The following is a 56,718-nucleotide window of genomic DNA, read 5'->3' on the forward strand; positions in this document are numbered from 1 at the left end:
AGCAGCCGTTACCCAAATAACGGATATGTACCCGATCAGATCCAACATCCAGGTCGGCTGTCAGGCCGCCTTCGCAGGCAAGCCAGCTCCTACAGTTAGATTGCGGTGTGACAGTTAGGTAGTGGTTGTCTGGTAGGCCGCCTTCGCGGGCAAGCCCACATTCGAGTCGGTTCCTCCAGGCGCAATCCCAATCACCGCTGTCCCAATCCCGCGCATGATCCGGCCCGATCCCGTGCGCCACAAATCTGTCATCCGTTCATCCTCTGCTCACCAACAACAAACAAGTCCGGCGTACCGGACGAGGAGGGGCGGTGAGCGCAAAACCCTTTATCCGTTTTTCAGGCGTGCAAAAAAGCTTCAAAGTCGAGGGCCGCCAGTTTGTGGCCGTGCGCAATGTGTCGCTGGAGGTCCAACGCGGCGAAATCATCACCCTGGTCGGCCCCTCGGGCTGCGGCAAGTCCACCTTGCTCAACATGACCGCCGGGCTGTTCGGCCCCACCGAAGGCGTGGTGCATTACGACGGTGCCGAGGTCAAAGGCGTGAACACCCGGGTCGGCTACATGACCCAGGCCGATCACCTGCTGCCTTGGCGCACGGTGGCGGGCAACATCGCGGTGCCGCTGCAGATTCGCCGCGTGCCCAAGGCCGAGATCGAGGCGCGGGTGGAGGAATTGATGGCGCTGGTGGGCCTCACCGGTTTCGGCGAGAGCTACCCCAACCAACTTTCCGGCGGCATGCGCAAACGCGCGGCCATGGCGCGCTTGATGGCCAGCGACCCGGAAACCCTGCTGATGGACGAACCCTTCGGCGCCCTCGATGCGCAAATGCGTCTGACCCTGCAGACCGAACTGCTGCGCCTGTGCCGCAAGCTCAACAAAACCGTGCTGTTCGTCACCCATGACGTTGACGAGGCCATCGCCCTGGCCGACCGCTGCGTGGTGTTCGCCGGTCGCCCCGGCACCATCGACCATGTGCTCGACATTCCCCTGACCGGCGAACGCAACCTGGTGCAACTGCGCTCCGACCCACGCTACGTGGAACTCTGTGCCGAACTGTGGAAACGCCTGGCGCCCGACGTTGCTGGCGCCGCTGACCCTTCTTCATTGGCTCACTCGCTGGAGGTCGTATGATCCAGGTTTATCGCTTGCTGTTCCTGGTGTTCCTCATGCTGTTGTGGGAAGGCGTGTCGCGCTGGTTTGGCGTGGAATTCTTCATCAGCCGCCCTTCGGCCGTGGCCCAGAGCCTGTGGAAGATCCTGCTCAACGGCGTGTTTTTCTACCATGCCGGCATCACTACTTTGGAGGCGGTGCTGGGCTTTTTCTTCGGCTCTCTCGCGGGCTTGATTGCTGGCCTTGTATTGGGCCGTGCCAAGTTGCTGGCCGACATCCTCGATCCGTTTTTGACCGCGTTCTACAGCCTGCCGAAAGTGGCGCTGGCGCCGCTGTTCATCCTCTGGTTCGGCATCGGCTTGCCGATGAAGGTCATCCTCACTGCGGCGGTGGTGTTCTTCCTGGTGTTCCTCAACACCTACAGCGGCGTGCGCAACGTATCCCGCGAGCAACTGACCATCCTGCGCCTGATGGGCGCCAAGGAGCGCGACCTGCTGACCATGGTGGTGATCCCCTCGGCCTTCACCTGGGTGTTCACCGGCCTGCGGTTGTCGGTGCCCTATGCGCTGATCGGCGCGCTGGTGGGCGAGATCATCGCCGCCAACCGTGGCCTGGGTTACCTGCTGTCGGATGCGGCCTCGCAGTTCGACACCGCCGGCGTATTTGCCGCACTGGTGGGGATCATTGCCCTGGCGCTGATCCTGAACACGGCGGTGAAGCTGGCTGAAAGCAAGCTGATGCCGTGGAAAGCCAATGAAGCGGAACGTGAAGTCGCGGTTTAACCCCCTCTGGTTTGGAGCTTGATCATGCTTAAGCGTCTTGTGATTGTCGGTCTGTTGTGCGCTGCCTTCCTGCCCGCCGCCCAGGCCCAGGACCTCACCAAGGTCACCCTGGCGTTCCCCAGCGAAGGCTTTCTGTATGTGCCGATCTACGTCGCGCAGAAGCAGGGCTACTTCGCCGAAGAAGGCCTGAATGTGGAAGTGATCGTGTTTCAAAAGGGCGGCTCGGCGGCGTTGACGGCCGTGCTCGGCCGCGACGCGGATGCCTACGTCGGCCTGCCGGCGGTCGCGGTGCGCGCGCGTTCCAAAGGCCAGAACGTGCAGGCGTTTGCCGCCGTGCAGACCCAGTTCGGCAGCACCGTGGTAATCGATGGCGAGTCGGCGCGCAAGGCTGGGGTGTCGGCCGCGTCGCCCATTTCGGCGCGTGCCCAGGCCCTCAAAGGCTTGAAGATCGGCGTGACCGGCCCCGGCAGCACCACCGACATGCTGGTGCGCTACCTGGCCAAGGACGCCGGCCTGAACCCGGACAAGGACTTCACCATCATGCCCATCGGTGGCGCGCCGAACATGCTGGCAGCGTTTTCCCAGGGCAGCATCAACGGCTTCTCGCTGTCGCCGCCCACCGTCACCACGGCGGCGCAGCAGGGCGGGTTTGTATTGATGGACCTGGCCAAGGGCGAATACAAACCGTTGGACGGCTTCCTGTTCACCGCGATGATCGCCCGCGAGGACTGGTTGAGCAGCAACAAGGCCACCGCCGAGAAACTGGTGCGCGCTATCTGGAAAGCCGAACACCTGATCGCCAGTGAACCGGACAAGGCCCGCGAGTCGGTGCGCCCGTACTTCGCCCACACCGATGCGGCGATATTCGACGCAGCCTGGACGGCTTCGTTGCCGTCCTACCCGGCCACGCCGCGTATCGAAAAAGACGGCGTCGAGAAGAACATCAGTTTCATGAACGCCGTCGAGAATGATCCGGTGACACTCGACCCGCAGCAGGTCTACACCAACACCATCGTCGACGCCGTGGCGCCGACTGTTTCCACCCTCAAGGGAGAGGCGAAATGACGCCCGAGGTTCATCTGGTCAATGTATTTCCCGCCACCGCGCGTGGCGGCAACCCGGCGCCCACCGTGGCGCTGGCCGACGGCATGAGTGATGCCGACATGCAGCAAGTCGCCCGGGATTACGGGCATGAGTGCGGCTTTGTGTTTGCCGCACCGGCCGGCAGCGATTTCGATTTTGCCCTGCGTTTCTGGGTGCCCAACCATGAGATGGAAATGTGCGGCCATGCCACCGTCGGTGCCATTTGGCTGCTGGATCAATTGGGCATGCTGCACAAGGAGCGCCTGGCGCTGTGGACGTTGAGCGGGCGGGTTGATGCACGGATTACCCATGCCGGCACGCCGCAGATTCAAGTCGAAATCAGCCAACCCAAGGGGCAGGTTGAAACCTTGAGCGACCCGCAGGTGGAGGCCGAAATTCTGTCGGTGTTGGGCATCACGTCCAATGAACTGGCGCCGTTGCCGATCCAGAACGCCCGCACCAGCCGCGTTAAAACACTGGTTGCGCTAAAAAGCGTGGCGGTGCTGGACAGCCTCAAGCCGGACTTCCGCCGCATGGAGCAACTGTGCGAGCGCATTGGTTCCACGGGGTTGTATCCCTACGCGCCGTCGGACCTTGAAGGTCGCCAGTTTGATGCCCGGCAATTCCCCAAATCCTCGGGGTACCCGGAAGACGCCGCCACTGGTATCGCCGCCGCGGCCTTGTCTTTTGGCCTGCTGGAAAACGGCTTGGTGACTGCTGACGATCGTCCGGTGTACATCCGCCAGGGCCGCGCGATGGGGCGGCCTTCGCAGATTTCGCTGCGCTTTCGTCACGATGCGGCAGGGCAGGTGCAGGGGTGCTGGTTGGGTGGGCATGTGGAATTTGTCGAGGAGCCGGCATGAGTATTCGCGAGCGTGTCGCCGCCTTGGGCTTGCAACTGCCCGAGGCGCCAGGCCCCAAGGGTGACTATGTGCCGGTGACGATTCATGCGGGTGTAGCCTATGTGAGTGGACAAGTGTGCCGGCTGGGCGATGGCGTGATCAGCGGACCGGTAACGGACCAGACCTCACCAGCGCGGGTGACACAAGCCGGTCAAACCTGCGCGTTGCGCGCCTTGAGCGTGCTGGATCAGGCGGTAGGGTTGGAGAACGTCGAGCGCATTCTATTTGTGCGTGGCTTTGTGTATGGCGGCGAGGGTTTCCAGCGCTTTTCCAACGTGGTCGACGGCGCTTCCCAGGTGTTGATTGATGTGTTTGGCGAGCAGGGCCGGCATGCGCGGTCGGCGGTGGGCGTGGCGGGGTTGCCCAGCGGTGGAATGCTGGAATTGGAGGTCACCGCCGTTATCAAAACGACTGGATGACACATCGGCACTCACCTCAATGAACGCGTAAAATGCCGGTCTTTTTACGCGTATCTCGCAAAGGTGCCCCTTGAGCGCAGCCAAAGCCGTCGGACTGTTACTACTCACCTCCCTGTTGGCGGCGTGCGGCACCTCGCCGCCCCGCACGCCCAATGACCTCTGCGGCATCTTCCGCGAAAAGGACGACTGGTACGACGCCGCCAAAGTCACGCAAAAACGCTGGGGGGTACCGATCCAGGTGCCGTTCGCCATCATGTATCAGGAGTCCGGCTTCCACCAGGACGCCCTGGCCCCGCGCAAATACCTGCTGTGGATCATCCCCTGGGGCCGCGTCTCCACCGCCGCCGGCTACGCCCAAGCCAAGGACGAAGTGTGGAACGACTACCGCAAGAGCACCGGCCGCAGCGGCGCCAGCCGCCAGGACTTTGACGACGCCATCGACTTTGTCGGTTGGTACATGGACAAGACCTACACCGTCAACGGCGTCTACAAATACGACGCGTATGGCCAGTACCTGAACTACCACGAAGGCTGGGGCGGCTACCGCCAACGCACCTACGCCGCCAAGGCCTGGCTGCCGCCGGTGGCGAGCAAGGTGCAGGCGCGTTCACAGCTGTATGCGGCGCAGTATGCGCGGTGCAAGGATTATTTGGGGCGGGGGTTTTGGAGTCGGTTTTGGCATTGGCTGTAAGGGGAAAAAGCTGTTCCCACGCTGCATGAAGAATACAGCGTGGGGCAAGGGCTACATCTCGATCAACCAACCCACCAAAGGCACTATCATCAACGTACTCAACGCCATTGAGGTGACATTGCCAATGTACGGGTGAAAGTGTGCGGGCAAGCGGCCCGCAATCGCACAGGCTAGTGGCGGCGCGACCAGAGCCCCAAGCAGAGCACTTGAACCGATGACTGTCCAACTACCACCATGGGTTAACACAGCCGCGGGGACTACAGAGACCAGCGGAACGTAGGTCGGGTACCATCCTCGTTTCATCCACTGTTTTCGCCATATCGCAACACCCATTGCCGATGTCAGCGCCTGGGCAGTGATCAGGGGCAAAACCAGGTCTGATCCATACGCCGGGCTGATCGGGTTCAGTGCATAGGCCACCAACACACCTGCCAGCAACCCGAGACTCGCGAGTTCGTTTCCGAAAAATGGCGCTTCGGAGAAGTCCGCCAACACCCGACGCAGGCTCCAGACAATACCGTAAGTGGGCGGCTTCGCGGGTGCTGGCTTGGCGGGGGCTATGTAATCAGAACTCACCAGAGACGGCACTCGACGACACGCTACAAATGCAATGACACTGCCAATCGCCATGCCCACCACATTGCCGATCACCACTGGAAGACCCAGTGGAACGCACACGAAGTTCACGATCAGCAGGCAAATGGGGGTCACCAGCAATGCGCCCAACACTGCACCGTTTACGGCAACTTTCCAGCCGCCGCCGAACATCAGCACCATGGCTGCCGGTAACGAGACGAATGCCGCAAACGTTGGTTGCCACGTCTGTGCGGTGACGCTCCAGCCCCACAGTAGATTACTCAGCATTAACCCCAGCAGTGAACTGGTTACCAACCAAGGCCATAACCCTGTTCCGTAGGAAATAGAAAATCCCTGCCAGGCTTTACCGTGCTTGCTCGCCCACCATGCCAGGTAGGCGCCGCTCAACAAACCGAGCGATGCCAGTTCGTGCTTGTAGAAGGCTACTTCACTGATATCCCCGACTATCCACCGTAGCCAGGCAACAGGGTGGGGCAGGCTTGCGATCATCTCGGCGTAGCCTGGCCAGGACCATTGGTTGTTGAGCGCCACCCACAGCACCAGTAGCACACTGGCTAATCCCAGTATCAGGACGGTGAGATCTGCCCTGGACCGGTTGGACCTTGTTTCGGTAATGAGTGTTTTCATAGTGCGCCCTCTGATCAGCGTGGAAGGGCAGGGTGTTGGGAGTAGCCGAGCATTTGATCGTAGAGATCATTGCGTCGATCACGCTGCAGGTCATTGAGGCTGTTCCAGATCGGAGCACTGCGGGCGCTGGTGATATCAATGTCGGCGAACAGGATTTCCTGACGATTGGCTGAAGCTACCGCGCCAATCGGCCAGCCGTTGGTTCCGGCAATCAACGAACATCCGAGGTAACGCGCTTCCCGCTCTTCGCCAATGCGGCTGGCGGCAGCGATAAACACGTTATTGACGTGGGCGGCGGTCATCGTCAGGTAAGACGCCATGCATTTGCCTGCCTCATCGAACAGCGGCGGTGGCGTCCACACCCAATTGTTCAGGCTGCAAATAATGTCGGCGCCCTGCTGGCTGAGAATACGTGGCACCTCCGGGAACCAGATATCCCAACAAATCAGCAGGCCAATACGGCCTATCGGGGTTTCAAATACTGGAAATCCGGTATCACCAGGCGTGAACCAGAGCTTTTCCAGGTTCCATAGATGCGCCTTGCGGTATTTGCCGATAAACCCATCGGGGCCTAGCAGCACAGCCGTATTGAACAACTGCATACCGTCTATTTCACACAGGCCTGCCACCAGGTAAACCTGGTGCTTACAGGCAAAATCTATCCACGCCTGCACACTTTCGCCGCCTGGAACCCGTTCGGCATGATCAAAGGCGTCCTGGCGACTGCTGAAGAAATACCCACAATTGGTAAGCTCGGGCAGTACGATCAGGTTCGCTCCACCGTTTGCGGCTTTTGTCGCCAGCGCAAGACTTTGACCCAGATTGTTGGCTCGGTTGTTCATGCCAACCTGAGGGTCCAGTTGGATGACGGCTACGCGTGCGGGGCTTGCTGGTTCGCTCATGGCGGTGACCTCTTATTGTTATACAACCGTGATTCGGTTGGGCGTTTATAAGAGGCGAGCAAGTGTTTAATTAAAAGTCAGGTGATTCCCGTAACGTTGTAGTCTCTTTCTTTTATGGTTCGGCTTTATAGGTTGGGTAGTCGTCTATAGTAAAACCTCCGTTGAAAGCGGCTTGCGTTCTATTACAAATGTTTATCACGGTATCGATTGCTCCCCTGAAGCAGGGCTCCGTCCAGCCCGCATCTACGGAGAAGGATTCACCACATAGGTACAAGCCTGACTTGTGAGAAAAGTCTCGATTGTATTTCAGTAGCTTCATGGCGTCGTAATAAGTACCTGCACGATAAAGCTTTGCGCAGCCAAGCGAGTTTTTGTCATTCATCCATCGTTGAACCACCGCGTGATTACGTCCGATGTAGGGTGATATTTTTTCTTTGATGTTGGTAGATTTCAAAAGGATTCTGTCGAGGTCTTCGATGCATCTATCAACGAGTTCTTCATCGGTGAATACCGATAGCTTTGTGGCGTCGTCTTCCCATGTGTAGCTGAGAAGGATGCAGTCGTAGGTATGGTTAGGGTTGTAGCGGTAGGTATATACATCATGAACCAAGCTATCCGTCACGATGGCTTGAGGGATTTTTTTATTGTGAGAAAGAAACGTTTTTTTGAGTGGTGCGTACACTTTACAGCTGGTTTCCCAATGAGCTGTTTTGTAGGCTTCTATGATTTCAAAGGGGAGCATTTCCGGGTTGAAGTTTTCAATTGATATTTGCGTTTCGATCAGCCATGAAGGTAGTGTTATTACTACGGAGTCATAATCGATGAATTCTTTTTTTGCGTTTTCTTTTTGTGTGGCGTTCCAGCCGAAATAGACTCGTGTTTTCCCGTTTTTCAGTTTCTTGATTTTTGTTACTGCACAATTGGTCATGAGCCCGGAATGACTTTTTATGAGGTGCTCGTATAAAGACTCATGTGCTTCTTTGGGTTTGATGAAGAGTATGGATTCGGCCAGGGATCCAAGTCCGATGTAGTTGGGTTTGTTGAAAGCCAGACCTCTCGAATCCAAGGGCTCGGGATGGTCTAAGTAAGGCGACGCCATCGGTGTGCCGTCCGCGTTCACACGCCCGTGAATTAATTGCAGATGACTGCTGAATCCAAATATCGCCGTGCGCAGGGGGTAAAGTGAACACACGTCATAGAATGCCCCCCAACTGCCATCACCAATGCCGATGGAGTAGAAAACCGCGGATTCCTGTGCAGTCATGCCCATGCCACCGAAGTTTCCAGGGTCACTTGATTGCCAGCTACCGATGCTTGGCATTTGGACCAAGTCGCGGAAGGAAACACTTTCGTATTTTTTGACTATTAAATTCCATATGTTCTCCCAGCCTTCAGTACCGTAATGTTCGGAGACGATCAACGTCATGCGCTCGGCGAAGGCTTTCCATTTTGCGAAAACATTGCCCAGTGTTTGACCTGGAGGCGGTGTTTTTCCATCCATGTTTTTCCAGATAAGCATGGTGGGTTCTGCGCTGTCATCGACGCTTCCTTCTCGTAGAAATATACCGGTGGATCGCACCGCAGGGCTGCCTGGATTGGGGAAGTCTGTGTGGCGCAATTCGAATTCGTTGGCGTAATAGGCCATGAGTGAACGCCCATCTTTAGGCGGTTCGTCTGATGTGTTGAAGAACGGCATTCTCATTGCGCCCATCTCGAAAGGCGGTCTGCCAACGGTGTGGGTATTGTTATTCCCAAGAGCGGTGAGGTGCCTGCCGCCAATGCGCGTTGACTTTTCAATTAACGTTATGTTTGTGAAGCCGCATCGGTAAAGTTCACGTGCAGTTGTCAATCCTGTGATGCCAGCACCAATAATGCATATTTTATGGTGGGGTTCAGTAGCCTGGGCAATTCCATTGACCTGCTCCACGAGCGCCCGGTAGTCGAAACACAAATCAGGTGGATTGGGGAACCTGGCTGCCCATTTGCTCTTATTGGATCGTTTTTTTCGATGGAGGTGTTGGGCTGTGTCTGCGGGGTAATTGAAGTTGGAACCGATGGTCATTCTGATATTCCCAGTTCAGAGTTAATGGACTCGGAACAGGATGGCCGTGAGTGTTACTAGCCAGAAATAGGCTAGCGTTGGATTTTGGCACAGTAAATTCGTATTTTTTCGTAGGGGCAGTGCAAGCGAATAAAGTGGGGAGCATGCTCCCTCACTCTGAGCGACATTGTGTTAGCTCGGCTGCATACACTCCAGCGACCGATCCACCATCACACTGGCCATGTCCACCAGGTGCATGACCGACAGCACCAACGTGCGTGAAGTCCCTTCCAGTTGATCCCCCGCCGTCTGCGCCGCAACGGCGGCACAACGCAACACGCTGCTGGCGTGAGCCAGGGCGTCTTCGAAGCTGAGGTCTGGGGTGGTGGTGAAGAATTGCAGTTCTGAAGCGGGTGGCGCGGGGACAGGTTTGTCCATGGGTTCAACTCCTAATCTAAGTTGGAATATCACCACCATCGCTACCAAACGACTTTTAGGGTGGTGACCGTACGCAGATTGGTAGACCGGTGATTAGGACCCGGTGCACCCGAGGGTGCCCTGCGCACGGCCACCATAACGCAGGGCCGAAAAAAAGCGCCTTGCAGAAGGGGGCGCTTAGCGCCTAATCACTCGTGGTCTACCAAACCCCGAATCACTGAATGGGCAGTGACCGACGAAGACTAGCCACGTGATTTGAGCGGCGCAAGCGGTTGGGATTCTCTCGGAAACGTCCTGCGAGATAAAGGGAAATGTCACTGCTTTTTTCTTGCTCGCGCACCCACATTCTGTGCGGAGGTGATTAGCACGCTGGTAAAAAAACAGTAAGCCTCAAATAATGATTCGGCTGAATGGCCCTCAAGGGTTTATCCAGAGGAGGAAAAATGAAGTTTCCTGTGGTAGTACACAAAGACGCGGACTCGTACTACGGCGTGACCATTCCTGACGTGCCGGGGTGTTTCTCTGCGGGAAGGTCTTTTTCCGAAGCGCTGCATAATGTCCGCGAGGCCTTGGCGTTGCACCTTGAAGGGGTGATTGCCGATCAAGAACAACTTCCGCAAGCGTTAGCGATCGATGCCCACCTGAATAATCCTGATTTTTCCGGTGGATTCTGGGCGATTCTCGACTTGGATTTAATGCCCTATCTGCGAAACACAACTCAAGCAAACACTATCTATCCAACGGATTCCCCATGAGCCCCGAAGAACTGCAAATCACCGACATCCGCCCCGGCACCGGCAAAGCCGTGGTCAAAGGCGCACTGATCACCACCCAATACACCGGCACCCTGGAAGATGGCACGGTGTTCGATTCCTCCTGGGAGCGCGGCAAGCCGTTCCAGTGTGTGATCGGCACTGGCCGTGTGATCAAGGGCTGGGACCTGGGCTTGATGGGCATGCAGGTAGGCGGCTTGCGCACCCTGTTCGTACCGGCGCATCTGGCCTATGGCGAGCGGTCGATGGGCGCGCATATCAAGCCCAACAGCAACCTGCGTTTTGAGATTGAGTTGCTGGAAGTGCTGACGCGGGACGATTGAGGGTGGTGAACATGGAAGTTGATTCACACGGGTTGCCGGCGTGTTCCGTCGCGGGCATTCAGGTCGTTGAGCTGGGGGATCGCGATGAAGCCGAGTTGCAGCGGTTTTTTGAGCGGGCGCCGGATTACTTCATGGCGGTCAACGGCGAACCGGCCACTGCGACTGAAGCGCATGAGGAATTGCAGGGACAGTTGCCCGCAGGGTGGGCGTGCAGCCGGATGTATTGGCTGGGTTACCGCGATCTGGAAAACCAGCTGGTGGCGGTGGTGAACATTGCGGCGCACTTGCTGGCTGCTGGTGTTTGGCATATCGGGCTGTTGCTGGTGGATGCACGCTTGCATGGCACTGGGTTGGCGCAGCGGCTGCACGCCGATCTTGAAGCTTGGGCTGCGGGCAACGGCGCTCAATGGCTGCGTTTGACGGTAGTCATCGGCAATGCCAAGGCCGAACGCTTCTGGCCTAAGCTTGGCTATGTGCAAGTACGCACCCGCGAAGGGATCACGATGGGGCGTCAGGTGAACAGCGTATCGATTCAGGTCAAGGCCCTGACAGGTGGGCAGGTGGGGGATTACCTGGCATTGGTGCCGCGAGATCAAGTGGATGCACCTTCCTGAACCCACCCTGAAGAATCCTCTTATTCCCCATATGTAAACTTTCCTACGGTTTACTCTCTCATCATCGGGGCGTAAGCTTCGCGCGTTTTCATCAATAGCGGAGACCCTCAGTGGGTACTTGTTCGAGTGACAGTAGTCGGCCGGTTTCGGTAACCGGCACAGGCTTGGCAAGGTAACGCGCATTTTTCCGATGCCGTTGTCTCGCCACTAATAGCGAGAAGCGGCATCCCGGCGGCGGCCAGTCCTGGCACCTGCCCGAATCCCTCTCATCGACGCTGACCAGCACCCGGCTCACCCTCGGGATGCTACGGACGCGCCTGCCTTTTGCGGCAGGCGGGCCAAGCTGGCTGTGCCTGTAAAACAGGCGCGGTGCAGACGGCGGTACCTGCACGACGGTTTTTTCCTCGCGCAGGAGTAACACCATGAACCTGACTCTGTTGAAAGAGTTCTTTGCCGGCTTCCTGCGGACCCGGCACATCGCCCGGCATTTCCGCCGCCTGGCGATGCTCGAAACCGTGACCGACGCCAGCGTCAGCCGCGAAGTGCCGCCGACCCTGGCGCAAACCCTGGTGGTCTCGGCCAACAGCAGTGCGGTGCAGTTGCTCGGCACCCTGGGCAGCCATTCCGAGGGTTTGACGACTCAGGAAGCCGACGCCCTGCGCGTGCAATACGGCCTCAATGAAGTCGAGCATGAGCAACCGCTGCCATGGTGGGTGCACCTGTGGCACTGCTACAAAAACCCGTTCAACCTGTTGCTGACGTTGCTGGCGGTGATCTCCTGGCTGACCGAAGACATGAAGGCCGCCACGGTGATTTTCTCCATGGTGGTGCTGTCGACCCTGCTGCGTTTCTGGCAGGAGGCCAAGTCCAACAAGGCGGCCGATGCACTGAAAGCCATGGTGAGCAACACCGCGACGGTATTGCGCCGCGATGAAGCCAAGCGCATCGAACTGCCGATCAAGCAGTTGGTGCCGGGCGACCTGATCGTACTGTCCGCTGGGGACATGATTCCCGCCGATTGCCGCGTGCTCAGCGCCAAGGACCTGTTCGTCAGCCAGGCGGCAATGACCGGTGAATCGATGCCGGTGGAGAAATTTGCCCAGCAGCAGGACGCCAAGACCCGCAACCCGCTGGACTTGGAGAACATCCTGTTCATGGGCACCAACGTGGTGTCCGGCGCGGCGACGGCGGTGATCCTGACCACCGGCAACAGCACCTATTTCGGCGCCTTGGCCCAGCGCGTGACCGCGACTGATCGCGCCACCACCTCGTTCCAGCATGGCGTCAACAAGGTCAGCTGGTTGCTGATCCGCTTCATGTTCGTGATGGCGCCGCTGGTGCTGTTCATCAATGGGTTCACCAAGGGCGACTGGACCGAGGCACTGCTGTTCGCGCTGTCGATTGCCGTGGGCCTGACCCCGGAAATGCTGCCGATGATCGTCACCTCCACCTTGGCCAAGGGCGCTGTGTTCCTGTCGCGCAAAAAAGTCATCGTCAAGCGTTTGGATGCGATCCAGAACTTCGGTGCCATGGACGTGCTGTGCACCGACAAGACCGGCACCCTGACCCAGGACAAAATCTTCCTGGCGCGCCATGTGGACGTGTGGGGCGAAGAGTCCGATGACGTGCTGGAAATGGCCTACCTCAACAGCTACTACCAGACCGGCCTGAAAAACCTGCTGGATGTGGCGGTGTTGGAACATGTGGAAGTGCACCGCGAGCTGAAAGTCGGCACGGCGTTCCAGAAGGTCGATGAGATCCCGTTCGACTTCAACCGCCGCCGCATGTCCGTCGTGGTCGCCGAGCACGACCAGCCGCACCTGTTGATCTGCAAGGGCGCCGTGGAAGAGATTCTGTCGGTGTGCAACAACGTGCGTCACGGCGACGTCAACGAAGCGCTGACTGAAGACCTGCTGGCGCGCATCCGCCAGGTGACCGCCGCGTTCAACGAAGAAGGCCTGCGCGTAGTCGCCGTGGCCGCGCAGCCGATGGCACCGGGGCGCGATACCTACAGCCTGGCGGATGAGAGCAACCTTACGCTGATCGGCTATGTCGCCTTCCTGGACCCGCCCAAGGAAAGCACCGCGCCAGCGCTCAAGGCGCTCAAAGCCCACGGTGTGGCGGTAAAGGTGCTGACCGGTGACAACGAACTGGTCACGGCCAAGATCTGCCGCGAAGTGGGCCTGGAGCAACAGGGCTTGCTGATGGGCAACGACATCGAAGCCATGACCGACGCCGAACTGGCCAAGGCCGTGGAAACCACCAATGTGTTCGCCAAGCTGACGCCGTCCCACAAGGAACGCATCGTGCGCTTGCTCAAGGCCAACGGGCATGTGGTCGGCTTCATGGGCGACGGCATTAACGATGCGCCAGCACTGCGTACGGCTGATATCGGCATTTCGGTGGACAGCGCGGTGGATATCGCCAAGGAGGCCGCCGACATCATCCTGCTGGAAAAGAGCCTGATGATCCTGGAGGAGGGCGTGCTCAAGGGCCGCGAAACCTTCGGCAACATCATGAAGTACATCAAGATGACGGCCAGTTCCAACTTCGGCAACGTGTTCTCGGTGCTGGTGGCCAGTGCGTTCATTCCGTTTCTGCCGATGCTGCCGATGCATTTGCTGGTGCAGAACCTGCTGTATGACATTTCGCAGATTGCGATTCCGTTCGATAACGTCGACGACGAGATGCTGAGCAAACCCCAGCGCTGGCAGCCGGGAGATGTCGGCCGTTTCATGCTGTTTTTCGGGCCGATCAGTTCGATTTTTGACATCACCACGTTCGCACTCATGTGGTATGTCTTCGATGCCAATACGCCTGACCACCAGACCCTGTTCCAGTCCGGCTGGTTCGTGGTGGGGCTGCTGACCCAGACGCTGATCGTGCACATGATCCGCACCCCGAAAATTCCGTTCCTGCAAAGCCGTGCGGCAATGCCATTGATGGTGATGACCGGTGTGATCATGGCGGTGGGGATTTTCCTGCCGATGGGACCACTGGCGCATTACTTCAAGTTGCAGGCACTGCCGTCACTGTACTTCGTGTTCCTGCCGGTGATCCTGCTGGCATACATGGCACTGACCCAGGCGGTGAAGGGCTACTACATCCGTAAGTTTGGCTGGCAATGAACAGGGAAGATTTCCTATGCAAGCAATCAACAACATCAACCTCGAATCCCTGGTCGACACCCTGGTCAGCCTCACGGCGGCCTTTGTCCTCGGCGGTCTGATCGGTTTTGAACGCCAGTACCGCCAGCGCACCGCAGGCCTGCGCACCAACGTGCTGGTGGCGGTGGGCGCGGCGATTTTTGTCGATATGGCCAGCCGGCTCGGCGGCGCGGAAGGCGCGGTGCGGGTGGTGGCCTATGTGGTCTCGGGCATCGGCTTTCTCGGTGCCGGCGTGATCATGCGTGAAGAGGGCAACGTGCGTGGGCTCAACACGGCGGCCACGCTCTGGGCATCGGCGGCGGTGGGCGCCTGCGCGGGGGCCGATCTGGTCCTCGAAGCGCTGCTGGGCACGCTGTTTGTGCTGGCAGCCAACACCTTGCTGCGACCGATCGTCAACAACATCAACCGCCAGCCGTTGGACGTGGTATCGGCAGAGGTCACCAACATCCTCTATGTGATTGCCCGGCGTACCCAGCAGAAAGCCGTACTGGCCTTGCTCGAAGCAGAGCTGGCACGCTGTAACTACCCGGCCAGCGATGTGGACGTGCGCCCCTTCGGTTCGGAAGAGGTGGAGATCGAAGCCACTCTGGCCGTGACATCGGTGGACGGTGACGAACTGGACGCGCTGGTGGCGCGAATTTCGATGTCGACCTTGGTGGTGCAAGCGTTCTGGAGCCCGAGTACCACTGAGTAGTCCCCGGGTGTCAGATGTTGTCTCGCGCAAAGCTGACTATGCTGTCGTGAGGAAAAGTCCTACAAACAATCGAGATTATCCCTTCATTTGATGCGCCGCACCGTTGTTAAGGTTGCGCCCTTGCGCCTCAGGAAACACGGGGCGCAGCTCAACGTTTTGACCGTGCTTTATCAAAAGGAGGGGTCTGTACTGCCTGAAGTGTCGTGCGGAGTAATCAGCACCGTTTGTCGGAACTGTTACTTTTCACAGGTAGATAGGTCCCGTGTGATATGTAAGCGTACTGATCCCTCGGGGAGTCTTATGAGCAAAGCTTTAATTGTGGACGATCACCCTTTTATCCGCGCCACCGTGAAATACCTGCTGAAGCAGGAAGGTTTTGATGAGATCTATGAGGCGGGCAACGGCGCAGACGCCATGCAGTGCGCGCGTGAGCAGCGCCCGGATCTGATCATCCTTGACCTGGCCATGCCCAAGCTTGGCGGGCTGGAGGTGATCAGCCGGATCAAGGCGCTGGAACTGCCTTGCAAGATCCTGGTGCTCACCTCGTACCTTGCGGTGTTCTTCTCCACCCGCTGCATGCGCGCCGGGGCCATGGGGTTTGTGGCCAAGACGGGTGAACTGGACGAGTTGCAAAAGGCGATCAGGGCGATCCGGTCTGGCTACAGCTGCTTTCCCAGTGTGGCCACCAGTTCAGTGCGCCGTGACGATTTGCAGACCACCGAGCAAGAATTGGTCGACGCGCTGTCGGACCGCGAGTTGACCGTGTTGCAAAAACTGGCTCTGGGCCTGGGTAATAAGGAAATCGCCGAGGATATGTTGTTGAGTCACAAAACCATCAGCACCTACAAGACGCGACTCAAGGAGAAGCTGCGCATGTCTTCGGTGGTGCACCTGTCCAAGTTCGCACAGCGCAATCATCTGATCTGAAATGACCACCTCCCGGTTGTTGAGATTCACGGCCATCCTGTTGGTCGGGCTGTTGCCCTATACAGCGATGGCCCTGGATGAGCCACACACCCTACGGCTCCTCGGCCACTCCTCCCTTGAAAACCCTGGCCTTGAGCTTGATGAGCGCGACTGGCGCTGGTTGCGCGAGCGACGCGTGCTGGTAATGGGCGTGTCGGCGCCGGACTACGCGCCTTTTGACCTGAGCAACAACAACGATTTTGAAGGCATCACCGCTGACTATGCGTGGCTGATCGGCCTTATCTTGAGTGTGCCTATCGAGGTTCGGCGCTATGACACCCGCGATGAGGTGATCGAGGCGCTCAAGCGGGGCGAGGTGGATTTAGTAGGATCGGCCAATGGCTACGAAGCTGCCGACAAGGACCTGATACTGTCCCGTTCCTACGCCAATGATCAACCTGTACTGGTCACCCGCGCGGGTGACAGCCATTTACTGAGCGCCGACCTGGCTGGCAAACGCGTGGCGATGCTTTACCACTACATGCAACCAGGCGCTGTTCAAGCCTATTACCCCGACGCGCAACTGCTGTTGTATGGCTCGACCCACCAAGCCATCGGCTCCGTGGCGTTCGGCCAGGCAGATGTTTACCTGGGCGACGTTATCAGTACCCGTTATCTGATCAACAAGCATCACCTTAATAATGTACGCATGGCCGATTTTTCCGGGCTGGAGGTCAACCCGTTCGGGTTCGCTTTCTCCAGGGACAACATTCGACTGCTCAATATCATCAATGCAGCGCTGGCCGTCATTCCGCCCAGCGAGCAAATGAACATCCTGCGCCGTTGGAGTGCTGGCGACAGCGGTTTCCTTGAGGCCGACCGACTGCGCCTGAGCGACAGCGAGCAGAGTTGGCTGGAGAAGCACCCACGGGTGAAAGTCGCTGTGCTCGACAGGTTCATGCCGCTGTCATTTTTAGATGAGCACGAGCAATTCGCGGGGCTGAGCGAGGAGGTGTTGTCGCGGATCAGCCTGCGCACGGGCTTGAAGTTCGAGATGGTCCACGGCAATTCTCTTCCTCGGCAAATCGACGAGGTCAGCAGCGGTCAAGTGGATATGCTTGCGGTTATCACGCCTAGCGTCGAGCGTGCCGAGAAGGTCCGCTTTACCCGACCCTACCTGTCCAGTCCCTATGTGTTGGTGGCGCGTGCCAGTGACGAACGGCTGCTCACCCTAGAAGACATGCCCGGCAAACGCCTGGCATTCATTGGTGGCAACAGCCTCGGTGCACAGATAGCCCGGGACTATCCAGGTATCAAGTTTGTCGACGTCGAGAACCCTGAGGCCGCCATGGACCTGGTCGCCGAGGGGAGTGTCGATGCGACGATAGTTTCGTTGATCAGCGCACGCTACATGATTGCGCGCAATTATCGAGACCGCCTGCGGATCACCAGCACGGTTGGCACGGAGCCGGCGCGTGTGGCCTTCGGCGTCAACCGTAGCCAACTGGAGCTGTATTCGATCCTCGAGAAGGCGTTGTTGAGTATCACACCTGAAGAAATGGACGAACTGACCAACCGTTGGCGCAGTGAAATCATCATCGAAGACAGCTATTGGAGCAGCCATCGAAACGTGATCATCCAAGGGTTTGCTCTGGCCGCCTTGCTGCTGCTGGTGACCTTGGGCTGGGTGCTCTACCTGCGTAACCTGATCCACAAGCGTGCCCAGGCGGAACGGGCCTTGAGCGATCAGATGCGATTCATGAGCGTGCTGATCGACGGCACCCCCCATCCGATTTACGTGCGTGATCGCCAGGGTCGGTTGATGGCCTGCAATAACGCTTACCTTGCTGTGTTTGGCTTCAAGTTGGAGGATGTGATCGGCAAGACCGTGGTGGAAACCGACACGGGCAACCCGCCGCAGGCACAGTCGTTCCATGCCGATTACTTGAGCCTGATGGAGCAGGGCGAGCCGCAGATCCAGGATCGTGTGCTCAAGGTGCCGGGTGGCGGAGTGTTGACCATTTACCAGTGGATGCTTCCGTACCGTGACAGCAATGGCAGCGTCGTGGGTATGATCGCCGGCTGGGTGGACGTCAGCGAGCGCCAGCGCCTGCTGGGCCAACTGCAGGAAGCGAAGGAGGATGCCGACGCCGCCAACCGTGCCAAGACCACGTTCCTGGCGACCATGAGTCATGAGATACGCACGCCCATGAATGCGGTGATCGGCATGCTTGAGTTGGCCCTGAAAAACGCAGAGCAGGGCCGTGTCGATCTGGACGCGCTGGAAGTGGCGTCGATGGCGTCCCGAAGCATGCTGGAATTGATTGGCGATATCCTGGACATTGCGCGGATTGAAACCGGTCACCTGTCCCTGAGCCTGGAAGAGGCCAATCTCCATGAGCTATTGGCCTCTGTGGCGCGGGTGTTCGAGGGGCTGGCGCGGGACAAGGGGCTGCAGTTGCAAGCTGAACTCGACCTGATGATCGACCGATCGGTGCTGATCGACCCTCTGCGTCTCAAACAAATAGTGTCCAACCTGCTGGGCAATGCCATCAAGTTCACGACCACCGGCCAAGTACGCCTGGGGGCTCAGGGCACCCCTTCGTTGAGCGGTGATCATTTGAACCTGAGGTTGTTTGTGGAGGACACGGGGATTGGCATCAGTGCCGAAGACCAACAGCGGTTGTTCAGCCCCTTTGTCCAAGGCAGCAATCACGACCAATCGGCGCGCAGTGGTTCGGGGCTGGGGTTGATGATCAGCCGCAACCTGTGCGAAATGATGGGCGGTCGATTGCATTTAAGCAGTGTGCTGGGTAAAGGCACGCGCGTGGACCTGACGTTGACGCTGGCGTTGGCCTCGGTAGCACCGGTGTGTACGCCTGTAGTGCCTGCGCCTGCGACTCATGCGTTGAACCTCTTGGTGGTTGACGATTACCCGGCCAACCGCCTGTTGCTGGCTCGGCAATTGAGCTTTCTGGGGCATCACATCGTCACTGCGCAAGATGGCGCTGAAGGCTTTGCGTTATGGCAGGCCGGGCATTTTGATGGCGTGATCACCGACAGCAATATGCCGGTCATGGATGGCTATACATTGGCACGTGATATCCGTGCGCAAGAGCGTCAGCGTGGTCTGGTGCGTTGTCTGTTACTGGGTTTTACCGCCAACGCGCAACCCGAGGAGACCGAGCGTTGCCGGCAGGCGGGCATGGACGGCTGTCTCTTCAAACCGACCGGCCTTGATGATCTGCGCACGGCGTTGGCGTCGCGCACCGCGGCGCCGGTGGTGAAAGATGTTGTGCCGGAATATGACTTGAATACCCTGGTCGCCCTGACGGAGGGGGATACTGCTGGGCTCAATGAGTTGCTGGCGCCCTTGCTCGATAGCCTTGCGGAGGACCGCTTGCTGCTATCGGCGCTGCACGAACAAGCGGACTTTGGCAAATTGCATGACCTGGCCCATCGCGTCAAAGGTGGGGCCGGCATGGTCAAGGCGCAGACGCTGGTCGCTTGTTGTGAAACGCTGGAGGGCGTGTGTGAAAGGCGGGACCGTGATGCGTTGGCAGCTTCGGTGGATGCCATTCGCCACGCCGTGGATAGGTTGCATCACAGCTTGAGTGCGCGCATCAAGCAGGCTTGACTGAAGTGGATGGCTATTCGGTGGATTTGGGAGAATTCCTACATGGAACAGGAATAAACCTGATTTTGTCTTCGGAGTATGTCTGGAAAATGGGGCTCGCTCACTGACGAGCGCTGCCTGCCCAGGGATTCGCCATGCCAAACAAAGCACTGACCATCCTGATTGCCGATGAACAACACCTGCAACGCTTGCATATCGAGAAAATGCTCAATCGGTTGGGATACTTCCGGATCGTACCGGTGGAAACCTTTGAAGAGGCCCAGTTGCTCACCGCTATCCCGGCCGTGCCCTTTGATGTGCTGATCATCAATGCGGGGCTGACGGCTCATGCTTGCGGGTCTCAACCCCAGGCGCACCATGTGCTGGTCTACGATCACTTGGACCTGAGCACCCGCGCTGACATAACGCCGGCGGTGCTGGTGCGATTGCCCGGCGTGCCTGACAACGTCAACCTTGAACACTTCATGGACATCATTGACCCACCCGCAGCCACTGCTGGCCTGCGGGTGTTGCCGTGGTTGCGCGAGTTATCCCAGCCAGCAGCCGGGATTTAATCCCATTCTGGTGCGATACCCTTGGGGCTGGTCAGGCGATGGCCGCGTTCCAGTTCGGCAATCTGTGTCATGTCGGCAGCGCTCAAGGTCAGTTGCAGGGCCCTGAGGTTGCTTTCCAGGTTGACGCGCTTGGTCGATGAAGGGATGACTGCGTAGCCCAGTTGCATGGCCCAGGCCAGCGTCACTTGCGCCGGGGTCGCCTGATGGCGTTCGGCGATTTGCTGGATCACCGGGTCCTTGAGCACTTCGCCGTAGGCCAGGGTCATGTAGGACGTGATCTGAATGCCGTTGGCGGTAGCGAAGTCCACGACCTTGCGGTTTTGCAGGTAGGGGTGCAGTTCGATCTGGTTGGTGGCGATGTTTTCGGCCCCAATGGCTGCAATCGCTTGCTTCATCAAGTCGACGGTGAAGTTGGAAATGCCGATCTGGCGGGTCAGACCCAGGCGCTTGGCTTCCAGCAACTGGCCCATGAATTCGGCGACAGGCACCTGGTCTTCCGGCGAGGGCCAGTGGATCAGGGTCAGGTCCAGGTAGTCGGTTCTCAGTTTACTCAGACTTTCGCGCAGGCTTGGAATCAGCTGGCCTTCGGCGAAATTGGCAATCCAGATCTTGCTGGTGATAAACAGCTCGTCACGCGGCACGCCGCTGTCGGCAATTGCCTGGCCGACGTCGGCTTCGTTCTCGTAGATCTGTGCGGTGTCGATCACACGGTAGCCCAGTTCCAGGCCGGTGCTGACGGAATCGATCACCACCTGGCCTTGCAGGCGGAAAGTGCCAAGGCCGAAGGCCGGAACGTTTTGCGTTGGAATGGACATCAGTAACTCCTGAAGAGGGGTAAACAATGGAGTCGAGTATCCACCCGTCGTTCCTTCGGAAAAACCGCTGAATCCGAAAAGGACTCTTTACCGCAGATCACGAATCGCCAGCGCCTTGAACCGCTGTGCCAATGACAGAACCACCTGGCCGCTGCCCATGTTGGGCACCACGTGGGTGAAGGGAATATCGATCATGCGGTTCTCGCGCACGGCGCGCAGCTTCGAAAGTACCGGGTCGGTGGTCAGCAACTGCCGCTTGCGGCTGGCCGGTGACCACAGGGCGTCGGCCAGCAGGATCACGTCCGGGTCGTTGGCCAACAGGGTTTCATTGCTGACGGTCACCCGTGACAACGGGATATCGGCCAATACATTGCGTGCACCGGAAGCTGCCAGCAAGGTGGTGACAAAACCCCGTTGACCTTCGCTATCGAGTCCACCCACTTCACTGTCCAGGTAAAACACCGACAGCGGACGGGCATCCCCGATCAGCGCATGGGCGTTTGCCAGGTCGGCGTCCAACGCATCGCTCAGCATTTGAGCGCGCCGGGTTTTGTGCAGCAGGGCGCCGAGGGTAAACAAGTCCTGACGAATATGCCCAAAGTAATCCAGCGAGTGACCCGCGCAGGCGGACTCCAGCAGGTACGACGCCACCCCGTTGTTTGCCAGACCGGTGCGCGACGTGACCCCATTACCGAACGCACTGGCAAAGCCGCCCACCACCAGGTCCGGATGCTGTGCATACAGCACTTCACTGGACGGGTATTTCGCCGCGATGACCGGTACGTCGAAGTACTCGCCGTGCCGGTGTGCAATGCCGTTGTCGTCCAGGTAAGCCACACCCACCAGCGAAGGCCCTGCATCCAGCGCCAGCAGCAAATCGGCGGCGTGCTGGTTGAGCGCCACGATGCGCGAAGGCGGTGACGGGGGCACGCTCCAGTCCTGGGCGCAGTTGCGATAAGTGTCTGCCAGCACGGGTGTGCCGCAGAGCAGGGCGGCCAGCCAAAACCATGGGTGTTTCATGGGGCATCCTTGATCAACAGGTCTTGCACCACATCGCCGCCCACCAGGTGCACATCCACCAGGCGCAGCACATCGGCCTTGCTGCGCACGCCATACCAACAACGCTCGGGATACACCGTGAGCACCGGCCCGAGATTGCATGGAAATTGGCAATGGGTGCGTGTCAGCAGCACGCCTCCGGACACTTCGATGTGCTCATGTTCCAGCAGTCGGCGGCGCAGGGTTTTCCACAGTTGCAAGGCGCCGCGCTGCGTACAGCGTGGGCCGGTGCACAGGAATACATGGCGGGCGTGGTCCGGTATGCGGGACCAGTCGGGATGGGAGTCCACCCCGTCGATTTTGGTGATCTCAGTCATCAGAAGCGATACGTGTAACGCACCTCCGATGTGAATGGGCGGCCGAGGTTGTCGACGTTGCTGGCGCGGCTGGTGACGTAGTCGCGGTCGAACAGGTTTTCCACCAGCAGGCTCAGGCGGTGCTGGTGGGCGTTGTCGAGGTAGCGATAGGCATCGGCGTCCACCACGGAGTAGTGGCCGTATTCGACATGTTTCGAGCTGGTGATGTCGCGGATATAGCGGATCGCAGTACCTGCGCCCCATAAGCGGTTTTCCGATTCGAAACCGATACGTGAACGGGCAAAGAAGCTCGGGATATCGTTGATGGTAACCCCCGTGCGCGATTCGGTGAGGTTGCGCGTCATGTCGGCTTGCAGGCTCCACTGGTCGTTGAGCGCAAGCTTGGCGTCGGCCTCGAAGCCGCGCATCTGGATCTGGCCCTGGCCGTTGACCCACTGCACATCGTCAAGCGTGATCAGGTCGGTGATCTTGCGTTTGAACAGCGTGACGCTGGCGCTGAAATCACGCTCGGCCAGCAACCCTTTGTAATCGATACCCAGCTCGGCGTTGCGGCTTTTCTCCGGCTTGAGATTGCGGTTGCCGATTTCGTCGCCTGGCTCGTTGACGAACAACTGCTCGGCGTTGGGCAGTTTGTAGGCCGTACCGTATTGGCCGCGCAGGGCCCAGTGGTCGTTGAGATCGTAGAGTGAGGTGAGCATGCCGACGGTGGCGCTGTCGCCGCCGCTCATGGCTTCATGGCGCACGCCGAGGCTGGGGTGCCAGTTGGGCAATGCGTCGATCTGCGGTCGCAGTTGCGTATACAGCGCATGGGCCTGGGCCTTGTTGTCGTCGATCACCAGTACATCGTCCTGGCCCTTGAACCACTGATTGTCGCTGCCCACCACCAGCACATGGCCGCCTGGCAACTCGGCCTTGCCCTCGGCCTGCACGCCCCAATCGGTAAAGCCCCAGTAGTCATTGTGATTGCGCACATTACGGCCGCCATTCGCGGTGTTATCGATTCGCGTGTAGCGTGTGTCCCAGTCGTTGATATGGCCCTTGATGAAATAACTCAGGCGCTCGTTGATCGCCTGTTCGAAAGTGGCCGTGGCGATCTGTTGCACGCGGTCGTTGGTGGTCTTGTAGTTGTTTACCGGCCGCGCGAAATCAAGGTTGGCATCGGCATATTGGTAGAACAGTTCCAGGCGCGAGTCATCGCCAAACGACTGGATGGCCTTGGTGCCGAAGGTGGTCACTTCGTACGAGCGCTTTTTGTCGCTGACGCGACCGCTGTAGTCGCTGTTGCGAAACGGCTGGTAGCCCTCGGAGGCGTTGCGGCTGACATACGCCAGCACGCCGAGGTCGCCCCAGCCGTTGGTGAAGATCTTCTCGACCCGTGCATCGCCGGTGGTGCCACCGAAGGTATCGACTCCCAGGTTGACTTCACCGGACGCCTCGCGGGTCTGCGGGCTGCGCGTCACGATGTTGATCACCCCCGACACCGCCTGGGTGCCGAACAACAGGCTCTGGCCGCCCTTGAGCACTTCGATGCGCTCGATAGCGTTGGCCGGCAGCGTATCGAGGTACAGGCCGCCATACAGGCGGTTGTTCAGGCGCACGCCGTCGAGCAGGATCAACGTGTCATCGTTGCGCCCGCCCAGCAGGGAATAAGTGCCGTAGTCGAACGGGCCGTTTTTCGGCGCCACGTAGAGGCCGGGGATGAACATCTGCATCACCCGCGTCACGTCGGCGGCGGGGCCGGCGCGTTCGATCTGTTCGCGGGTGACGATCTCCACTTTGCTGCCGTACTGGGCCATGGCGGCGACGGTGGTGGATTCCACGGAAGGAGCGGAGACGATCTGCTGGTTGAGCACCAGGGTGTTGTCGTCGGCCAGCAACAGGGGACTGAACAGCGAGCCGAACAAAGGGATCAGGGAACGTCGAATCATAGTCTTCTCGAAAGTATCTTCGCAGAAGCACGCAGGAGAAGGCATCGCGCACACGCCGACACCGGCCCATGCCCGCCCACCGCAGGAGTTTGCCTAACAGAAATTCCAGGCCGGTCTCCGGGCTCTCGCGTATGGAACCCTTCACCTTCCCATGGCACGCAGGCCACAGTGGTGTGTCGAAGGGGTCACGCGAATACCGTTGCGGGGGCAGCACCGGACTGGCTCAAAAGAGCGTACCGGTTTCCCGTTTCACCCCAAGCACGGCGGCAGGGGGCACCTGAAACAGGCCGGCATCTGAACATTCGCATGACCGTTCGTCAACTCCGTCATCCAGGATTATCAGGCTTCACTTGCCAGTAATGGGGGCGGCGCGGTATTCCAGAACACTTACCATCCGCCTTGGAAATCCCATGACTCAACACCTCACCGAATACGCCGATGCCAGCCCCGAAGTGCGCGCGGTCTATGACGACATCATGCACACGCGCCAGGTCGATCAGGTCAACAACTTCTGGAAGTGCCTGGCCGCCCACCCGCCGACCCTGCGCCGGACCTGGGAAAGCCTCAAGGAAATCATGGCACCGGGGGCATTGGACCCGCTGACCAAGGAGCTGCTCTATGTGGCTGTCAGCGTGACCAATAATTGTCCGTATTGCATCGCGTCCCACACGGCGGCGGCGCGCAAGGCGGGGATGACCGACGAGATGTTCGGCGAGTTGCAGGCCGTGGTCGGCATGGCCAACGAAACCAACCGCCTGGCCACCGGCTACCGCGTGCCGGTGGACGAGGCGTTCAAGCTGCCATAGACGATTCAGCCGTCGAACCAGGCGAGCAGCACCGTGACATTGTCGCGCCCGGCGTATTCGCGGGTGAGGTGGATCAGCCGTTGGCAGGCGGTGTCCAACGTGTCGCGGCCCGCAGCGGCCAGCACCTGGGCCATTTCCTGGTGTGGGACGCAACCGTGCAGGCCGTCACTGCACAGCATCAGCAGGTCGTTGGGCTGCACCGGTTGCACGCGTACTTGCGGTTCTACCCGTGGTCCCGGGCCGATCGCTTGCAACAGCAGGTTGCGTGCCGGCAAGCGGTCGACTTTGCCGGCCTCAAGGGCTTGTTGATACCAGGTCTGGTCGCGGGTCAGCAGGCTCAACTCACCGTCGCGGTAGCGGTACAAACGACTGTCGCCCACATGGAACACCAACAGTGGACCACCGGCATGCGGGCGCCATGCTCCCGTGAGGGTGGTGCCCATGCCGCTGCCTTCGCTCATCTGGCGTGCCACGTTTTGCTGGTAGACGCACTGGTTCACCTGGTCGATGGCGTTGTGCAGGCGGCTGGCAGCTTGCATGTCCGGGTCCGACCAGGTGGCGTCCGGGTCGCTGCCGTCGTTCAGTGGGTCGACACGGTCGGCGTTGAGCGCCTGGCGCAAACTGATCAAGGCTTCGGCACTCGCCAGGGCGCCGGCTTCATGGCCGCCCATGCCGTCAGCCACGGCAAACAACCTGAGGCTGGGCTCCACCAGAAAGTTATCTTCGTTGCTCTGGCGTACCGTGCCGACATCGCTGGCCCCATAAGCGACCGCGCAGGCCAGACGATGGGGCCCGCAGGCGCTGAGGGGGGAGTCGGTCATGGCAGGGGCTCGAAGCTGTGGAGGAACGCCAGGCGCTGGGCCTCGCTCTCGATTGACTCGGCCAACCGTTGCAAAAAGGGTTGGCGCAGAGAGGTTGCGCGCAAGGCGCGACTGACCACGATGCGGGCGATGGGACCGATCAGCACCGCCAGCCGGCGTTCGGCCATGTGCGCGAAGTCGGGGTCGACTGGCGCAGGGATCACCTCGGTGTTCGGAACGATCGCGGTGGGTTCAGTCACGACCTCGGGCGCGGCAGTCGGCGGGTTGAGGCGTTGGAACAGCGACTGGCTGGCGCTGGCGAACTGCTCACGGCCGCGCTCCGACGGGATATGAGGCAACAATGCGGCGCAGATACCCTCGAAGTCATCGGCGCCATTGAGGCTCTTGCGCACCAGAAAGCGTGCAAGCGGGCCGATCTGGTGGGACAGCAGTGACTCCAGCTCAGGCATCACGGCCAGCTTCCAGGGTGTGAGGGTTTCCACGGCTTCGGTCGCTAACGCTGTCACGCCGCTGCTCAAGGGTTGGTTGGGGCGCATCAGCACGGTGCGATCATCGTCGATGTCGGCGCTGGTCCAACTGCCGGTGGTGGTGCCGAGCAGCGCTTCAAGGTCATCCAGAAAGGCGTGCGCCGAGGGATAGCGGTCGGCCGGGCGCTTGGCCAGGGCGCGGACGATCACGCTGTCCAACGCCGGATCGAGGGCCAGGTTCAAACTCGACGGTGCCACCGGCGTCTGGTTGAGAATCTGCTGCATGACCATGGTGGCCGACCCGGAAAACGGTCGCTCGCCGGTGAGCAGTTGGTACAGCACGATGCCGGCGGAAAACACGTCGGAGCGACCGTCGATCAACTCGCCGCAGAACTGTTCCGGCGACATGTAGCTGGGGGTGCCGATCATCGAGCCGGTCTGGGTAAGCGTGGAGGAGTCCAGACGTGCGACGCCGAAGTCGGTGACCTTGACGTGGTTGTCGGCGGTGATCAGCAGGTTCGCCGGCTTGATATCGCGGTGCACCACGCCCTTGGAGTGCGCGTACTCCAGGGCCAGCAACAACTGGCGCATCCAGCCGAGGCTGTGGCTGAGGTCACGGGCCGTTTGTGCTGTCAGCAAGGTGTTGAGCGGTGTGCCTTCGACGAACTCCATGGCGATATACGCCGAGCCCTCGTCCTCGCCGTAGTCGTAGACCGCGACGATGTTGGGATGCATCAGCCGGCCGGCGGCCTGCGCTTCATTCTTGAAGCGGCTGACCAACTCGGCGTGCTGGCTGTCGCCGAACAGTTCCTTGCGGATGGTCTTGAGGGCCACGGTGCGGGCGATGTTCGGGTCGAACGCCTTGTACACCGTGCCCATGGCGCCTTTTCCGAGCACGCTGTCGATGCGGTATTTGCCGAGTTGTTCAAGCATGGTCGCGGCCCTATTCCTCAAGCATCTTCATGGCGCTGGCCAGGCTGGTGCGCATGCGGCCAAAGGACTGGCCCATGCGCGCCAACTCGTCGTTGCCGCTGATGTCCATCGGCGGCACATCGACTTCCCCCAGGCTGACGCGGTCAGCCAGCACCGACATCTGCCGCAGGCGTCGGGTGACAAACAGGTGCACCGCCACGTTCAAGGCCACGAACAACACGGCGAAAATCCCCAGCATCGACATCATGTAGCTGTGCAGCAGGCTTCTGGCGCGTTGCATCGGCAGGTCCAGTGGCACCGAGACCAGTTGCGCACCGATGGTGTCGTTGAGTTTCCAGCCGAAGCCATTGACCGGCCCGTAGATGTCGACCATGGTTTTGGGGGCGGCCTCTGGCGTGCTATGGCAGGCCAGGCAGGCCGCGTCCTTGATCTGGATCGGTCGCGCGATGTAGAGCGACGTGCCTTTGTCATCGGCGCGCTCACCCACCATCTCATCGGTCTGCGGCTGGCTGCGTAGGGTGCTGATCAAGGTTTTTTCCCAGTCGTTGGCCAGGTCGCGCGGGTTGGTGGGGTTGAGCGTGGCTTCTTTGTAGGCATAGTCCGGATAAGACTTGAGCAGTTCCTGCAGGTGCGAAATGGCGGCGAAGTCAGGAACCGATTGCGGCAGGAACTGGAACTTCAGGCGGTTCTCCAGCAGCGGCACAATCTGCTCGGCCGTATAGGTGCTGGCGGCGGAGGCCGAGCGCATCAGCATGCGTGCGGTTTCCAGGGTTTCCCGGCGCGCACTCTGTTGCAGCATGTAATGGGTTGAGAGGCTGGTGGCGATAAAGCCGACGATAAACACCGCCAGGAACACCACGTTGAATTTGACCGCAAGCGACAGTTTCATAAAGACCTTCGGGGACCGACGTGATGGGGATCAGTGCGCATTCTTGCGACGTTCCAGGCGCAACAGCTCCAGCTCCCACTCCAGCACCCCGCCACGGTTGACCTTCACCGCCTGGCGGAACGTCGGGTCGTTAAGGCGCGGCGCAAAGCGGTTGGCGAGCATCTGTTGGCTGAGATTGAGCGGGCTGACAACCCAAGGGGCAATGTCGTCGTAGGTGACGTCACGCTCCTTTTTCGGCTCGGATGCGGCAGGGATTTTCTTGCCCAGCGGCACCAGCGGGTCGAGGAATTGGCGGGGCAGGGCGTCGATAAATGCCTGCTCGGGACGAGGCACGATCTTGAGGGCGCTGCCGGCGCTGCGTTGTGCAAAGTCTTCATGGCCCAGGGTGACGCTGTGCTCACCTTTGCCGTGGGCGTCTAGCTCATTGACCACCTGACTGCCGTCCTCGACGAACATCTCGGTCTGGCGTGGGGTCACGTGAATCACGCTTGAACTTTGGGTGGCGGTGAACGCCAGGGCACCGGTGGTCACTGCCAGGTTGGCGTGCGTGCTGCCCGCCACCGGTTGCAGCTTCAGCCAGCCATTGAGCAGATTGATTTGTGCGGCGGTGCGGTGGGTGGCGATCAGGATGCGGGTATCGGGACCCAATGCCAGGGTCGTCGACGCAATGCCTTCGATCTGCACACCAGCCGTACCGGTCTGCAGGATATCGCCCCCTTGCAGCCGGGTGCCGGCGCCCACGGTGTAGAGGCTGGTGGCGCGTATCAGCTTCAGCGGTTTTTCCGCATAGGCGATCACGCCAATAGTGGCTGGCGCCGCCAGGGCATGCGGCAACTGGAGCAAGCCTGCGAGCAAGAGGACTATCGAGAGTTTTTTCACGTGGGCGCCATCTATCGAGCACTGGGGGTCAGGCACCGATGCTGTAGCAACAGCCGGTGTTCGTGCGTGCGCAAGGCATCGCAGGGCCGAAGGCTACCGGCTGATAGGGCGTAGGAAGAAGACAATTATCTGCATGGAAAAGACGAATTCCGATTAAACGAAATCATGGAATAAAGCGTCCGGGGAGGGTGTTCTTCTGATGATTTCCCGTGATTCGAACGGCGTTTACAAGGATTGGCGAGACGTCGGCATCTTTCTTCTATCCGGAGCACCTATGACCAACACGTGCATGACCGCGTTGTCGTCCACCAAGACCTTCCTGCAACAGAACTTCATGACCGCCAAACGCATTCCTCCAAGCCTTGTGAAGGGGATCAACGTGTTTGACGTCAACAGCCATAGAGCCGGTGGATACCGACTGGCCACCCTGGATAAGCCGGGTGATTTTGGCAAGATCGAACGGCCGCTGATGGGGCATTGGGTTCCCCAGGGCGATTTTTGCGATATCCCGGTCAACCCTGGGGCGACCGGGTACGTGTTCACGCCGGACTTCAGTGGTTGTTCGATCCTGATCGATCAACTTGATGACCTCACTTACCGGGTGTTTCACGTGCAGGGCGGCAGTGATTACCTGAACAAGGAATACCTCAGTCGTTCCGACGGGCATGGCCTGGGTTTCGCCACCGCGATGACCTTTGACGACTATGGCGAAGCGGCGTATCCCCGTGGGTTCGCGTTCATGAAGTTTGAGGAGGAACGCTGGTGGATCTACTTCCAGCGCCAGAATGGCGTGGGGCTGAACTTCGCCAATGGCCAGTTCGCGATGGTCGGCGCTCAAACGGTACGCGGAGGCGGGCGGATACCGGTGCCGAACCTCAAGCGCGAGCCGCCACGCCAGGGTGTGATGCACAGCGGCAAGGCCGTGCCGACACCGGCCAGTCAGCTCGCGGAATTGGAGATCGAAGTCTGGTAGGCGAGGTTTTTACCCGGCTTGAAAAATAGTCGGGAATAAACCGTTCGGGTCGGTTGTTCATCCTGCAGACGCTGATAACCAGCCGCTACCGACGGACTTCAACATGATTAACCAGACGCTTCTTGACCCTTCTCCTGGCAGGCGAAAAATGAGTGATACCGATCCTGATGCCATCACCCGACGGAATCGTCTGGCGCTGCTGGTCGTGCAAGTGATCGGTCTGATTGTGCTGGTCATCTGCGCGGTCGATGCGCAGCGGGCACAGGCACAGGACTTGCCGGAACCTGCCAACGACGCGGCCAGGAAAGTGCTGATGACCGTGCGGGCTGCCGGCGTGCAGATCTATACCTGTGCTCGTGACAACAGTGGTCAACTTGCCTGGCAGTTTCGTGAGCCGCTTGCCACGCTGATGATCAATGGCAAGACCGTTGGCCGACATTTCGCCGGGCCCACTTGGCAACTGGATGACCGCAGCGCAGTGGTCGGCAAGGTCATTGCCCAGGCACCGGGGGCGAGTGCCCAGGACATTCCGCTGCTACGCCTTGGTGTAGTGAGCCATCAGGGCGACGGCGAGCTGGAACAGGTGGTCGCGGTGGAACGCCTGCATACCTTGGGCGGAGTATTCAGCGGCAGTTGTGCCCAGGTCGGTGAGCTGCACCTGGAGCCCTACAGCGCCGATTACCGCTTCCTCGGTCAGTAGCCTCATCCCGAGCCGTTCGGCTCAGTAATACCCCTCGAAATGAATTCATTCCTCGCGCCGATTGCCTTCGGCGTGCGGCGACGCTGTGCCTGTTACACCACTAAAAAACCTAGGAGCTCTGCACATGATCACGCGTTTACTTGCCGCTACGGCACTGACTGTTGTTGCTTCAACCTGCGCCCAGGCGGCGGATGCCTATTCGTCCGAAGGCCCGACGGACTGGACCGGTTTCTACGGCGGCTTGAGTGCCGGCTACGGCTTTGGTGGCGACGGCGATGTCGATACCAAAGGCCAGGCCGCACCGAACATCGCCAACATCAATGGCGGTGCACGCCCTGGCCGTGTGGACCTGGACCGCAACGGCCTCTTAGGTGGCATACAGTTCGGCTACAACTACCAGTTCGGCCAGTGGGTGGCCGGTATCGAAGCGGATATCTCCCATACCGATCTGCAAGACAGCCGAAACATCGGCACCGCTCAACTCAACACCCGCTTGGCGCTGAACAATAAATTCGAATCGAAGATCAAGTACCTTGGGACCCTGCGCGGTCGCTTCGGTTATGCGTTCGACCACACCCTGGTCTACGGTACGGCGGGTCTGGCCTATGGCGAAACCAGCCAGAGCGTCGACATGTTCGGCCCCACCGGCAATACCCAGTTCAGCGGCGACCAGAGCCATTTCAAGATGGGTTATACGGTGGGAGCTGGTATCGAACAGGCCATCACCAAGAACCTGTCGTTCAAGACCGAATACCTGTACTACGACCTGGGTGAAGACAAGCTGAACGTTGCGGTGATTCCGGGCAGCGGTGGAGCAGGGACTGGCTATGATTCCAAGTTCAAGAACGATGGGCAGATGTTACGCGTCGGGTTGAACTGGAAGTTTGACTGACGTTGGAGCCTCAGGCGCAGAGGCTTTCAGCGTGCATCGGGCGCGCGGGGCGGTGTTGATGGAACTCGCCCTGTCGCGGCTTGCTGTTTTTGCGGGTATGGACCGCGTTCCAGGTCGTGAAGTCGAACTGTGTGGCGGAAACGACATTTTCCTGGATCAGTGTGATGGGCGGCGGGGTAGCTGCATTTGAGAAGCGAGTACTCAGCGTGACCTCCAGTGTGTCCTTGTCTCGGTAGCCGCTGGGTATGGGGATCAGCGTGAAGGCATGATCGACACCTTCGGACTCGGTCGGTGTGCCTGCGAACAGTACGATTCCGACATAGACCTTTCGATCGTTCAAGCTGAACATGCACGGCCTGCACTGCACGATGGACTCTCTCAGCAGGATTTTGAAAGGCGTGCCCTCAAGGACACCCAGCGCCAGCAGCGAGTGGAGCTGGACGTCTGTTTCCAGTTGCAATATTTTCTTCTTCGCGCCCACATAGAGCGCTGACCAGAAGAAAGGAATTAACAGGGCCGTCAGGCCAACCTGCATCAGGAAAACCCATAGCGTGGCGTTTTTTTCGCTGGCAATATCAAGTTGCACCAATAGCGTGCCCAAGTAGCTGCTGTAGTCTGTTGCAATGACATGACCCATGATCGGGACCGCCTGCTTTGACACTGCCAGAACGGCTGCAGTCAGGAGGGTCGAAGCGATCAGGCAAGCCATTCCCATCCTGGCCACCTGCAAATAGAGCAGTTGTCCTTGGAAGCGGTGCAGGCGTACGTAGAAAAAGGGGTGCCTGATGCAGACCATGTATCCGCTGACCAGCAAGGGGACGATGATCAGCAAGCCCATGAATGATCAGCCTCCATTTTACGTAGTTGCTCCATGGCGTCCTTGTAACCCTGCGACTCCAACACTTCGGCGGCATCCAAGCCGATGCCTCCGTACACGACTTTCCATGTTTTACGGGACTTGACCTCTTTCACGCGCTCCCGCTCATCCTGGGTCGGCTTCCCGAACAACAAATGCAATAACGACATGGCGATATCCTCGAAGAGAAGTAGCCATTTTTATAGCAAGTGAAAGGCCCCCTCACCATTGATGGCCGCCTTGCCACTGTCGCCAGTTCCCGTAGGAAACGTCTCCATCTGTATGGGTGGCCTAAAATGTCGGCGGTGTAATCACCCAGATCACCACGGTTTCTACCTTGCCAGGGTTGCCGTAGCGATGGGGCTCACGGCTGGCGAAGCTGAAACTGTCACCGGCCTGCAGCAGGAAGTGTCGCTCACTCACCCACAACTCGAACTGGCCGCTCAGTACGTACCCCGCTTCTTCGCCTTCATGGCTGTAGCTCTGCTGGCTATACGTACCCGGCGGGAAGCTTGATTGGAGCATTTCCAGTTGGTGGTTGGGCAACGGCGTCAGCAATTGGTCGACGATGCCGTCCTCGTAGTGAATGCTCTGGCGGTTGCCTTTGCGCACTACATAGCCTTCGTCTTCGGCAGCGGCTACGGTTTCGCTGGCGAAGAACCACTGGATGGTCACGCCCAGGCTGCGGGCAATATTGAACAATGCGGGAATCGATGGATACGCCAGGTTGCGCTCCAACTGGCTGAGGTAGCCGGCCGTCAATTCGCTGGCCTGCGCCAGGGCCGTGAGGGTCAGGCCCCGCGCCTTGCGCAGCCCACGAATGCGCGTGCCGAGAAACAGTTGCTGGGGATTGTCTGTCACAGGTTCCACGCCACTTTGAGTCCTTCGTAGATCGCTTCTTCGGCGGTGCGCGGGGCCAGGCAGTCGCCGATGCGATCAAAGGGCACCACGCCTTGCAGCTCCGCGCCCAGAGTGTCTACTGGCTGGTGACCCTGGCACAACACCAGCGTGTCGATATTCTCCAACAGCATCGGCTCGCCGCTGGCGGTGTGTTGCAAGTAGACCGTGGTGTCATCGCAGCCATAGAGGCGGGCGTAAGGGATGATCGGGATGCCCAGCCGATGCAGTTCGCCAGCCAATTGATCCCGTACATACAGCGGCAGGTTTTCCCCACAATGGGTGCCATTGACCACCAGTTGCACCTGATGACCGGCGCGCATAAGGCGCTCAGCAATACCGGGGCCGATCCAGTCGCAACGCCAATCGACCACCACCACCGAACGGCCCAGAGTGACCTGCTCACGCAGCACCTGCCAGGCATCCACCACCTGAAGCTCGCCACCCTGTTCGAAGGCTGGCCAGAAAGGCTCGGCGCCGGTGGCGATGATGACGTGATCGGGCTGTTTCTGTTCCACCAGCGCACGATCGACCCAGGTATGGCGCACCACCCGTACCCCCGCCAGTTCCATTTCACGTTGCAGGTTGGTACTGGCGCCGCCGAATTCGCTGCGCCGTGGTAGCAGTTGGGCCAGCAACACTTGCCCGCCCAATTGCCCGCTGGCTTCATACAGCGTCACGTCATGCCCGCGTTGCGCGGCGACTGCTGCTGCTTTCATGCCTGCCGGGCCACCGCCCACCACCATGATGCGTTTGGGCTTCACTGCCTGTTGCAACACACCAAACACCAGCTCGCGGCCGGTCTCGGGGTGCTGGATACAGGAGATCGGCAGCCCCTTGTGAAAATGACCGATGCAGGCTTGATTGCAGGCGATGCACGCCCGCACGTCTTCGGCACGGCCGCCAAGGGTCTTGGCCGGCATCAGCGGGTCGCAGATCAACGCACGCGTCATGCCGCAGACATCGGCCTGGCCCCGCGCCAATATCAGTTCGGCTTCCTGGGGCTGATTGATTCGCCCTGTGACGAATAGCGGAATCGACAGGCTGGCCTTGAATGTGGCCGCCTCGCTGGCGAGGTATGCGGCGGCAATCGCCATGGGCGGCACGATATGGACTGCGCCGCCCAGGGACGCTGATGTGCCCGCGACGATATGCACGTAATCCAGCTGGGTTTGCAGGTGTTGAACGGCCTCAAGCGACTCGTTTTCAGTGAGGCCTTCGGCGTCGCGTTCATCGGCAGAAATGCGCAGCCCGATAATGAACTGTTCGTCGGTGGCGGCCCTTACGGCTTCGATGATTTCCCTCAAGAACCTCAACCGATGTTCCAAAGAACCGTTGTAGTCATCGGTACGCCGGTTTACCCGAGGATTGAGAAACTGCGCCGGCAGATACCCATGACTGGCAACCACTTCCACCCCATCGATCCCGGCCTCATGCAAGCGCCTGGCAGCCGCCGCATAACCCGCGACGATCTCGTTGATCATCGCCTGGTCCAGCGCTCGTGGCATCACGCGAAAGCGTTCATTCGGCACCCCTGACGCCGAGTACGCCACGGCGAGCAGACCATCGGCGGACTCCATGATTTCGCGTCCCGGATGGAAGATCTGTGACAGCACCACGGTGCCGTGTGCATGGCAGGTTTCGGCCAGTTCGCGGTAACCGTCGATGCAGCTGTCGTCGGTCGCCATCAGCACATGGGAGGTATAGCGCGCACTGTCATGCACCCCGGCCACCTGCAACACGATCAGCCCCACACCGCCTTCGGCGCGAGCACGGTGGTAGGCGATCAACTGCGCATTGACGCGGTTATCGGTGGGCATCGAGGTGTCGTGCCCGCTGGACATGATGCGGTTTTTCAGGCGCTTGCCGCGCAGTTCCAGAGGCTCGAACAGATGGGGAAAGGTCAGGTGCGACATGGTGAAGATACTCCAGGCGCTGTTATTGTTATTTTTCTATAGGAGGCGAGCGTCAGTAAAAAATCAACTTGTTTTTTTACTGGTGACTGAATTAGCGTCGCCCTCACCAACCCCGTGCCTGGAGAATAAAAATGACTCACTCCACCGAACAGCAGCTACGTGAACAGCTCGCCGCCTGCTACCGATTGATCGCGCACTACCGCATGAGTGACCTGATTTTTACGCATATTTCGGTGCGCATCCCTGGGCCCGAGCACCACTTCCTGATCAATCCCTACGGGCTGATGTTCGACGAAATCACCGCATCGAGCCTGGTGAAAATCGGCCTGGACGGTCACGCCGTGGAGCCCTCGGCGTATGCGGTCAACCCGGCGGGCTTCGTGATTCACAGCGCGATTCATGGCGCCCGCGAAGACGCCCAGTGCGTGCTGCATACCCACACCCGTGCCGGCTGTGCGGTGGCGGCCTTGGAGTGCGGGTTGTTGCCGGTGAACCAGATTTCCATGGAGTTCTACGGCAAGGTGGCCTACCACGATTACGAAGGTGTGGCCCTGGACATGGATGAGCAGCAGCGGCTGGTGCGTGACCTGGGCGACAAGCCGGTGCTGATGCTGCGCAACCATGGTTTGCTGACGGTAGGTGAGACGGTCAGCCAGGCGTTCCTGCGCATGTATTACCTGGAGAAGGCCTGCGATATCCAGATCGCCGCCCAGGCGTGTGGCAAGCTGGTGCTGCCGCCCGCCGAGGTCTGTGCCTACACCGAACAGCAATTCAACAACCCTGGCCGCCCGCTGGAAGAGGGTGAGTTGGTCGACCTGGACGCCATGCAACTGGCCTGGGCGGCGTTGCTGCGGATGCTGGATCGGGTGTCGCCGGGTTATCGCGACTGAGGTAGAGTCATGCTGCCGACCCAATCGTAGGAATAACCGCATGACCCAGGAATCCCGTTTTTCCCGGATGGACCCGGAAGTGCGCAAGGCCAATCTGGTCCAGGCCACGCTCACGTGCCTCAAGCGTGACGGGTTCCAGGGTGCGTCGATCCGCAAGATCAGCGCCGAGGCCGGGGTGTCGGTGGGGCTGATCAGCCACCATTATTCGGGCAAGGATGAGCTGGTTGCCGAGGCCTACCGCACCATCACCGACCAGGTCATGAGCCTGCTGCGCGAAACCATGGCCAAGGCGCCGCCGAGCCCTCGGGAGCGCCTGTCGGCGTTGTTCCGTGGCTCGTTTTCCGCCGAATTGCTCGACCCGCACCTGCTGGACGCCTGGTTGGTGTTCTGGGGCGCGGTCAAGACGGCGCCGGCGATCAACCTGGCCCACGAACACTCCTACGGCGAGTACCGCACCATCATGCGCTCAGCGCTGACCGACATGGCCAAGGAGGAGGGCTGGAAGCACTTCGATGCCGATCTGGCCGCCATCGGCTTGAGCGCACTGCTCGATGGGTTGTGGCTGGAGTCGGGGCTCAACCCCGGCACCTTCACGCCGGAGCAGGGTATCCAGATCTGCGAAGCCTGGGTCGATGGCCTGCAGGCCGGTGGTCGCCAGCGTTATCAGCTCAAACCCTGAGTCTTCTGCAGCCGCCTGAACGCAAGGTTCAGGTCGGCCATTTCCCCTTCTGAAAATATTTGCGGTTTGCCGATTGCCTTCTTACTGAACACTTGTTTAGTATCGCCTCATGTCGCACCCCTCAAGCCAACTAAAATAATTCGAGGAAGCCATGACTACCGATTCGCCCGTGCTCACTCATGTGCAAGCTGGCGTTGCCTGGATCACCCTCAATCGTGGTCCGCAGCGCAACGCCTTGGACATTCCCACCCTCAAGCACCTGCACGCCTTGCTCGACGCCTTCAACACCGACCCCGCTGTGCGCGTGGTGGTATTGACCGGCAACGGTCGCAGCTTCTGCGCCGGGGCCGACCTTGCCGAGTGGGCCGATGCCGAAGCCCGTGGCGCCCTCGAAACCTACGGCTGGACCGAAACCGCCCACGCCTTGATGACCCGCCTGCACACGCTCGACAAACCCACGATTGCCGCCATCAACGGCACCGCCGTCGGTGCGGGCATGGACCTGACGCTGTGCTGCGACCTGCGCGTCGCCGCCCAATCGGCACGCTTCAAGGCCGGCTACACCAGCATGGCCTATTCGCCCGACGCCGGCGCCAGTTGGCACTTGCCGCGCCTGATCGGCAGCGAGCAAGCCAAGCGCCTGCTGTTCCTTGACGAACTGTGGAGCGCCGACCGCGCCCTGGCCGCCGGCCTTGTCGGGGAAGTGGTTGCGGATGATCAACTGCACGCCCACACCACCGAACTCGCCACGCGCCTGGCCAACGGCCCGACCTTCGCCTTCGCGCAAACCAAGACCCTGATCCGTGAAGGCGCCGACCGCAGCCTGCCCGAGCAACTGCAGGCCGAACTGGCCGCAGGCCTGTTGTGCGGACGCAGTGCCGATGGCGCCGAAGCCCTGCGCGCCTCTATGGAAAAACGCCTCCCGAATTTCTCCGGCAAATAACAACAACACCCCGAACAGGTAGCGCCATGAATTTCCAACTCAGCCAAGAACAAGACATGTTGGTGGACGCGGTACGCAGTTTTGTTGCCAAGGAATTGTTGCCCCATGAAGAGGCGGTGGACCGTGCCGATGAGGTCTCGCCGGAGTTGGCGGCGCAGATTCGCGATAAGGCGATTGCTGCCGGTTTCTACGCCTTCAACATGCCGGAAGAGGTGGGTGGTGGTGGCCTGGACTACCTGTCCCAGGCGCTGATCGAGCGCGAGTTGTCCAAAGTCTCGTGGGCGCTGCATGTGTTTGTCGCGCGGCCGTCCAAGATCCTGATGGCGTGCACGGGCTCGCAGATTGGCGACTACCTGTTGCCCTGCGTGCAAGGCAAGAAAATCGACTGTTTTGCCTTGACCGAACCCGGCGCCGGTTCCGACGCCAATGCCATCAAGACTCGCGCCGTGCGCAGTGGCGATGACTTCGTGATCAACGGCAGCAAGCACTTCATCAGCCACGCCGGGCACGCCGATTTCGCCATCGTGTTTGCGGTCACGGATACCTACGAACACAACGGCCGACAGCGCAACGCGGTAACCTCGTTCCTGGTGGACCGGGGGACGCCTGGCATGACCATCCGCCGTGGCCCCAACTGCGTGAGCAACCGGGGTTATCACACCTACGAAATGTTCTTCGACGACTGCCGCGTACCGGCGTCCAAGGTACTGGGCGAAGCGGGCAAAGGCTGGGAAGTGGCCAACGCCTGGCTCACCGCTGGCCGTGTGATGGTGGCCGCCAACTGCGTCGGCCAGGCCCAGCGCGCGCTGGATGTGTCGTTGCAATGGGCGGCGGACCGCAAGCAGTTCGGCCAGCCGATCGGCACCTACCAAGGCGTGAGTTTCAAGTTGGCCGACATGGCCACGCAGATTTGCGCGGCTGAACTGCTGACCCTGCACACCGCCTGGAAAATGGACCAAGGCAACATGACCGACGGCGAGGCCGGCATGGCCAAGCTGTTTGCCAGTGAAACCCTGGGCAAGGTCGCTGACGAAGCCGTGCAGATTTTCGGCGGCATGGGCTTGATGGATGAAGGGCCGGTCGAGCGCATCTGGCGCAACGCACGGATCGAGCGGATCTGGGAAGGCACGTCGGAAATCCAGCGCCATATCATCGCCCGTGAACTGTTGCGACCACTGTTGCGTTAAGCGGCGAGGAGAGCGTATGTCCCAGGCTATTCGCGACAACCTCAAGCGTCTGCTGGCACCCCGGCACCTGGCATTCGTTGGCGGACGCAGCATGGCGCGCGCGCTCAAGCGCTGTGCCGACGGCGGTTTTACCGGGCCGATGTGGTTGGTCAACCCGCAGCATGACAGCCTCGATGGCATCCCCTGTGTGCGCCGCGTGGCTGATCTGCCGTGTGGGCCGGATGCGGTGTTTATCGCCACCAACCGTGAATTGACGCTGACCTGCGTGGCTGAACTGGCCGCTATCGGCACCGGTGGCGCGATTTGCTACGCCTCGGGTTTTGCCGAAACCGGTGCCAGCGGCGCCGCCATGCAGCAGCAGCTCTTAAAGGCTGCGGGCGATATGGCCTTGCTCGGCCCCAACTGCTACGGCTTGCTGGATTACCTGCACAGCTCGGCGTTGTGGCCGGTGGCCCACGGCGGCAAGTCAGTGGAGAAGGGCGTGGCGGTGCTCACCCAGAGTGGCAACTTCGCCTACAACCTGTCGATGAGCGACCGTTCGCTGCCGGTGGCCTACATGGCCTCGGTCGGTAACCAGGCGCAACTGGGCGTTGCCGAATTGATGGACGTGCTGCTCGACGAGCCGCGCGTCACCGCCATCGGCCTGCACCTGGAAGGCTTGAAGAATGTGCCGGGGTTTGCCCGAGCGGCGCACAAGGCGCTGGAGAAAGGTATTCCGATCATCGCGCTGAAAACCGGCGTGTCGCAGATCGGTGCAGAGCTGGCCTTGAGTCACACCAGTTCGTTGTCCGGCTCCGACGCGCTGTACGACAGCCTGTTTGCGCGACTGGGCGTGATCCGTGTCAGTGGGCCAGTGAGTTTTGTCGAAACCCTCAAGGCTGCGGCGTGCGGCAATCTGCCGGCGGGCAATCGCCTGATCGCACTGGCGTGTTCCGGTGGCGATGCGGGCTTGATTGCCGATTATGCCGAACGCAATCAGCTGGCCTTGCCGAAACTTGACGAAGACCAACGTGCTGAACTGGCCCAGGTGCTGCCCAGCTACGCCAACCTGGTCAACCCGCTGGATTTCACCACCGCCATCTGGGGCGACCGTGATGCCCTGAACACGATGCTCGACACCGCGCTGCGAACCGACGCCGATGCCGCCATGCTGGTGCTGGACTACCCGGCTGAGTTCACCGGCGAGCGCAAGGAGTGCGACCTGTTGCTGGAGCTGTTCTGCGCGGCGCTCGGCCGGCATGGCAAGACCGGATTTGTCACCTCGGCGTTTCCCGAGCTGTTGCCGGCCCATGCTCGCGAGCGCCTGCATGCTCAGGGGATCGCTGCGCTGCAAGGCGTAGAGGATGCATTAGCGGCTTGGGGGCGGATTGCCGACTACTCGAACAACCGTCGCGTGTTGCTGGAGCGAGGCGAATCGATCCTCGAACCCTTGTGCCCAAAGGCCCTGGATGACAGCGGCGGGGCCCTGGACGAGTGGGCCTCCAAGCAAGCCCTGCGTGCATTCGGCCTGACCACACCGGCCGGCGTGCTGAGTACGCCGGGAAGGGCGGTCAGTGATGCGCAATTGCTGGGTTATCCCTTGGTACTCAAGGCCGTCAGCGCGCAGTTGCCGCATAAAACCGAGGCCGGTGCCGTGGTGCTGAACCTGCAAAACGGCATGGCCCTGACCGCCGCACTGGAGCAGATGCGCGAGCAAATCGCCGCTTATGCGCCCAATGTCGTCTTTGACCAATTGCTGCTTGAGTCCATGGCCACGCCGCCCTTGGCGGAGCTGATCGTGGGCATCAAGCGCGAAAACGACTTTGGCCTGGCCTTGGTCATTGGCGCCGGCGGGATCCTGGTGGAACTGCTCAAGGACAGTCGCAGCCTGTTGTTGCCGACCACCGACAGTGCGATCCGCAACGCCTTGCTCAGCCTGCGCAGTGCCGCGTTATTGCAGGGTTTTCGCGGGCGGGAAGTGGCAGATATGGATGCATTGGTCGCCGCGATCCGTGCCGTGGCGGACTACGCCTGCGCCAACGCCGGGCAGTTGCTGGAGCTGGATGTGAACCCATTGTTGGTCAATGCCCAGGGCGCCACGGCGGTCGATGCATTGATTCGTCTAGGAGATGAGCATGCACAATAACGTGATGACCGGCGGCCAGGCCCTGGTGCGGTTGCTGGCCAATTATGGCGTCGACACGGTGTTCGGCATCCCTGGCGTGCACACCCTGGAGCTGTATCGCGGCCTGCCCGGCAGCGGCATTCGCCATGTGCTCACACGGCATGAGCAAGGTGCCGGCTTTATGGCTGACGGCTACGCGCGGGTCAGCGGCAAGCCGGGGGTGTGTTTTGTGATCACCGGGCCCGGTGTGACCAATGCCGCCACCGCGATTGGCCAGGCCTACGCTGACTCGATTCCGATGCTGGTGATCTCCAGCGTCAACAGCACCGCCAGCCTCGGCAAGGGTTGGGGCATCCTGCATGAGACCCAGGACCAGCGCGCGATCACGGCGCCGATCACTGCGTTTTCGGCGGTGGCACTGAGTGCTGAGGACTTGCCCGAACTGGTCGCCCGCGCCTACGCGGTGTTCGACAGCGAGCGACCTCGTCCAGTGCATATCTCGGTGCCGCTGGACGTGTTGGCCGCGCCGATCCAGCGCGACTGGAGCAATGAGGTCGTACGCCGCCCTGGTCGTGGCTTGCCGTCGGCCGAAGCCTTGGATCAAGCTGCGGCCAAGCTCGCGACAGCCAAGCGACCCATGATCATTGCCGGTGGTGGTGCGTTGGCGGCGGGCGAGGCTTTGCAACGGTTGAGCACCCAGTTGGCGGCGCCGTTCTTCACCAGCGTGGCCGGCAAGGGTTTGCTGCCCATCAACGACCCGCTGAATGCCGGTTCCACCCTGTGCGTCGAACCTGGCTGGCAACTGATCAGCGAGGCGGATGTGGTGCTGGCGGTGGGCACGGAAATGGCCGATACCGACTATTGGCGTGAGCGTTTGCCCCTCAACGGCGAGCTGCTGCGGGTGGATATCGATGCGCGCAAATTCAATGATTTCTACCCCTGTGCCGTGGCGCTCAAAGGCGATGCACAGCAGACCGTGCTGGCCTTGCTGGAGCGCCTCCCGGCCACATCCCGCAACGCTGACGCCGCCATCGCGTCAGTGGCGGCATTGCTGCAGGCGGTGGAATTGGGACACGGCTCGTTGCAGTCCATCCACCAAGCCATTCTCGACCGTATCGAAGCCGAACTTCCAGCCAATGCGTTCATCAGCAGCGATATGACCCAACTGGCCTACACCGGCAATTACGCCTACCGCAGCCGTGCGCCGCGCAGCTGGCTGCATCCCACCGGCTACGGCACCTTGGGCTACGGCTTGCCCGCAGGCATCGGCGCCAAGTTTGGCGCGCCACAACGGCCGGGCTTGGTGCTGGTAGGCGACGGAGGTTTCCTCTACACCGCCCAGGAACTGGCCACCGCCGTCGAAGAGCTGGACAGCCCGTTGGTGGTGCTGTTGTGGAACAACGACGCCCTTGGCCAGATCCGCGACGACATGCTCAACCTGGATATCGAACCCATCGGCGTGCTGCCGCGCAACCCGGATTTCGCCCTGTTCGGCCAGGCGTTCGGCTGCACCGTGAACCAGCCCCGCACCCTGGATGAATTGCAGACGGACCTGCGCAACGCGTTCAAACGCAATGGCGTGACCTTGATCGAGTTGAAACATGCCTGTGCCTGTTGACCTTTAGAGAGACAAGACCATGAGCGAAAACAACAACAAAATGACTCAAGCGATGCACCGCCGCGACTTCCTCAAACACAGCGCCGTGGCTGGCGCGGTGGCCGCGGCGTTTTCCATGGGCTTGCCGTTGCAGGCGTTCGCCGCAGACGCCACGCCCAAGCCGGGCGGTGTGCTGCGCCTGGGCCTGGCCGGTGGCAGCACCACCGATTCCCGCGACCCGGGTTCGTGGGTCGATACCTTTACCTTTGTCGGCTTCTCGGCGGTGTACAACACCCTCACGGAAATCGCGGTAGACGGCAGCGCGATTCCCGAACTGGCCGAGCGTTTCGAATCCACGCCCGATGCGCGGGTGTGGACCTTTTATTTGCGCCCCGGCGTGACCTTCCACAATGGCAAGAGCCTGACCGCCGAAGACGTGGTGGCCTCGATCAACCATCATCTGGACGCCAAGTCCACTTCGGCCGCCAAGACCGTGCTGGGCGATGTCGCCAGCGTGAGTGCCAAGGGCAGCGATGCGGTGGTGTTCGAACTGCATTCAGGCAATGCCGACTTCGCCTACGTCGTCGCCGATTACCACCTGGTGATCATGCCCGCCAAGGACGGCGTGGCTGACTGGCAAGCCGGTGTGGGCACCAGCGGCTACCGTCTGAAAAGCTTTGAGCCGGGCGTGCGGATGGACCTTGAGCGCAACCCCGACTACTGGAAACCCGGCCGCGCGCACTTCGCCAGCGCCGAGTTGCTTGCCATCGCCGACGGCGCCGCGCGGGTCAATGCGTTGGTCACCGGGCAGGTGGATGTGATCAACAAGGTCGACCTGAAAACCGTGGCACTGCTCAAGCGCAACCCCGGCCTGGTGATCGAAGAAACCAAGGGCGCGCAGCACTACACCTTCCCGATGCTGTGCGACAGCAATGAATTCAAGAACAACGACATCCGCATGGCGATGAAGCACGCGATCAACCGTGAGACGCTGTTGGCTTCGGTACTGCACGGCTATGGCCTGGTGGGCAACGACCACCCGATCCAACCCGGCAGTCGCTTTATCAATGCGGCCCTGGAGCAGCGCACCTACGACCCGGACAAGTCGCGCTTCTACCTGCGCAAGGCCGGTGTGGAGTCGCTCAAGGTGCGCCTGCAGGCTTCCGATGCGGCTTACACCGGTGCGGTGGACGCCTCGGTCTTGTTCAAGGAGCAGGCACGCCAAGCGGGTATCGATATCGATGTGGTGCGTGAGCCGGCCGACGGGTTCTTCTCCAACGTCTGGATGAAGCAGCCGTTCACCACCTCGTTCTGGTACAGCAGCCTGACCGCCGACCGCATGTTCAGCATCGGCTACGCCAAGGGGGCGGCGTGGAATGAAACCCACTGGGACAATGCGCGTTTCAACCAACTGCTCAATGCCGCCCGTGGCGAGATGAACGCGTCGTTGCGCCAGGAGATGTACAACGAAATGCAGGCCCTGTGCCGGGATGACGGCGGGGCGATTGTGCCGCTGTTTGCCAGCTCCGTGGCGGCGCGCTCGAACAAGGTCAACCACGGGCCGCTGACTGCACCCTATGGTGAGTTGGACGGGCTGCGGCTGATCGAGCGATGGTGGCAGGCCTGAGGGGTGGCATCATGAATAGCCTGTTGAAGCTGGTCCTGCAACGCCTGGCCCTGGGTGTGCTGTCGTTGTTCGCCGTGTCGGTGATCATCTTTCTCGCCGTGGGCATGCTGCCGGGGGATATTGCCCAGGCCATGCTCGGCCAGTCCGCCACGCCGGAAACCGTGGCGGCGTTTCGTGCGCAGCTGGGCCTGGATCTGCCGCCGTTCACGCGCTTTGCGCAATGGTTGCTGCGCCTGCTGCACGGTGACCTGGGCGCGTCGCTGGCCAATCAGCGGCCGATTGCCGATTTGATCGGTGCGCGATTGGGCAACACCCTGAGCCTGGCTGCATTGGCGGCGTTGGTCTCGGTGCCCACGGCGCTGGTGCTGGGCATGCTGGCAGCGCTGTACCGCAACAGCTGGTTCGATCGCCTGCTCAATACCTCGGCGTTGAGCGCCGTGTCGTTTCCGGAGTTCTTCGTCGCCTACCTGCTGATCCTGGTGTTCTCGGTGAAACTCGGCTGGTTCCCCAGCCTGTCCAACCTGGCGCCGGATGCCACCTTTGGCACGATCCTGGAACGCTCGGTACTGCCGGTGGCGACCCTGAGCCTGGTGGTGATCGCGCAGATGATGCGCATGACCCGCGCGTCCCTGATCAACCTGCTTGCCAGCCCCTATATCGAAATGGCTCGCCTGAAGGGCATCCGTCAGTCGCGGATTATCTGGCGGCATGCGCTGCCCAACGCGCTGGCGCCGATCGTCAACGTGATCGCGCTGAACCTGGCCTATCTGGTGGTGGGGGTGGTGGTGGTCGAAGTGGTGTTTGTCTATCCGGGCCTCGGCCAGTTGCTGGTGGACTCGGTGTCCAAGCGCGACATCCCGGTGGTGCAGGCATGCAGCCTGATCTTTGCCGCCACTTACATCCTGCTCAATACCGGGGCGGACGTGTTGTCCATCGCCAGCAACCCACGCCTGATGCATCCCAAGGGGTAGCCCATGAACCTGTTGAGCCAAGTGGCCCGTGCGCCGTTGAGCGCCAAGTTCGGCTTGCTGGTCATTCTGTTGTACGTCGCGGTGGCTGTGTTTGCGCCGTTGCTGGCGCCCTATGGCGAAACCCAGGTGGTGGGCGAGGGCTTTGCGCCCTGGAGCGGCCAGTTCCTGCTGGGCACCGATAACCTGGGGCGCGATATGTTCAGCCGTTTGGTGTACGGCGCGCGCAACACGCTGGGCATTGCCTTCCTGACGACGATGCTGGCGTTTTTTCTGGGGGGCTTGAGCGGCTTGGTGGCGGCGATCAAGGGCGGCTGGATCGACCAGGGCTTGTCGCGGGTGGTGGATGTGCTGATGGCGATCCCGCAGCTGATCTTCGCGCTGTTGATCCTTAGCGTGGTGGGCACCAACGCCACGTCGCTGGTGCTGGTGATTGCCTTGCTGGATTCAACGCGGGTGTTTCGCTTGTCCCGTGCCGTGGCAATGACCGTGGTGGTGCAGGACTTTGTCGAAGCTGCCCGCCTGCGCGGCGAAGGCCTGTGGTGGCTGGTCACCCGTGAGGTGCTGCCCAACGCCGCCGCGCCGCTGATTGCCGAATTCGGCCTGCGTTTCTGCTTTGTGTTCCTGTTTATCAGCGCGTTGTCGTTCCTCGGCCTGGGCATTCAACCGCCGACTGCCGACTGGGGCAGCATGGTGCGTGACAACGCGGTGTTGATCACCTTTGGTGACATCAGCCCGTTGCTGCCGGCCCTGGCAGTGGCGTTGATCACCGTCAGCGTGAATTTTGTCGTTGACTGGATGCTGCACAAATCCAGCGGCCTGAAGGAGTGTTGAGGATGGATAAGCCATTGCTGGAAATCCGCAGCCTGCAGATCGAAGGGCATTACGAAGACGCCTGGCACCCGCTGATCAAGGGCATTGACCTGACCTTGCAGCGCGGTGAAGTGCTGGGTTTGATTGGTGAGTCGGGGGCGGGCAAGTCCACCCTGGGGCTGGCGGCGATGGGGTATGCGCGGGACGGTTGCCGCATCATTGGCGGCTCGGTGTGTTTTGACGGCATCCAATTGCTGCAGGCCAAGCCCGAGGCGTTGCGTAAATTGCGCGGCCTGCGCATTGCCTATGTGGCGCAGAGCGCGGCGGCGTCGTTCAACCCGGCGCATCGCCTGATCGATCAGCATGTGGAAACGGCGGTGATCAACGGCGGTATCGATCGCGCCCAGGCCGAGCGTGAGGCGGTGGAGTTGTATCGCGTGCTGCGCCTGCCCAACCCGCAAACCATCGGCCAGCGTTATCCCCATCAAGTCTCCGGCGGGCAGTTGCAGCGTGTCATGACCGCGATGGCCATGGCCTGCCACCCGGACCTGATCATCTTTGACGAGCCCACCACGGCCCTCGACGTCACCACCCAGATCGAAGTGCTGGCAGCGATCCGCGATGCCGTGAAAACCTACGGCAGCGCCGCCCTCTACATCAGCCACGACCTGGCGGTGGTAGCGCAGATGGCCGATCGCATCATGGTGTTGCGCCACGGCAAGCTGGTGGAAGAGGCGGACACCCGCAGCATGCTCAGCCAGCCGCAGCAGGACTACACCAAATCCCTGTGGGCGGTGCGCAGTTTTCGCACCGAACCCAAGGCCTGTCCGACGCAGGAGCGACCGCTGTTGGAGGTGCGCCAAGTGAGCGCCAGTTACGGGCATCAGCCGGTGCTGCATGACGTGTCGATGAAGCTCTATCGTGGCCAGACCCTGGCGGTGATCGGCGAGTCGGGCAGCGGCAAGAGCTCCACGGCGCGGTTGATTACCGGACTGTTGCCGGCTACGGCGGGGCAGGTGCTGTACGACGGCGAGGTGTTGCCGGTGGATTTTCGGCGACGAACCAAGGAGCAATTGCGCCGCATCCAGATGATCTACCAGATCCCCGACACCGCGCTGAACCCACGTCAGCGCATCGTCGATATCATCGGTCGGCCGCTGACGTTTTACCTGGGACTCAAGGGCAAGGCGATGCGCGCTCGCGTCGCTGAGTTGCTGGAGATGATCGAGTTGGATCCGGCGGTGTTCATGGAGCGCCAACCGAGGGAGTTGTCCGGTGGCCAGAAACAGCGTATCTGCATCGCCCGCGCCTTGGCGGCCGACCCGCAACTGATCATCTGTGATGAAGTCTCATCGGCCCTCGATCAACTGGTGGCCGAGGGCGTGCTGAAGTTGCTCAACCGCATCCAGCAACAACTGGGCGTGGGCTACCTGTTTATCACCCATGATGTCGCCACCGTGCGCGCCATCGCCGACGAAGTAGTGGTGATGCAGCGGGGCAGGGTGGTGGACCAGGGCAGTCGCAGCGCGATTTTCACCCCGCCGTACCAGGACTACACCGGCCTGCTGTTTTCATCGGAGCCCGAGATGGATCCCGACTGGCTCGATCATTTGCTGGCCCAACGGGCGGCGCACACCGTTTGAGGAGTTTGTATGAAGGTTTTGATTGTTCACGCGCACCCTGAGCCGCAGTCATTCACTGCTGCCTTGCGCGATCAGGCGGTGGCCACGCTGGAAGGCCAGGGGCATGAGGTGAAAGTCAGCGATTTGTACGCCATGCAGTGGAACCCCGTGGCGTCGGCGGCGGACTTTTCATCGCGGGAAAATCCCGAGTATCTGGTGTATGCGCTGGAGCAGCGTCTGGGGGTGAAGAAGCACTCGATCGCCGCGGATATCCAGGGCGAGTTGGACAAGTTGTTGTGGGCAGATCTGCTGATCCTCAACTTTCCGATTTTCTGGTTCTCGGCGCCGGCCATGCTCAAGGGTTGGATCGACCGGGTGCTGGTGTCGGGCGTGTGTTACGGCGGCAAGCGCTTTTACGATCAAGGCGGCCTGGCGGGCAAGCGGGCGATGGTCACGGTGACCCTGGGCGGGCGCGAGCATATGTTCGGTGAGGGCGCGATTCATGGACCGCTGGAGGACATGTTGCGGCCGATTCTGCGCGGGACGTTGGCGTATGTGGGGTATGACGTGCTGGCGCCTTTTGTGGCGTGGCATGTGCCGTACATCAGCGCCGAGGCGCGGCAGGATTTCCTGGTGGGGTATGAGCAACGGCTGCAAGGGCTGGCGGATGAGCAGCCCCTGGTGTTCCCGAAGCTTGAGCAGTTTGATGACTCGTTGTATCCGCTTCGCTGAGCCCAACAACGTCCAACTGTAGGAGCCGGCTTGCCGGCGATAGCGGTGTGTCAGGCAACAAATTTGTAGCTGATGCACCGCTATCGCTGGCAAGCCAGCTCCTACAAAGGTCAGCGTGCGCGGAGACGCTCGGCAGCACTGCGCAGCAGTTGCTCAGTACCATTCCAGCCCAGGCAACCATCGGTGACGGACACGCCGTACTTCATCGACGCACCCAACGGCTGGCAGCCTTCGAACAGGTGGCTTTCGAGCATCATGCCGATCAGCGAGGTGTCGCCCTGCAACCGCTGTTCCAGCACCTCGTTGAACACCGTCGGTTGACGCAGCGGGTCCTTGCCGCTGTTGGCGTGGCTGCAATCGACCATGATCCGCGCCGCTACCTTGGACTTGGCCAGATCGTGCTTCACCTGCGCCACGCTTTGCGCATCGTAGTTCGGCCCACGGTGACCGCCGCGCAGCACCAAATGAGTGTCGGGGTTGCCTGGGGTCTGGATGATCGCCGGGTGGCCTTGGCTGTTGACGCCGAAGTGACGGTGCGGGTGGGACGCCGAGCGCATCGCGTCACAGGCAATCGCAACGCCGCCGTCGGTGCCGTTCTTGAAACCGACGGGCATGCCCAGGCCGCTGGCCATTTCGCGGTGGATCTGCGATTCGGTGGTGCGCGCGCCAATCGCGACCCAACTGAGCAGGTCATCGAAGTAGCCGGCGGCCATGGGTTGCAGCAGCTCGGTGGCGACCGGTAGGCCCAGGCGCAGCATTTCGCGCATCAGTTCGCGGGACAGGGTGAGGCCGGCGGCCATGTCATCGCTGCCGTCCAGGTGCGGGTCGTAGGCCAGGCCTTTCCAACCAACGGTGGTGCGCGGTTTTTCGACGTAGGCGCGGATCACCAACAGCATCTGGTCGCTGACTTCCAGCGCGAGTTTCTTCAGGTTGCGTGCGTATTCCATGGCCGACTCAGGGTCGTGAATCGAGCACGGGCCGACAATCACCAGTAAACGGGAATCTTCGCCATTGAGAATGGCGCGCACGGCTTGGCGATGGGCGTGGACTTGTTCGTTGAGGAACGGGCTGAGGGGCAGTTGGTGCTTGAGCTCAAGGGAGCTGGGCAGGCGCTGGGTCAGGGCTTCATTGGCACTGGTCAGTGCAGAGATCGGCAGAGCGGCGGTGGCAGAGTTCATATTCAAGGCTTCCTGGGCAAGCGGCGGGCTGTTCCCGCGCGCTCTGCCCTACTGGGGTGTTCGACAATTGGCCGTATTGGCTACGTGTGTTGGCTTGCCACCAAGAGGTGACCGATCGGAGGCGGCAGGCTGTCCCGAGCGGAGCTGGCTAAATCGCCATGCGGTGGAGGTGTCGTAGCGGTAATAGGTGGCGTAGTTCATGTCGTGTGTCCTTTAAGTGTTCTTCAAAAAAATTAAGAGGCTGAAAAAACAAAACCCCCGGTCGGGGAGCCGACCGGGGGTTAGATTTCTCTGGTAGGCGACCCCTTGAGTAGTGGGCGCCGATTTCAGGTATCAGGCGCGCCAGTGGCTAAACCAATACCCAAAATAAAAGCTGACCAGTGCGCTCGAACCGTTCACACGGGTAGCCGATACCGAGCGCGGGGCGCTGGCAGCAGGGCAGACCTGAGTGTGGGTGAGTTGCAACATGGTGTTTCTCCAAATGATGGGCAGAGCTTACTCGACGCGTGCGAGTAGTTTCAATCAGAAATTTCTATGCTCGTGGGATGCTTACGGCTATGGGGGACTGTCGATATGCTGTGCATACCCTAATTGGAATGGACACGGACACATGGCGTTTCACTTGCGCGCAGCCACGGAGCTGGACCTGCCGTTCGCACGAACCTTGACCTTTGAGGCCATGAGCCATTACTACCAGCAATACGACCTGATGTGGTCCAACGATGGCTTTGACGTCGCCTGGGCCGGCCGTGAAAACTGGCTGGTCTGCAGCAATGATGCGGTGCTGGGCTTTATCAGTCTGAGCCGCGACAGCCGCGCGCTCTATATTCGTGAGCTGCATATGCTCGAGGCATGCCGCAGACTTGGCGCGGGCAGCTGGGTGTTGGAGGAAATGGCACTCAAGGCGCAGGTCCTGGGCTTGTTGCGCTTGACCGTGTTCAAGACCAATCCGGCCAGGCGGCTCTATCAGCGCATGGGCTTTAGCATTGTCGGTGAGGAGGATTGCTTCTGGCGTATGGAGCGTGTCTGCCCCTTCAGCTAAAGCATGCAGCCAATCCTAATAAGCGCATACTGGCTTCAGGAGACGACTTCCTGATCGTTGTTTTGGCCATCAGCCTCAGAGAGGATGATCCCTTCTTTCATGCCCAGAAGGACCGCTACCTTATGGGCCTCTCCACGCCGTCCCTTTTTGCGCCCAGCGAGCACTTGATAGGTGGTTGCCGGATCAACGCCATGTTCGCGGGCGAACGCTTGGACTGACTTTCCTTGGTGTTCCAGCCAGGCCTTGGCTTGTGCAGCAGTACGGATTCCGGGCATAGTTCAAAACCGTTCAAGTTCGTTTAACAAAGAGATGAGTGTGTCACCTCTTGGGGTGTGCCAAATAGGATCATACATCCAAATGAGTGGAATCGGTTCGCGTTTGAGGCAGGAAAGAGAGCGACTTGGCCTGTCGCAAAAAGTGTTTGGTGAAATCGGCGGCGTTGAGGCCAACGCCCAAGGCAAATACGAAAGTGGAGGGCGTGCGCCTAAAGCGGACTATTTGTCCCGAGTCGCTGAAAGAGGTGTGGATGTGTTGTACGTGTTGACCGGTACGGCAACACCGATCCAATTGGAGAACCTGAGCTATATCGAAGAGAAAGTGTTGGGCGATTACCGCGCTATGTTCAAGGAAGACCAGGATGCGATCCGCCGCCTGACGTCGACCTTGGCCGAACATTCCAGTTCGCTGAATGGAAAAACCAAGCCGCAGTCCCAGGATTCCTGACCCACTACCCAGCAAATAGAGCCGTCCACTCCTAGGTGGGCGGCTGCTCTGCGTTCAAACACTATATATATGACGCTTGCAGCTAGGTCTGCGCCCTGGTTTTTTGCTAAGGTGTTCAGCAACCTATAAGACCATATCGCGAGGTGTCTGCTTGATTAGGGTGCTAGTAGTCGATGACCATGATCTCGTTCGTACAGGCATTACACGAATGCTGGCTGACATCGATGGCCTGCAAGTAGTCGGCCAGGCCGAGTCCGGGGAAGAGTCCCTGATCAAGGCTCGAGAGTTGAAACCCGATGTGGTGTTGATGGACGTCAAGATGCCCGGTATCGGCGGTCTTGGCGCCACGACCAAATTATTGCGCAGCCATCCGGACATCAAGGTCGTGGTGGTGACAGTGTGTGAAGAAGACCCGTTCCCGACTCGCCTCTTGCAGGCGGGTGCAGCCGGTTACCTGACCAAAGGTGCAGGCCTGGCGGAGATGGTGCAAGCCATTCGCCTGGTCTTTGCCGGCCAGCGTTACATCAGCCCGCAGATTGCCCAGCAATTGGCGATCAAATCCTTCCAACCCGTCAGCGACTCTCCGTTCGATGCGCTGTCGGAGCGGGAAATCCAGATCGCCTTGATGATCGTCGGTTGCCAGAAGGTGCAGACGATCTCCGACAAGCTGTGCCTGTCGCCCAAGACCGTCAACACCTACCGCTATCGCATTTTCGAGAAGCTCGCCATCAGCAGTGATGTTGAATTGACCCTGCTCGCGGTGCGCCACGGCATGGTGGACGCCAGCGCCTGACATGACCACACCGTTTGATCCCAGTGCCTTTCTCTCGACCTGCAGCGGCCGCCCCGGCGTGTACCGCATGTTCGACAGCGAGGCGCGCCTGCTGTACGTTGGCAAAGCCAAGAACCTGAAGAACCGCCTGGCGAGCTACTTTCGCAAGACCGGTCTCGCGCCGAAAACCGCTGCGCTGGTGGCGCGTATCGCCCAGGTCGAAACCACCATCACTGCCAATGAAACCGAGGCGCTGCTGCTTGAGCAGACGCTTATCAAGGAGTGGCGGCCGCCCTATAACATCCTGCTGCGCGACGATAAATCCTACCCCTACGTGTTTTTATCCGACGGCAACTTCCCACGCCTGAGTATTCACCGGGGTGCGAAGAAGCAGAAGGGCAAGTATTTCGGGCCGTACCCTAGCGCTGGCGCGATCCGTGAAAGCCTTAGCCTGCTGCAAAAGACGTTTTTTGTGCGCCAGTGCGAAGACAGCTTCTACAAGAACCGCACCCGACCGTGCCTGCAATACCAGATCAAACGTTGCAAGGCACCCTGTGTGGGCCTGGTCGAACCGCAGGAGTACGCCGAAGATGTTCGCCATTCGGTGATGTTCCTCGAAGGGCGCAGCAACGCCCTCACCGATGAACTCTCCGGCGCGATGGAGCAGGCCGCCAGCACCCTGGATTTTGAAAAGGCTGCTGAACTGCGCGACCAGATCTCGCTGCTGCGCCGTGTGCAGGATCAGCAAAGCATGGAAGGCGGCACCGGCGACGTGGACGTGATCGCGGCCTTCGTCAATCCAGGTGGCGCTTGTGTGCACCTGATCAGCGTGCGTGGCGGCCGGGTGCTAGGCAGCAAGAACTTTTTCCCGCAGACCGGTATTGACGAGGACGTGGCCGAAGTCATGGCCGCCTTCCTTGGCCAGTACTACGTCAGCAGTCCCGAGCGCGACCTGCCGTCGGAGCTGATCGTCAACGTGGTGCATGAGGACTTTCCCACGCTGATCGAGGCAATCCACGAACTGCGTGGCCGCGAGCTGGACATCAGCCACCGTGTACGCGGCACCCGCGCCCGTTGGCAACAACTGGCCGTGACCAATGCCGAACAGGCCCTGGGTGCACGCCTGGCCAATCGACAGCATGTCGCCGCACGCTTCGACGCCCTGGCTGAAGTCCTCAACCTGGACGAGCCGCCGCAGCGCCTGGAGTGCTATGACATTAGCCATTCCAGCGGTGAGGCCACCGTGGCGTCCTGTGTGGTATTCGGACCGGAAGGGCCGATCAAATCCGATTATCGGCGCTATAACATCGAAGGCGTCACCGCCGGCGATGACTATGCCGCCATGCACCAGGCCCTGACGCGACGCTTCAGCAAGCTGAAGGACGGCGAGGGCAAGTTGCCAGACATCCTGCTGGTGGACGGCGGCAAGGGCCAGCTGTCCATGGCCCGCGACGTGCTCAACGAGTTGGCGGTGCCCGACCTGATCCTCCTCGGCGTAGCCAAGGGCGCCACGCGCAAGGCCGGTTTCGAAACGTTGTACTTGAATGACGCCGCCCATGAGTTCACCTTGAAGGGTGACTCACCTGCGCTGCACCTGATCCAACAGATCCGTGACGAAGCCCACCGTTTCGCCATTACCGGTCACCGCGCCCGTCGCGGCAAAACCCGGCGAACCTCAACCCTGGAAGGGGTGGCGGGGGTCGGGCCGACACGGCGACGCGACTTGCTTAAACATTTTGGTGGCTTGCAAGAGCTATCCCGTGCCAGCATTGACGAAATAGCTAAAGCACCCGGTATCAGTAAAAAGCTCGCTGAGTTGATTTATGCGAATCTGCACAGCGAATAGAATGCCTTTCCACCTCGTAGCCAGTTGTGCCGATGAATATCCCTAATCTGATCACCGTTCTACGCGTCCTGCTTATTCCGATTTTCATTCTGTTGTTCTATTTGCCGTACGAATGGAGCTATGCAGCCTCCAGTTCAGTGTTCGCCTTTGCGGCCGCCACCGACTGGCTCGACGGCTACCTGGCCCGCCGCCTGGAACAGAGCACGCCGTTCGGCGCGTTCCTCGACCCGGTGGCCGACAAGCTCATGGTGGCTGTCGCCTTGGTGCTGCTGGTACAGGAACACGGCAACCTGTGGCTGACCCTGCCGGCCGCCGTGATCATCGGCCGCGAGATCGTCGTCTCGGCCCTGCGTGAATGGATGGCCGAAATCGGCGCCCGTGCCCACGTGGCCGTGTCCAACATGGGCAAATGGAAAACCGCTGCGCAAATGCTTGCATTGGTGATCCTGCTGGCCAACCCGTCGGACTTCTCGTTCTGGGTCCTGACTGGCTATGCCTTGCTGCTGATTGCGGCTGGCCTGACACTGTGGTCCATGCTCCAGTACCTGCGTGCTGCCTGGCCTCATCTGCGCACGACCGTTGAAAAGAAATAAAACTTTTTTGAATCAAAGGGTTGACCGGTTACGAGATTTCTATAGAATGCGCATCACCAAGCGGGAATAGCTCAGTTGGTAGAGCACGACCTTGCCAAGGTCGGGGTCGCGAGTTCGAGTCTCGTTTCCCGCTCCAAACACAAAGAAAAAGCCACTCTAACGAGTGGCTTTTTTTTGCCTGCGATTCAGCAAATGAGGCCTTGAAGTGCCTTCGTCTACACAATTGGCAACCTATCCTCACCGCTATTGACCTGCCGTCACCGCCAATGAAGGCTTCTACGCCAGTGCAACCTCCAGATTGCTCAAATAGCGATACAGGTTCGCCGCCTCCGGCGACAGGCGCGTCGCATCCGCCACGCCGACATACAAGGTCCGCGACGCCCACTCTCCCTCAAGCGGTATCGCCCGTAGTTTGGACGCCAGCAACTCAGGATGCACCGAGCCCAGCGGCAGTATGCCGATCCCCAACCCCGCTTCGATCATCCGGCAAATGCCATCGAAACTGCTGACCTGAATACGCACCTTGAGGCGCTTGCCGGTGCTGACGGCGGCATCGTTGATGCGGCGCAGCAGCGAGCTGCCCTGGTTCAAGGCGACGTAGTCAAAGTCCAGGGTGTCGGCCAGCATCACGCTTGAACGCTGTGCCAACGGATGGGTTTGCGGCACCAGCACCACCAGCCGGTCACGCCGATAGGGCTGCATGTGCAAGCCGGGAGCAGGCACGTTGTCGGCAAAAATGCCGATCTCGGCCTCGCCGTTTTCCACCGCGTGAATGGTGCGATCGCTGAGGGCTTCTTCCAACTCGATACGCACATGCGGGTTGGCGGCCAGGAAACTCGCCAGGTCCGCCGGCAGGAACTGGATCACCGCCGAGGTGTTGGCAAACAACCGCACATGGCCACGAACCCCCTTGGCGTAGTCGTTGGCGTCATGGGCCATTTGCAGGGCGACGTCGAGCAGGCAGCGACGCTAAAGGACAATTGAAGGTCAGTAGCATGATTCGGCAGTGAGCCTGCTTGCTCCCGATACGTGCGAGGGCTCCACATGGGATGTGAAACCGAGGGGAGCTCTTTCACAACTCTTTACCTTTAGCGTGTGGATTATCCAAAAAACAAAGTGCTAATTTGCGTTTTCTTTAGAACAGCAAACCGGCTGCTGCCGTCTTCCTCATATCGGGGACGCTTTTCTTCAACCCCATCACTTACCACCTGGAGTCGGCCCCTGAGCCGATACCTGAATTCCTGTTTTATCGATGCTGGTGAAGAATGGTGTCTCGCAAGGAAGGGGGGCAATGACGATGGCTGCTTTTGTCGATAAAAGAGTAAAGGGCTGATGAACTTTCCTTCCCAGTGGTCCCGGCACTTCGATGGGGCGACGATCGAGCGCCAAACGGTTGGCGAATCCGGCGCCGAGGTTTTTAGCGTTCGCGGTGCCGATGCGAAGGACCTGTTCGTGAAGTCCGAGCCGATTGGCGTACACAGCGAGCTGCCGCAAGAGATTGAACGACTGGGTTGGATGAACCGGCTGAACTTGCCTGGGCCGACAGTGCTTGATGCCACGACGGAAAGTGATCGGCATTGGTTGCTGATGACGGCTGTTCCCGGAAAGGATCTGTCCGATTGCGCCAGCGTGTCTCCATCCGAGCTCATCAGCATCCTCGCAGCGGCCTTGCGTGCGCTGCATCAGGTGCCTGTTGAGCTATGTCCCTTTGATCACTCGTTGGAACAGCGAATAGCCACCGCCAGAAGCCGAATGCTTGCAGGCCTCGTTGACGAGGAAGATTTTGACGATGATCGAACAGGCCGGACTGCTGCCGACGCCTTTGCAGAATTGTTGGCGTCACGTCCTCTGGTCCAAGAGCTAGCGGTCACCCACGGCGATGCCTGCCTGCCCAACTTCATGATGGAAGGCAGCCGTTTTACCGGCTACATCGACTGCGGTCGGCTCGGTATCAGTGACATCTATCAGGATCTTGCGCTGGCCGCCCGAAGTATT

54 protein-coding genes, 1 tRNA gene and 1 riboswitch (1 of these 56 running past the window's edge) are annotated in these 56,718 nt (G+C 60.2%); of the genes, 36 read left to right on the top strand and 19 right to left on the bottom strand.

The genetic code is table 11. The features are described 5' to 3' along the window. Positions 1–311: 311 nt before the first annotated feature. The 6 genes from CI807_RS17350 to CI807_RS17375 all read left to right on the top strand — a co-directional run bounded on the left by CI807_RS17350 (position 312) and on the right by CI807_RS17375 (position 4,986). Positions 312–1,130, top strand: coding sequence for an ABC transporter ATP-binding protein (locus CI807_RS17350; protein ID WP_016976715.1), 819 nt, complete (start codon positions 312–314; stop codon positions 1,128–1,130). Continuing rightward, positions 1,127–1,891: an ABC transporter permease gene (locus CI807_RS17355; RefSeq protein ID WP_016976714.1), complete on the top strand. Its 765-nt coding sequence runs from the start codon at positions 1,127–1,129 to the stop codon at positions 1,889–1,891. Before CI807_RS17350 ends, CI807_RS17355 begins: the two co-directional genes overlap by 4 nt. Before the next feature lie 24 nt (positions 1,892–1,915). After that, complete coding sequence (locus tag CI807_RS17360; protein WP_095015497.1) at positions 1,916–2,956, top strand: ABC transporter substrate-binding protein; 1,041 nt, start codon at positions 1,916–1,918, stop codon at positions 2,954–2,956. Continuing rightward, positions 2,953–3,837 (top strand): PhzF family phenazine biosynthesis protein, encoded by an 885-nt coding sequence (locus tag CI807_RS17365; protein WP_095015498.1) that lies wholly within the window; start codon positions 2,953–2,955, stop codon positions 3,835–3,837. Before CI807_RS17360 ends, CI807_RS17365 begins: the two co-directional genes overlap by 4 nt. Next, positions 3,834–4,295 (top strand): RidA family protein, encoded by a 462-nt coding sequence (locus CI807_RS17370; protein ID WP_095015499.1) that lies wholly within the window; start codon positions 3,834–3,836, stop codon positions 4,293–4,295. Before CI807_RS17365 ends, CI807_RS17370 begins: the two co-directional genes overlap by 4 nt. 70 nt (positions 4,296–4,365) lie before the next feature. Continuing rightward, positions 4,366–4,986 carry a hypothetical protein gene (locus CI807_RS17375; RefSeq protein WP_095015500.1) on the top strand — a complete coding sequence of 207 codons (621 nt, stop codon included), beginning with the start codon at positions 4,366–4,368 and terminating at the stop codon, positions 4,984–4,986. Between the two features lie 51 nt (positions 4,987–5,037). Here the strand turns inward: CI807_RS17375 and CI807_RS17380 are convergent, their stop codons facing one another. The 4 genes from CI807_RS17380 to CI807_RS17395 all read right to left on the bottom strand — a co-directional run bounded on the left by CI807_RS17380 (position 5,038) and on the right by CI807_RS17395 (position 9,591). Next, positions 5,038–6,210 (bottom strand): hypothetical protein, encoded by a 1,173-nt coding sequence (locus tag CI807_RS17380; RefSeq protein WP_177409584.1) that lies wholly within the window; start codon positions 6,208–6,210, stop codon positions 5,038–5,040. Positions 6,211–6,224: 14 nt separating this feature from the next. After that, positions 6,225–7,112 (bottom strand): nitrilase family protein, encoded by an 888-nt coding sequence (locus CI807_RS17385; RefSeq protein ID WP_095015501.1) that lies wholly within the window; start codon positions 7,110–7,112, stop codon positions 6,225–6,227. Between the two features lie 112 nt (positions 7,113–7,224). Continuing rightward, a complete protein-coding gene (locus CI807_RS17390) occupies positions 7,225–9,174 on the bottom strand; it encodes an FAD-dependent oxidoreductase (RefSeq protein ID WP_095015502.1) in 1,950 nt (649 codons plus the stop codon). Between the two features lie 171 nt (positions 9,175–9,345). Next, positions 9,346–9,591: a DUF6124 family protein gene (locus CI807_RS17395; RefSeq protein WP_016976709.1), complete on the bottom strand. Its 246-nt coding sequence runs from the start codon at positions 9,589–9,591 to the stop codon at positions 9,346–9,348. 443 nt (positions 9,592–10,034) lie between these two features. On the opposite strand from CI807_RS17395, the gene CI807_RS17400 reads away from it, so the two are divergent. From CI807_RS17400 to CI807_RS17435, 8 genes are all read left to right on the top strand, one after another. Continuing rightward, complete coding sequence (locus tag CI807_RS17400) at positions 10,035–10,346, top strand: type II toxin-antitoxin system HicB family antitoxin (RefSeq protein WP_095017574.1); 312 nt, start codon at positions 10,035–10,037, stop codon at positions 10,344–10,346. Further along, positions 10,343–10,687 (top strand): FKBP-type peptidyl-prolyl cis-trans isomerase, encoded by a 345-nt coding sequence (locus CI807_RS17405; RefSeq protein WP_095015503.1) that lies wholly within the window; start codon positions 10,343–10,345, stop codon positions 10,685–10,687. The genes CI807_RS17400 and CI807_RS17405 overlap by 4 nt, the downstream gene beginning before the upstream one ends. Before the next feature lie 11 nt (positions 10,688–10,698). After that, entirely contained in the window at positions 10,699–11,301 is a 603-nt protein-coding gene (locus CI807_RS17410) for a GNAT family N-acetyltransferase (protein WP_095015504.1), read from the top strand. A 422-nt stretch (positions 11,302–11,723) separates the two neighbouring features. Next, the gene (gene mgtA / locus CI807_RS17415) at positions 11,724–14,429 is read left to right on the top strand and encodes a magnesium-translocating P-type ATPase (protein ID WP_095015505.1); all 2,706 of its coding nucleotides are present in this window, start codon (positions 11,724–11,726) and stop codon (positions 14,427–14,429) included. A 16-nt stretch (positions 14,430–14,445) separates the two neighbouring features. Continuing rightward, on the top strand, positions 14,446–15,162 hold the full coding sequence (locus tag CI807_RS17420; protein WP_095015506.1) for an MgtC/SapB family protein: 717 nt from the start codon (positions 14,446–14,448) through the stop codon (positions 15,160–15,162). Between the two features lie 300 nt (positions 15,163–15,462). Continuing rightward, a complete protein-coding gene (locus CI807_RS17425; protein ID WP_016977403.1) occupies positions 15,463–16,089 on the top strand; it encodes a response regulator transcription factor in 627 nt (208 codons plus the stop codon). 1 nt (position 16,090) lies between these two features. After that, positions 16,091–19,705, top strand: a complete 3,615-nt coding sequence (locus tag CI807_RS17430) for a transporter substrate-binding domain-containing protein (RefSeq protein ID WP_095015507.1) — start codon at positions 16,091–16,093, stop codon at positions 19,703–19,705. 134 nt (positions 19,706–19,839) lie between these two features. After that, positions 19,840–20,259: a chemotaxis protein CheY gene (locus CI807_RS17435; protein WP_095015508.1), complete on the top strand. Its 420-nt coding sequence runs from the start codon at positions 19,840–19,842 to the stop codon at positions 20,257–20,259. Here CI807_RS17435 and dkgB read toward each other — a convergent pair. The 4 genes from dkgB to CI807_RS17455 all read right to left on the bottom strand — a co-directional run bounded on the left by dkgB (position 20,256) and on the right by CI807_RS17455 (position 24,378). After that, complete coding sequence (gene dkgB / locus CI807_RS17440; protein ID WP_095015509.1) at positions 20,256–21,074, bottom strand: 2,5-didehydrogluconate reductase DkgB; 819 nt, start codon at positions 21,072–21,074, stop codon at positions 20,256–20,258. The genes CI807_RS17435 and dkgB overlap by 4 nt on opposite strands. Positions 21,075–21,161: 87 nt before the next feature. Continuing rightward, positions 21,162–22,094 carry an ABC transporter substrate-binding protein gene (locus CI807_RS17445; protein ID WP_095015510.1) on the bottom strand — a complete coding sequence of 311 codons (933 nt, stop codon included), beginning with the start codon at positions 22,092–22,094 and terminating at the stop codon, positions 21,162–21,164. Further along, positions 22,091–22,450 (bottom strand): ferredoxin, encoded by a 360-nt coding sequence (locus CI807_RS17450; RefSeq protein ID WP_095015511.1) that lies wholly within the window; start codon positions 22,448–22,450, stop codon positions 22,091–22,093. The genes CI807_RS17445 and CI807_RS17450 overlap by 4 nt, the downstream gene beginning before the upstream one ends. Next, positions 22,450–24,378: a TonB-dependent siderophore receptor gene (locus CI807_RS17455; RefSeq protein ID WP_095015512.1), complete on the bottom strand. Its 1,929-nt coding sequence runs from the start codon at positions 24,376–24,378 to the stop codon at positions 22,450–22,452. The genes CI807_RS17450 and CI807_RS17455 overlap by 1 nt, the downstream gene beginning before the upstream one ends. A gap of 90 nt (positions 24,379–24,468) precedes the next feature. Then, positions 24,469–24,674: riboswitch (cobalamin riboswitch) on the bottom strand. Between the two features lie 114 nt (positions 24,675–24,788). On the opposite strand from CI807_RS17455, the gene CI807_RS17460 reads away from it, so the two are divergent. Then, the gene (locus CI807_RS17460) at positions 24,789–25,184 is read left to right on the top strand and encodes a carboxymuconolactone decarboxylase family protein (protein WP_095015513.1); all 396 of its coding nucleotides are present in this window, start codon (positions 24,789–24,791) and stop codon (positions 25,182–25,184) included. A 5-nt stretch (positions 25,185–25,189) separates the two neighbouring features. Here CI807_RS17460 and CI807_RS17465 read toward each other — a convergent pair whose 3' ends face one another. The 4 genes from CI807_RS17465 to CI807_RS17480 are packed head-to-tail and all read right to left on the bottom strand — an operon-like array spanning position 25,190 to position 29,173. Further along, positions 25,190–26,005, bottom strand: coding sequence for a PP2C family serine/threonine-protein phosphatase (locus CI807_RS17465; protein ID WP_095015514.1), 816 nt, complete (start codon positions 26,003–26,005; stop codon positions 25,190–25,192). After that, positions 26,002–27,405 carry a serine/threonine-protein kinase gene (locus CI807_RS17470; protein WP_095015515.1) on the bottom strand — a complete coding sequence of 468 codons (1,404 nt, stop codon included), beginning with the start codon at positions 27,403–27,405 and terminating at the stop codon, positions 26,002–26,004. Before CI807_RS17470 ends, CI807_RS17465 begins: the two co-directional genes overlap by 4 nt. 10 nt (positions 27,406–27,415) lie before the next feature. Then, positions 27,416–28,294, bottom strand: a complete 879-nt coding sequence (locus CI807_RS17475) for a DUF3365 domain-containing protein (protein ID WP_095015516.1) — start codon at positions 28,292–28,294, stop codon at positions 27,416–27,418. A gap of 30 nt (positions 28,295–28,324) precedes the next feature. After that, positions 28,325–29,173, bottom strand: coding sequence for a hypothetical protein (locus CI807_RS17480; RefSeq protein ID WP_095015517.1), 849 nt, complete (start codon positions 29,171–29,173; stop codon positions 28,325–28,327). A gap of 274 nt (positions 29,174–29,447) precedes the next feature. Here CI807_RS17480 and CI807_RS17485 point away from each other — a divergent pair, with 274 nt between their 5' ends. The 3 genes from CI807_RS17485 (at position 29,448) to CI807_RS17495 (ending at position 31,738) form a co-directional block, all read left to right on the top strand. Continuing rightward, positions 29,448–30,146: a hypothetical protein gene (locus CI807_RS17485; protein ID WP_095015518.1), complete on the top strand. Its 699-nt coding sequence runs from the start codon at positions 29,448–29,450 to the stop codon at positions 30,144–30,146. 148 nt (positions 30,147–30,294) lie between these two features. Continuing rightward, positions 30,295–30,846, top strand: a complete 552-nt coding sequence (locus CI807_RS17490) for a DUF3455 domain-containing protein (protein WP_095015519.1) — start codon at positions 30,295–30,297, stop codon at positions 30,844–30,846. 124 nt (positions 30,847–30,970) lie between these two features. Continuing rightward, on the top strand, positions 30,971–31,738 hold the full coding sequence (locus CI807_RS17495; RefSeq protein ID WP_095015520.1) for an outer membrane protein: 768 nt from the start codon (positions 30,971–30,973) through the stop codon (positions 31,736–31,738). A 10-nt stretch (positions 31,739–31,748) separates the two neighbouring features. On the opposite strand, the gene CI807_RS17500 is transcribed toward CI807_RS17495, so the two are convergent. The 4 genes from CI807_RS17500 to CI807_RS17515 all read right to left on the bottom strand — a co-directional run bounded on the left by CI807_RS17500 (position 31,749) and on the right by CI807_RS17515 (position 35,398). Beyond that, positions 31,749–32,576 carry a hypothetical protein gene (locus CI807_RS17500; protein ID WP_095015521.1) on the bottom strand — a complete coding sequence of 276 codons (828 nt, stop codon included), beginning with the start codon at positions 32,574–32,576 and terminating at the stop codon, positions 31,749–31,751. Next, a complete protein-coding gene (locus tag CI807_RS17505; RefSeq protein WP_095015522.1) occupies positions 32,564–32,764 on the bottom strand; it encodes a hypothetical protein in 201 nt (66 codons plus the stop codon). The genes CI807_RS17500 and CI807_RS17505 overlap by 13 nt, the downstream gene beginning before the upstream one ends. A 121-nt stretch (positions 32,765–32,885) precedes the next feature. After that, a complete protein-coding gene (locus CI807_RS17510; protein ID WP_095015523.1) occupies positions 32,886–33,464 on the bottom strand; it encodes a helix-turn-helix domain-containing protein in 579 nt (192 codons plus the stop codon). Next, on the bottom strand, positions 33,452–35,398 hold the full coding sequence (locus tag CI807_RS17515) for an FAD-dependent oxidoreductase (RefSeq protein WP_177409635.1): 1,947 nt from the start codon (positions 35,396–35,398) through the stop codon (positions 33,452–33,454). The genes CI807_RS17510 and CI807_RS17515 overlap by 13 nt, the downstream gene beginning before the upstream one ends. Before the next feature lie 140 nt (positions 35,399–35,538). On the opposite strand from CI807_RS17515, the gene CI807_RS17520 reads away from it, so the two are divergent. From CI807_RS17520 to CI807_RS17570, 11 genes are all read left to right on the top strand, one after another. Continuing rightward, a complete protein-coding gene (locus CI807_RS17520) occupies positions 35,539–36,297 on the top strand; it encodes a class II aldolase/adducin family protein (RefSeq protein ID WP_095015525.1) in 759 nt (252 codons plus the stop codon). A gap of 40 nt (positions 36,298–36,337) precedes the next feature. Then, complete coding sequence (locus CI807_RS17525) at positions 36,338–36,976, top strand: TetR family transcriptional regulator C-terminal domain-containing protein (protein WP_095015526.1); 639 nt, start codon at positions 36,338–36,340, stop codon at positions 36,974–36,976. 151 nt (positions 36,977–37,127) lie between these two features. Next, complete coding sequence (locus CI807_RS17530; RefSeq protein WP_095015527.1) at positions 37,128–37,919, top strand: enoyl-CoA hydratase/isomerase family protein; 792 nt, start codon at positions 37,128–37,130, stop codon at positions 37,917–37,919. 26 nt (positions 37,920–37,945) lie between these two features. Beyond that, a complete protein-coding gene (locus tag CI807_RS17535) occupies positions 37,946–39,106 on the top strand; it encodes an acyl-CoA dehydrogenase family protein (protein WP_095015528.1) in 1,161 nt (386 codons plus the stop codon). A gap of 16 nt (positions 39,107–39,122) precedes the next feature. Then, the gene (locus CI807_RS17540; RefSeq protein ID WP_095015529.1) at positions 39,123–41,231 is read left to right on the top strand and encodes an acetate--CoA ligase family protein; all 2,109 of its coding nucleotides are present in this window, start codon (positions 39,123–39,125) and stop codon (positions 41,229–41,231) included. Next, positions 41,221–42,828, top strand: coding sequence for a 5-guanidino-2-oxopentanoate decarboxylase (locus CI807_RS17545; protein WP_095015530.1), 1,608 nt, complete (start codon positions 41,221–41,223; stop codon positions 42,826–42,828). Before CI807_RS17540 ends, CI807_RS17545 begins: the two co-directional genes overlap by 11 nt. A gap of 19 nt (positions 42,829–42,847) precedes the next feature. Continuing rightward, positions 42,848–44,434, top strand: coding sequence for an ABC transporter substrate-binding protein (locus CI807_RS17550; RefSeq protein WP_095015531.1), 1,587 nt, complete (start codon positions 42,848–42,850; stop codon positions 44,432–44,434). Positions 44,435–44,445: 11 nt separating this feature from the next. Beyond that, on the top strand, positions 44,446–45,405 hold the full coding sequence (locus tag CI807_RS17555; protein WP_095017575.1) for an ABC transporter permease: 960 nt from the start codon (positions 44,446–44,448) through the stop codon (positions 45,403–45,405). Positions 45,406–45,408: 3 nt separating this feature from the next. Beyond that, positions 45,409–46,236, top strand: coding sequence for an ABC transporter permease (locus tag CI807_RS17560; RefSeq protein ID WP_095015532.1), 828 nt, complete (start codon positions 45,409–45,411; stop codon positions 46,234–46,236). 2 nt (positions 46,237–46,238) lie between these two features. Beyond that, positions 46,239–47,858, top strand: a complete 1,620-nt coding sequence (locus CI807_RS17565) for an ABC transporter ATP-binding protein (protein ID WP_095015533.1) — start codon at positions 46,239–46,241, stop codon at positions 47,856–47,858. Between the two features lie 9 nt (positions 47,859–47,867). Further along, positions 47,868–48,569, top strand: coding sequence for an NAD(P)H-dependent oxidoreductase (locus tag CI807_RS17570; RefSeq protein ID WP_095015534.1), 702 nt, complete (start codon positions 47,868–47,870; stop codon positions 48,567–48,569). A 110-nt stretch (positions 48,570–48,679) separates the two neighbouring features. On the opposite strand, the gene CI807_RS17575 is transcribed toward CI807_RS17570, so the two are convergent. After that, positions 48,680–49,747, bottom strand: a complete 1,068-nt coding sequence (locus CI807_RS17575) for a 3-deoxy-7-phosphoheptulonate synthase (RefSeq protein ID WP_095015535.1) — start codon at positions 49,745–49,747, stop codon at positions 48,680–48,682. Between the two features lie 610 nt (positions 49,748–50,357). Here CI807_RS17575 and CI807_RS17580 point away from each other — a divergent pair. After that, positions 50,358–50,789: a GNAT family N-acetyltransferase gene (locus CI807_RS17580; protein ID WP_095015536.1), complete on the top strand. Its 432-nt coding sequence runs from the start codon at positions 50,358–50,360 to the stop codon at positions 50,787–50,789. A gap of 35 nt (positions 50,790–50,824) precedes the next feature. Here CI807_RS17580 and CI807_RS17585 read toward each other — a convergent pair whose 3' ends face one another. Next, entirely contained in the window at positions 50,825–51,064 is a 240-nt protein-coding gene (locus CI807_RS17585) for a DNA-binding protein (RefSeq protein WP_017737468.1), read from the bottom strand. Between the two features lie 82 nt (positions 51,065–51,146). On the opposite strand from CI807_RS17585, the gene CI807_RS17590 reads away from it, so the two are divergent. From CI807_RS17590 to CI807_RS17610, 5 genes are all read left to right on the top strand, one after another. Beyond that, a complete protein-coding gene (locus tag CI807_RS17590; RefSeq protein ID WP_095015537.1) occupies positions 51,147–51,512 on the top strand; it encodes a helix-turn-helix domain-containing protein in 366 nt (121 codons plus the stop codon). 151 nt (positions 51,513–51,663) lie between these two features. Then, entirely contained in the window at positions 51,664–52,305 is a 642-nt protein-coding gene (uvrY, locus tag CI807_RS17595) for a UvrY/SirA/GacA family response regulator transcription factor (RefSeq protein WP_032886613.1), read from the top strand. A 1-nt stretch (position 52,306) separates the two neighbouring features. Then, on the top strand, positions 52,307–54,130 hold the full coding sequence (gene uvrC, locus CI807_RS17600) for an excinuclease ABC subunit UvrC (RefSeq protein WP_095015538.1): 1,824 nt from the start codon (positions 52,307–52,309) through the stop codon (positions 54,128–54,130). 32 nt (positions 54,131–54,162) lie between these two features. Continuing rightward, positions 54,163–54,723 carry a CDP-diacylglycerol--glycerol-3-phosphate 3-phosphatidyltransferase gene (gene pgsA / locus CI807_RS17605; RefSeq protein WP_003232771.1) on the top strand — a complete coding sequence of 187 codons (561 nt, stop codon included), beginning with the start codon at positions 54,163–54,165 and terminating at the stop codon, positions 54,721–54,723. Positions 54,724–54,783: 60 nt separating this feature from the next. Then, a tRNA-Gly gene (locus tag CI807_RS17610) sits at positions 54,784–54,859 on the top strand. A gap of 140 nt (positions 54,860–54,999) precedes the next feature. Here CI807_RS17610 and CI807_RS17615 read toward each other — a convergent pair. Further along, positions 55,000–55,662, bottom strand: a complete 663-nt coding sequence (locus CI807_RS17615; protein WP_256578522.1) for a LysR substrate-binding domain-containing protein — start codon at positions 55,660–55,662, stop codon at positions 55,000–55,002. Positions 55,663–56,055: 393 nt separating this feature from the next. Here CI807_RS17615 and CI807_RS17620 point away from each other — a divergent pair, with 393 nt between their 5' ends. Beyond that, a protein-coding gene (locus CI807_RS17620; protein ID WP_095015540.1) for an APH(3') family aminoglycoside O-phosphotransferase crosses the window boundary here: on the top strand, positions 56,056–56,718 show its 5' portion. It continues 108 nt past the right edge of the window; 663 of the gene's 771 nt are visible here — the first part of the coding sequence; it begins with the start codon at positions 56,056–56,058; its stop codon lies beyond the right edge, outside the window.

The organism is Pseudomonas sp. NS1(2017), from assembly GCF_002269425.1.
Classification (GTDB): Bacteria; Pseudomonadota; Gammaproteobacteria; order Pseudomonadales; family Pseudomonadaceae; genus Aquipseudomonas; species Aquipseudomonas reactans.

Bases quoted from the DNA above. Each gene is read 5' to 3' on its own strand.
- CI807_RS17380 (WP_177409584.1), bottom strand. From the start codon at position 6,210: ATGAAAACACTCATTACCGAAACAAGGTCCAACCGGTCCAGGGCAGAT.
- CI807_RS17530 (WP_095015527.1), top strand. From the start codon at position 37,128: ATGACTACCGATTCGCCCGTGCTCACTCATGTGCAAGCTGGCGTTGCC.
- CI807_RS17615 (WP_256578522.1), bottom strand. From the start codon at position 55,662: ATGGCCCATGACGCCAACGACTACGCCAAGGGGGTTCGTGGCCATGTG.
- CI807_RS17400 (WP_095017574.1), top strand. From the start codon at position 10,035: ATGAAGTTTCCTGTGGTAGTACACAAAGACGCGGACTCGTACTACGGC.
- CI807_RS17565 (WP_095015533.1), top strand. From the start codon at position 46,239: ATGGATAAGCCATTGCTGGAAATCCGCAGCCTGCAGATCGAAGGGCAT.
- dkgB (WP_095015509.1), bottom strand. From the start codon at position 21,074: ATGTCCATTCCAACGCAAAACGTTCCGGCCTTCGGCCTTGGCACTTTC.
- CI807_RS17545 (WP_095015530.1), top strand. From the start codon at position 41,221: ATGCACAATAACGTGATGACCGGCGGCCAGGCCCTGGTGCGGTTGCTG.
- CI807_RS17445 (WP_095015510.1), bottom strand. From the start codon at position 22,094: ATGAAACACCCATGGTTTTGGCTGGCCGCCCTGCTCTGCGGCACACCC.
- mgtA (WP_095015505.1), top strand. From the start codon at position 11,724: ATGAACCTGACTCTGTTGAAAGAGTTCTTTGCCGGCTTCCTGCGGACC.
- CI807_RS17425 (WP_016977403.1), top strand. From the start codon at position 15,463: ATGAGCAAAGCTTTAATTGTGGACGATCACCCTTTTATCCGCGCCACC.
- CI807_RS17475 (WP_095015516.1), bottom strand. From the start codon at position 28,294: ATGAAACTGTCGCTTGCGGTCAAATTCAACGTGGTGTTCCTGGCGGTG.
- CI807_RS17485 (WP_095015518.1), top strand. From the start codon at position 29,448: ATGACCAACACGTGCATGACCGCGTTGTCGTCCACCAAGACCTTCCTG.
- CI807_RS17505 (WP_095015522.1), bottom strand. From the start codon at position 32,764: ATGTCGTTATTGCATTTGTTGTTCGGGAAGCCGACCCAGGATGAGCGG.
- CI807_RS17410 (WP_095015504.1), top strand. From the start codon at position 10,699: ATGGAAGTTGATTCACACGGGTTGCCGGCGTGTTCCGTCGCGGGCATT.
- CI807_RS17580 (WP_095015536.1), top strand. From the start codon at position 50,358: ATGGCGTTTCACTTGCGCGCAGCCACGGAGCTGGACCTGCCGTTCGCA.
- CI807_RS17590 (WP_095015537.1), top strand. From the start codon at position 51,147: ATGAGTGGAATCGGTTCGCGTTTGAGGCAGGAAAGAGAGCGACTTGGC.
- CI807_RS17555 (WP_095017575.1), top strand. From the start codon at position 44,446: ATGAATAGCCTGTTGAAGCTGGTCCTGCAACGCCTGGCCCTGGGTGTG.
- CI807_RS17525 (WP_095015526.1), top strand. From the start codon at position 36,338: ATGACCCAGGAATCCCGTTTTTCCCGGATGGACCCGGAAGTGCGCAAG.
- CI807_RS17420 (WP_095015506.1), top strand. From the start codon at position 14,446: ATGCAAGCAATCAACAACATCAACCTCGAATCCCTGGTCGACACCCTG.
- CI807_RS17500 (WP_095015521.1), bottom strand. From the start codon at position 32,576: ATGGGCTTGCTGATCATCGTCCCCTTGCTGGTCAGCGGATACATGGTC.
- CI807_RS17495 (WP_095015520.1), top strand. From the start codon at position 30,971: ATGATCACGCGTTTACTTGCCGCTACGGCACTGACTGTTGTTGCTTCA.
- CI807_RS17405 (WP_095015503.1), top strand. From the start codon at position 10,343: ATGAGCCCCGAAGAACTGCAAATCACCGACATCCGCCCCGGCACCGGC.
- CI807_RS17550 (WP_095015531.1), top strand. From the start codon at position 42,848: ATGAGCGAAAACAACAACAAAATGACTCAAGCGATGCACCGCCGCGAC.
- CI807_RS17435 (WP_095015508.1), top strand. From the start codon at position 19,840: ATGCCAAACAAAGCACTGACCATCCTGATTGCCGATGAACAACACCTG.
- CI807_RS17560 (WP_095015532.1), top strand. From the start codon at position 45,409: ATGAACCTGTTGAGCCAAGTGGCCCGTGCGCCGTTGAGCGCCAAGTTC.
- CI807_RS17360 (WP_095015497.1), top strand. From the start codon at position 1,916: ATGCTTAAGCGTCTTGTGATTGTCGGTCTGTTGTGCGCTGCCTTCCTG.
- CI807_RS17430 (WP_095015507.1), top strand. From the start codon at position 16,091: ATGACCACCTCCCGGTTGTTGAGATTCACGGCCATCCTGTTGGTCGGG.
- CI807_RS17535 (WP_095015528.1), top strand. From the start codon at position 37,946: ATGAATTTCCAACTCAGCCAAGAACAAGACATGTTGGTGGACGCGGTA.
- CI807_RS17370 (WP_095015499.1), top strand. From the start codon at position 3,834: ATGAGTATTCGCGAGCGTGTCGCCGCCTTGGGCTTGCAACTGCCCGAG.
- CI807_RS17450 (WP_095015511.1), bottom strand. From the start codon at position 22,450: ATGACTGAGATCACCAAAATCGACGGGGTGGACTCCCATCCCGACTGG.
- uvrC (WP_095015538.1), top strand. From the start codon at position 52,307: ATGACCACACCGTTTGATCCCAGTGCCTTTCTCTCGACCTGCAGCGGC.
- CI807_RS17385 (WP_095015501.1), bottom strand. From the start codon at position 7,112: ATGAGCGAACCAGCAAGCCCCGCACGCGTAGCCGTCATCCAACTGGAC.
- CI807_RS17470 (WP_095015515.1), bottom strand. From the start codon at position 27,405: ATGCTTGAACAACTCGGCAAATACCGCATCGACAGCGTGCTCGGAAAA.
- CI807_RS17490 (WP_095015519.1), top strand. From the start codon at position 30,295: ATGAGTGATACCGATCCTGATGCCATCACCCGACGGAATCGTCTGGCG.
- CI807_RS17540 (WP_095015529.1), top strand. From the start codon at position 39,123: ATGTCCCAGGCTATTCGCGACAACCTCAAGCGTCTGCTGGCACCCCGG.
- CI807_RS17355 (WP_016976714.1), top strand. From the start codon at position 1,127: ATGATCCAGGTTTATCGCTTGCTGTTCCTGGTGTTCCTCATGCTGTTG.
- CI807_RS17585 (WP_017737468.1), bottom strand. From the start codon at position 51,064: ATGCCCGGAATCCGTACTGCTGCACAAGCCAAGGCCTGGCTGGAACAC.
- CI807_RS17465 (WP_095015514.1), bottom strand. From the start codon at position 26,005: ATGACCGACTCCCCCCTCAGCGCCTGCGGGCCCCATCGTCTGGCCTGC.
- CI807_RS17390 (WP_095015502.1), bottom strand. From the start codon at position 9,174: ATGACCATCGGTTCCAACTTCAATTACCCCGCAGACACAGCCCAACAC.
- CI807_RS17570 (WP_095015534.1), top strand. From the start codon at position 47,868: ATGAAGGTTTTGATTGTTCACGCGCACCCTGAGCCGCAGTCATTCACT.
- pgsA (WP_003232771.1), top strand. From the start codon at position 54,163: ATGAATATCCCTAATCTGATCACCGTTCTACGCGTCCTGCTTATTCCG.
- CI807_RS17575 (WP_095015535.1), bottom strand. From the start codon at position 49,747: ATGAACTCTGCCACCGCCGCTCTGCCGATCTCTGCACTGACCAGTGCC.
- CI807_RS17395 (WP_016976709.1), bottom strand. From the start codon at position 9,591: ATGGACAAACCTGTCCCCGCGCCACCCGCTTCAGAACTGCAATTCTTC.
- CI807_RS17460 (WP_095015513.1), top strand. From the start codon at position 24,789: ATGACTCAACACCTCACCGAATACGCCGATGCCAGCCCCGAAGTGCGC.
- CI807_RS17520 (WP_095015525.1), top strand. From the start codon at position 35,539: ATGACTCACTCCACCGAACAGCAGCTACGTGAACAGCTCGCCGCCTGC.
- CI807_RS17455 (WP_095015512.1), bottom strand. From the start codon at position 24,378: ATGATTCGACGTTCCCTGATCCCTTTGTTCGGCTCGCTGTTCAGTCCC.
- CI807_RS17365 (WP_095015498.1), top strand. From the start codon at position 2,953: ATGACGCCCGAGGTTCATCTGGTCAATGTATTTCCCGCCACCGCGCGT.